A 48,898-nucleotide genomic window follows, 5' to 3' on the forward strand; every position below is an offset into this window, starting at 1 on the left:
TGTTTTACCGTGGTCAACGTGGCCGATAGTACCAACGTTAACGTGCGGTTTCGTACGTTCAAATTTTTCTTTAGACACGATCGTGTTCCTTCCTAGTTATGATTCGTCGTGATCATTATTGATCGACGACGCGCCAGAAATTGTTATTTTATGCGCCAACGCCCGTTAGCGCAATATTTGGACGCCCTGATCTCGCAAAAAGTCGTAAACTTTTTGCAGTTCAATCGTCAATTAGTAACCACGCTCTGCAATAATTTTATCTGCGAAGTTTTTCGGCACTTCAGCGTACTCGTGAAACTCCATAGAGTAAGACGCACGGCCTTGAGTTGCAGAACGTAGATCAGTTGCGTAACCGAACATTTCGGATAGTGGTACTTGAGCACGGATGATCTTAAGACCAGCCACACCTTCGTCCATGCCTTCAATGATACCGCGACGACGGTTTAGGTCACCAACAACGTCACCCATCCAGTCTTCCGGAGTGGTTACTTCGACATTCATCATAGGTTCTAGAATCACAGGTTGTGCTTCTAGTGCACCTTTCTTGAATGCCATCGAGCCAGCGATCTTAAACGCCATCTCGCTTGAGTCTACATCGTGGTAAGAACCATCAAATAGTGTAGCTTTAATATCTAGTACAGGGTAACCCGCTAGAACACCACTATTCATTTGCTCTTCGATACCTTTCGATACCGAACTGATGTATTCCTTAGGAATCACACCGCCCACGATTTCGTCTACGAATACGAAACCTTCACCAGGCTCTGAAGGCTCAAGTTTGACCCAAACATGACCGTATTGACCACGACCACCTGATTGACGAACAAACTTACCTTCAACTTCCGCTTTACCACGAATGGTTTCACGGTAAGCAACCTGAGGTTTACCAACGTTACAATCAACGCTGAATTCACGCTTCATACGATCAACGATAATGTCTAGGTGAAGTTCACCCATACCTGAGATCAGAGTCTGACCTGATTCGTCGTCCGTTTCCACGCGGAATGATGGATCTTCCGCTGCTAGTTTACCTAGCGCGATAGCCATTTTCTCTTGGTCTGCCTTAGAACGAGGCTCTACAGCAATCTGAATAACTGGTTCAGGGAACTCCATGCGCTCTAGAATCACTTTGTGGTTCTGATCACACAGTGTGTCACCTGTTGTTACGTCTTTCAGACCGATAGCAGCTGCAATATCACCAGCGCGAACTTCTTTCACTTCTTCACGCTTATTCGCATGCATCTGAACGATACGACCGAAACGCTCTTTCTTCTCTTTTACTGAGTTGTAAACAGCGTCACCCGAGTTTACAACACCGGAGTAAACACGCATGAAAGTTAGCGTGCCCACGAATGGGTCAGTCGCAATCTTAAACGCTAGCGCTGAGAAAGGTTCGTTGTCGTCAGCATGACGCTCAACTTCATTTTCTCTTTCGTCGACACCTTTAATTGCAGGTACGTCAACAGGCGATGGCAAGAACTCAACTACTGCATCCAGTACCGCTTGAACACCTTTGTTCTTGAACGCACTACCACAAGTAGCCAGTACGATTTCGTTATTTAGTGTGCGAGTACGTAGAGCTTGTTTGAGCTCAGCTTCAGTCAATTCACCTTCTTCAAGGTACTTGTCCATCAGCTCTTCGCTAGCTTCAGCAGCGGATTCAACCATGTGGTTGCGCCACTCTTCAGCAAGTTCAATCATGTCAGCCGGGATGTCTTCGTAAGTAAACGAAGTGCCTTGATCGGCATCATTCCAGTTGATCATTTTCATCTTGATAAGGTCGATGACACCTCTGAACTCATCTTCCGCACCAACGTTCAGCTGGATTGGAACAGGAGTCGCACCAAGACGATTCTTAATTTGGTTCACAACGCGTAGGAAGTCTGCGCCCGCACGGTCCATCTTGTTTACAAATACCAAACGTGGAACGTGGTATTTGTCTGCTTGACGCCATACAGTTTCAGACTGAGGTTCAACACCAGATGAGCCACAGAACACAACCACAGCACCATCAAGTACACGAAGAGAACGCTCTACTTCGATAGTAAAGTCAACGTGTCCAGGGGTATCAATGATGTTTACGCGATGCTCAGGGAACTGTGCTTCCATACCACGCCAGAATGTAGTAGTCGCAGCGGATGTGATAGTGATACCACGCTCCTGCTCCTGCTCCATCCAGTCCATGGTTGCTGCACCATCGTGAACTTCGCCGATTTTGTGAGAAAGGCCAGTGTAGAACAGAATACGCTCAGTTGTGGTTGTTTTTCCTGCATCTACGTGAGCACAGATACCGATATTACGGTATAGCTCAATAGGAGTTTTACGAGCCACGATTGTATCCTCTTACTAAGGTGTACCTTAGAGTATAGAAAAGTGCTGCGAGAGAACCTCGCAGCACAGAAGGTATTACCAACGGTAATGAGCGAACGCTTTGTTTGCGTCAGCCATGCGGTGAACGTCTTCACGTTTCTTAACCGCAGTACCTTTGTTCTCAGACGCGTCTAGCATTTCAGCAGCTAGGCGTTGAGCCATAGATTTTTCACCACGCTTGCGCGCAGCTTCAACCAACCAACGCATAGCAAGTGCGTTACGGCGAACCGGACGTACTTCTACAGGTACTTGGTAAGTTGAACCACCAACACGGCGAGATTTAACCTCTACCGCTGGGCGAACGTTTTCAAGAGCTTCTTCAAAAATAGCTAAGTGGTCTTTACCAGACTTTTCAGCCATAGCATCTAGTGCAGTGTAAACGATTTTCTCTGCAGTAGATTTTTTACCGTCAACCATTAGGATGTTAACGAATTTTGCCAGCAATTCAGATTTGAATTTTGGATCTGGAAGGATCTTACGCTGACCAATGACGCGACGACGTGGCATGGATTTATCTCCGTTGTCTTCTTCAGGTTTTATCCAAAACTTTTCAGTTTTTTCAAAAAATTAAAAATAATTTAGTGTTTGGCCTTACTTAACGGAATCCATTAAGACTTAGGACGCTTCACACCGTACTTAGAACGACCTTGTTTACGGTCATTTACGCCAGCACAGTCTAGTGCGCCGCGAACAGTGTGGTAACGCACACCTGGAAGGTCTTTAACACGACCACCACGGATTAGAACAACTGAGTGCTCTTGAAGGTTGTGACCTTCACCGCCGATGTACGATGTAACTTCGAAGCCGTTTGTCAGACGTACACGACAAACTTTACGAAGTGCTGAGTTAGGTTTTTTAGGTGTAGTAGTGTAAACACGAGTACATACACCACGTTTTTGTGGGCACGCTTCTAGTGCAGGCACGTTGCTTTTAACAACTTGCTTTGCACGTGGCTTACGTACCAACTGGTTAATAGTTGCCATTAACTAGCTCCTGATTTACTTGAAAGTAAGCTTTGTGAAAAATCTATCCCCAACTGCCAATGCAGTTAGGGACGCAAAATTCTATGCAGCAGTGAGAGGTGTGTCAAGAAATATACGGATCTTTTTTGTTCAATTAGAACAATTCATCCGTAAAGCTTTGTCGACAGCAAATCTTGTTCAATCCCAAGTTAGGGATTTATCCTGTTTTGCTGTTAGTTCAACGAAGCCTGAGTAATTCACAATCGTCAGCGATGGACTGATACGATTTGCAATACCGCGAGCTTGCGCATCGCTCTCTAACACAAATACGCTGCGGTTTTTTAGATGGGAAAATGCTTTATGTTGCGAGTTAGCAGCGTACACTGCATCTTCTATAAGTAAGATGTCATCCTGTTCACTGCATAAGGGCATGGCGTCTTCTAGAGCAGAGACTGTTTTTATGATGTGTAACATACCTTCCTCAAAAAGACAGTAGCTTGCCAGCGTGTTGTAACTTATCTTTGAGCTGTTCTGAGCTTAACGCTTGGGCTTCAATGACTAAATCCGCTTGCGCCAAACCTCGCTGGGTTAACGACTCTGAACACACAAAGACTTGTTCGATGTCGTATAAATCGAAAAGCTTTAACATCGGCGCGTAATCTTTACTCAAAATATTGTTGGGGTTTTGTCCGAGTAGAAGCTGGTATACCCCGTCACCCACGAAAATGACGCTGATATCTTCACAGTAAGCCGACGCGGCTAACAGTGCATCCACACCTTCACGACCAGCTGCACTGCCATGTGGCGCACTACGAAATAGATAAGTTAACTGACTCAAAACTGTACCACTCTGTCTTGGGTTAACATCGCTTCAGCTAGGCTACCTAAGCCTGCTTGTTCAAAACCATCGGCTAGATTGTTCTGAACCAAACCATGTTGATTCGCTTCTTCTTCACTTACAATCCCGCGACGCAAAGCGGCCGCGACACAAGTTTCTAGGCGAACACCATGCTCTTTAGCCAAAGACTGCCACGCCTTATTGAGATCAAATTCATCGTTAGCTGGCACACTCAAAGCAGTACCATTAGTCACACCATCTTGATAAAAGAAGACGCTCACTAGCTGATGGCCTTGCTCTATCACCGCTTTGGCGAACTGATAAGCACTGCGCGCTGACTGGCTGCCATAAACGGGACCATTCACCACTAACGTGTAAGTCAGTTTGCTCACCTTTCATCATCCTCGGTTTTACGTTGACGAATGTACAAGTAAACGGTGTGTTTTGAAATATTAAGGCGATCCGCGACACGGTTGATGGCATCTTTAATATCGAAGATACCTTTGTCGTACAACTCCATCACGATCTGGCGATTTTTGGTGTTGTTAGACACGGATTTATCCGCATTGATCTCTTCGATGGTGCGTTCAACAGTTTGGTCCACCAGCTCTTCTACGTCACTAGCAAAGTTGACCGAGGAAGCCGCTTCTTTCGCTTCTTGCGTCGGCATGAAAGACTGAAGGACTTGCGAGAAAGGCGCATCCAAGTTGACGTTGATACACAACAAACCAATCACGCGATTTTCGCCATTACGAATAGCGACAGTAATCGACTTCATCAACACGCCACCTTTTGCACGGGTAAAGTACGAACGTGAGAAGTTGCGCTCCGAGCCTTCGATGTCTTTTAGCATCTTAAGCGCTAAATCAGTGATTGGTGAGCCGACTTGGCGCCCCGTGTTTTCACCGTTAGCGATTTTAATTGCAGAGGTATTTAAGTCTTCTAGAGAGTGAAGAACGATTTCACAAAATGGACCTATCAGGCTGGCGATACCATCCACGACCGCCTCATAAGATCTTAAAATGATTTTGTCGTGCTCGGTAAACGGCATCACGTTAACGGATTCCATTTCGAGCAACATCTCCGCGTTTATTGTTTCTGTAGTTGTCATAAGCCTTCGAGCGAAAAATCAACAAATTGGTGTAAGTTTATCAGAAAATTTGAAAAGCAACCTAGCAAACTCACCAACTAGTGACCTAGAACAAAAAAGGCCCGTTAAACGGACCTTTTTCAATAACTTATCGCAGCTTATTGTTATTGCTCTGCGTTGTCGTTCTCAACTTTTAGCAGCTCAACTTCAAATACTAGCGTTGAGTTAGCAGGAATGCTTGGTGTGTCTTGGTCACCGTATGCTAGCTCTGGCGGGATAACGAATTTGAATTTAGAACCCACAGGCATTAGCTGAACACCCTCTGTCCAACCTGGGATTACACGGTTAAGTGGGAACGTTGCAGGTTCACCACGATCGTATGAGCTGTCGAACTGAGTACCGTCGATCAGAGTACCTTTGTAGTGTACTTGAACCGTATCAGTGTCTTTTGGCTTCTCACCTTCAGCTGGTGTCATTACTTGGTATAGAAGACCTGTATCTGTCTTCACTACGCCTTCTTGCTTCTCAAACTCAGCACGGAAATCATCGCCAGCTTTTTTCGCTTCAGCTGCTTTCTCAGCCGCTTGTGCTTGCATCTTTTCTGCAACACGCTTGTCTAGAGATTCTAGTGCTGCACGTGTTTCTTCTTCATTCAATTCAGCATTGCCTTTGAAGACGTCTTCGATACCTTTTAGTACCAAATCTTTGTTAAGATTAATGCCGATTTCGCTTGGCTTGTCGATGCTTGTGCTTAGGTAGTTAGCAAATGAAACACCGATTGCGTATGCCGCTTTGTCGTCGTCGGTTTTAAAGTGAACCGCTTTACCGGTTTCTGCTTGAACTTGTTCTGCTTGAGGTGCGGTTTCTGTTTTAGTTTCTTCTTTCTGACAACCTACCGCTAGCATAACTGTTGCAGCAAGTAGCGACACTTTTAAAACTGATTTCATTAAATTCTCCCAATAATGGCTCTGCCATTGGTTGTTGTGCACAAATCTTCTATGAGACTAGTGAAGACAATCGTTATACCAATATACTAGCTATATGTCTTAAGACACAAACCGGATTATTAGATGTGATGCAAAGAATTTTTCATTTATTCCTATATTTAATTGTCATCACCACGTTAAATGGTTGCTTTTTCGCCGAGCGTGAAGTGCAGCGTTGGCCGATAGAACCTCAAGGTGCGACGAGCTTCGCACTTAGCAGAGATGGACGGTTTGCTCTGCTCTATTCTCAACAGCGTCATTTGATGTTGTGGGACCTAGAGCAAAATGAACAACTAGCCAACCTGGGTGAACTCGATGCCGATGCCAATGTGGTTTCCCATATCCGCATATCTGACAATGGTCGCTACGCAATTACAGCAAGCCAAATGAACTTCGCAGTTTGGGACCTAGGCTGGACGCAATCCGAAGGCCTTTGGTCTATTTCTGATGCGCTCATTCGCGACGTTGATATCACCAGTAATGGTGAACAAGTTCTGCTTGGGTTATCCAACGGTAAAGCAATTTATGTCAACTTAGTCACCGGGCGTCGCATGGAGTTCCTTGCGCATCGTGAAAAAGTCAATTCCGTGGCCATTTCTCCTAATGGGCGCTTCGCCCTAACCGGAGGTAATGACTATAAAGCGTATCTGTGGGACACCGAAACCGGACAAGTACTACGAACCTTCGAACATGAACAACGAATTGTTCGCGTGGCCTTGCAAAGAGATGGAAAATTAGCAATGACATCTGATGGCGGAAACCAAGCGATTGTTTGGGATTTAAAAACTGGACAAGAAGTCGCACAGTTGAGCAGTTGGTCACGCCAATTAATTTTCTCTACCGCACGATTTTCTGACGACGGGACTCAACTAGTCACAGGAAGCCCTTCTGGCCGTGTGTCGATATGGGATACTCAAACCGGAAAACGAATGAGTGGATTTGAAGTGGAGCCCAAAAAAGACACTCGCCCTCCCCGTGCGGTCGTGTATGATGCAGCCTTTGATTCAAAACAACGCGTAATTACTGCTACTTCAGCAGGTATTGCCCAAGCTTGGCAGTTAGAGAACGGATCATGACAGAAAAAATCATTCAGCAATTGGAAGCACGCATTAATGACTTAGAATGTCAGCTTGCGTTCCAAGAACAGACTATTGAAGATCTGAACGGCGCTTTATCGCAGCAACAACTGCAAATTACCAAGATGCTCGATCAGATGAAATATGTGGTAGGTAAAGTAAAAAATATGGACTCGTCGAATTTAGCCGATCCGTCAGAAGAAACCCCACCACCGCATTATTAAAATGCAGGCTCAAATAGCATAAAGCCCAGAACATGTTCTGGGCTTTGTTGTATTAATTACTTAAGAAGGTACTCAAGAAGAAGCTATTCGTCGGCGTAGATTTTAACGCTCAGCTCGCCTTGCGTATTAATGCCTGCTCGGTACATGCCAGAACTGTTCATCGCAAAGTGCATCTCACCTTTAGCATCAATGGCAATCAAACCGCCCTCTCCGCCTATCTGTTTGAGATCACCTTGGATAATGTGTTCACAAGCCGTATGAATATCTTCTTGTAAGTAACGCATACGTGCTGCAACGTCTTCCGCAACACGTTTACGAATAAAGAACTCACCGACACCCGTAGTGGAAACTGCAACAACGCCATTTTCGGCCACCGTACCACAACCAATCAGAGCCGAATCTCCGACTCGGTTGTATTTCTTATTCGTCACGCCACCCGTACTGGTGGCAGCGGCTAAGTTGCCTTGTTGATCTAACGCTACCGCACCAACCGTACCGTGCTTACGGTCATCTGGGTAACGAGATTCCGACAAAGCAAACAGTCCTTTCTCACGCATAGACAGCAACTGCTCATAACGGCGATCAGTAAAGAAGTAATCTTGCTCGGTATACTCATGGCCTTGCTCAAAAGCAAACTTCTCTGCGCCCTCACCCACCAACAACACATGATTGCTGTTTCGCATCACGTCACGAGCGAGCTCAATTGGGTTTCTGATATGACGAACCCCAGCGACCGCGCCTGCTGCAAGGTTTCGCCCATCCATCACAGAAGCGTCCATTTCAACCATTTCGTTGTTGGTCAGCACTGAGCCTTTACCCGCATTAAAGTTAGGAGAGTCTTCCAATACTTTCACTGCCGCTACGACGGCATCTAAGGCTTCACCGCCCGTGTCTAGAATTTGATGTCCCGCTTTTACCGCAGCTTCTAAATCCGCCAAGATGGATTGTTGCAGCTCATCGCTCATCTGTTCACGCAAGATGGTGCCCGCACCACCATGAATGGCAATCGAGAAAGGTTTCGTCATCACTTTGTCCAACTGTTATTCCTTGTATGGTTGGCACTACACCTTAGATAAACAAAAAGCGCAAGTTGAAAACTCAACTTGCGCTTTTCAAAGCTTTGCTAGATAAGATTATCTAGTGAAGGAGCTTATGATTAGTGAGAACCACAGCTACCGCCGCCACAGCAGCCGCCTTCTTCTTCGTGATCGTGGTCATGATCGTGACCACCACAACAGCCACCACCTTGGTGGATGTGACCGTGTTCGATCTCTTCTGCTGTTGCTTCACGTGTAGACATAACTTCTACTTCGAAAGTTAGTGTTTGACCAGCTAACATATGGTTACCGTCAACAACCACTTCGTTGCCGTCAACTTCTGTTACTTCAACAGGGATTGGACCTTGGTCAGTGTCAGCTAGGAAGCGCATGCCCACTTCGATTTGCTCAACGCCTTGGAACACGTCCGCAGGAACGCGCTGTACTAGCGCATCGTTGTGCTCACCGTAAGCTTCTTCAGGAGCTACCGTTACTGAGAACTTGTCGCCAGCCACTTTACCTTCAAGTTCTTTTTCAAGACCTGTGATTAGGTTGTTGTGACCGTGAAGGTAATCTAGAGGTGCTTCTGCTGTTGATTGATCAACAACGACACCGTCTTCCATCATTACTTTGTATGCAAGGCTTGCAACAACGTTCTTTTCAATTTTCATACTAACTCCAGGGAGATTAATTGACTTAACCTGAATGGGGTTAAGTACTGAGATATCTGGGTGTATTATGGGGATCAATTATCGAAGTTCAATTATTCCGGCTTAAAAATTCCGATCATTTCCTGATCTGAGTGTTTATTTTTCTCTACAGATTGTGGTTTACGCTGCTCTGTAAACTCACACTCGACACACTCAACTAATTCGATGTTATTTTCAATCCACCAGCGCAGGGTATCTTGCTGGCTGCAATTTGGGCAGCTAGCGCCGGCAATAAAACGTTTCTTGATTTTCACGCTATTTCCTTAGCTTGAGTCTTGGCTCAAGTACTACTTCCAATGATTAGGTGACTGATGGTCGCTCTCCATTTCACGACCAAATATTTCTTCTAGCTCTTTGCGGGCCTCTTTCGCTCTTTGAGCCAATTTCTTATCTTCATTGTGTTGAGGCAATAAGTCCTTAAGCATAGCATTATCCAACTTGCGAAAATGTGCTTCTGCCCGCTTTGCTTGATAAGGATGCATACCCAGTTCTACGAGCGCTTGGCGACCGAGATCTAGCGCCCCTAAAAATGTTTCACGAGAGTAATTCTCTACACCATGACTCATTAACTGGTAAGCCTCGACACGGCTTCTTGCTCGGGCTAACAACTTAAGTTTCGGGAAGTGCACGCGACAAATGTCCACGATGGCCATCACCTCATCAGGTGAATCAGTACAAATAATCAATGCTTCCGCTTTATCAGCGCCAGCAGCCCTCAATAGGTCAATTTGTGTAGCATCGCCATAAAACACTTTGTAACCATACTTACGTAATAGGTGGATTTGGCTGGCATCACTTTCTAATACTGTCACTTTGATTTTATTGGCATACATTAAACGTCCGACGATCTGACCGAAACGTCCAAAGCCTGCAATGATAACGCGTGGTCGGCGATCCACGACTTTCGTGGTCATGCCCTCTTCTTCTTGATTCAGGGTATGAGCAAACCACTTCTTTTGTCCCATCAGCAAAAGAGGAGTCGTCACCATGGATAGACTGACCACCACCAACAGAAACGCCACTTGCTCTTTGGACAAAATGCCCTCTTGGCTCGCCGCGGTAAATATGACAAAGGCAAACTCACCGCCTTGGCTCAAAATTGCAGCCATACGGCTTCTCGCTTTGGCTCCGACACGGGCAGCTCTCGCCAATGCATACAAAACCAAACCCTTAACCACGACCAAAGCCACCACCGCACCGAGAATCTCTAAAGGATGTAATGCCAATAACCCCAAGTTTACCGCCATGCCCACCGCAATAAAGAATAACCCCAACAACAGACCTTTAAATGGCTCGATAGCGATTTCCAACTCATGGCGATACTCACTCTCTGCCAGCAAAACGCCTGCTAAAAAAGTCCCCAATGCCATCGAAAGGCCGAGCTTTTGCATCACGACCGAAATGCCAAGCACGACTAAAAGTGCAGCAACGGTAAAAAGCTCACGAACACCACTCATCACGACAAAACGAAATAGCGGACGTAGTAAAAAGTGACCTCCAATCAACAGTGCTACCACACTGCCTAAAATAGTGAAGACATCCAACCAACTTCCACCACTATGCCCGCCTGCTAGCAAGGGCAACATCGCCAGCATCGGGATCACTGCAATATCTTGAAAGAGCAGCACCGCAAAACCAGATTGCCCCGTTTCGGTACCATTAAGCCCTTGCTCTTCAATGACTTTAAGCGCAATCGCCGTCGAGGACAGCGCCAACCCCATCCCGATCACCAAACTCACTTGCATGCTTACGCCAAACATACTGACGACACTACCAATCACGGCGGTCGTGACCACAACCTGCGCACCGCCTAAACCTAAAATCGGCCCTCGCATCTGCCACAATTTTTTAGGGTTTAATTCCAGCCCTATCAAAAACAGTAACAACACAACCCCAAGCTCGGCAAAATGCAAAATGGCATCAACGTCGCTAATTAAGCCGAGCCCCCATGGGCCAATCAACACACCAGCGAGTAGATAACCTAAAACCGAGCCAAGCCCAAGGCGCTGAGCAATCGGCACCGCAATAACCGCAGCCGAAAGAAAGACCACACTGCTTTGAAGAAACTCACTGGTGATCGCCATACTGACCTCCTCGATCTGCCGCTTGCCAGTTTTCAAGTGGGTTACTCAGCCATCCACGGTATAACTCGGCATGTTCGTAGCGTTCAATATCTGAAACATTTCTTGACCAATACAACACCAGTGGTTCAATCCAGTGCATTTGGCATAGGGCTGCCGTCAGTTCAAACGGTTGCAAGATTTGCTCAAGTGGGTATTTGTTGTACCCCTTCGCGCTGAAGGCTTCTTCTTTACCACCTGTTGTAATGACACTGCGCCAGTATTTTCCTTCTAGCGCCGCACCTCCGCCAAATGCAAAGCCTTTACCTAACACTCGGTCTAGCCACTCTTTTAATAGGGCTGGACATGAATACATATAAAGTGGGTGGTGAAATACGATCACATCGTGAGCGAGCAACAACTCATGTTCGTAATTCACATCAATAAAGAAATCAGGGTAAACACCGTAAAGATCGTGCACAGTGACGTGATCAAGCGACTGAGCTTTTTTTATCATCACTTGATTGGCAATCGAGTTATGTGGCTCTGGATGAGCATAAATGACCAGAACTTTTGGGAGAATAGACGGTGCAACAGCCAAATGGTCGTCCTTGTGGTTATTTTTATCCGTTATCAAATTGTTATACTTTTTTGTACAGCATAATGCAATTAAAGCGAATCAATCGACTTTTCCGGTCAATACCCCTACTATTCACCGCTAGATATATACCCAAGTGGCTTTAAAAACGATTGAAACCACTTCGCTATGTAACCAAGCAACGCGCACTGCGCAAAGTGAATGAAAACTTTATGATTACCTTCTCTGATATTCAGTTACTGCGTGGCGGTAAACCTCTTTTAGACCAAGCTTCTGCGACTATTCACCCTGGCGATAAAGTCGGTCTTGTGGGCAAAAACGGCTGCGGTAAATCAACGCTGTTTGCCCTACTGAAAGATGAACTGTCAATTGATGCTGGCTCATTTAGCCAACCTCAACACTGGGAGTTGGCCTGGGTCGCACAGGAAACGCCTGCGCTAGAGCGCACTGCACTGGAATACGTCATTGATGGTGATCGCGAATACCGCGCTCTCGAAAAGCAGTTAGCTGAAGCAGAAACACAAGACAACGGAACCCTAGTTGCCGAGATACACGGTAAAATTGAAACCATTGGTGGTTACAGCATTCGCGCTCGCGCGGCAGAACTGCTCGATGGTTTAGGGTTCAGCCAAGAGCAAATGAGTTGGAGTTTGACCCAATTCTCGGGTGGTTGGCGTATGCGTCTTAACTTGGCTCAAGCGCTATTGTGTCGTTCTGATCTACTGCTACTCGACGAACCAACCAACCACTTGGATTTGGACGCGGTAATGTGGTTAGAGCGTTGGCTACAAAACTACCCTGGCACGCTGATTCTGATCTCGCACGACCGTGACTTCCTTGATCCAATTGTTGGTCGCATCATTCACATCGAGAATCAGCAGCTGAACGAATACACGGGTAACTACTCGTCATTCGAAAACCAACGCGCACAAAAGATGGTGTTACAACAAGCGATGTTTGAAAAGCAACAGAAGCAGATGTCTCACATGCAAAGCTACATCGACCGCTTCCGTTACAAAGCCTCTAAAGCACGCCAGGCTCAAAGCCGTATTAAAGCTTTGGAGCGCATGGAGAAAGTGTTACCAGCTCAATTCGATAACCCATTTAGCTTCCAATTCCGTGAGCCAGCTGCGCTGCCAAACCCAATCATGATGATGGATGAAGTATCTGCAGGTTACGGTGACAACCTCATCTTAGAGAAGATCCGCTTGAACTTGGTTCCTGGCAGTCGTATTGGTCTACTCGGCCGTAATGGTGCGGGTAAATCGACCTTAATCAAGCTGCTCTCTGGTGAACTTAACGCGCAAGGTGGTGACCTAACTTACTCACAAGGCGTGAAAATTGGTTACTTCGCTCAGCACCAGTTAGAAACGCTTCATCCTGAAGAAACGCCGCTGCAACACATGATGCAAATCGCACCCGATCAAACCGAACAGCAGCTACGTGATTACCTAGGTAGCTTTGGCTTCCAAGGTGACAAAGCACTAGAAAAAGTTGCGCCGTTTTCTGGTGGCGAAAAAGCCCGTTTGGTATTGGCTTTAATTGTGTGGCAAAAGCCAAACCTGTTGCTACTTGATGAACCGACCAACCACTTAGACTTGGACATGCGTCAGGCATTGACGATGGCACTGCAAACATTCGAAGGTGCGATGGTGATTGTTTCACACGACCGCTATTTACTGCGCGCTACGACCGATGACTTGTATTTAGTGCATGATAGACAAGTTGCTCCGTTCGACGGTGACTTAAATGACTATTACAAATGGTTAACCGAACAACAAAGAGCGGAACGCAAAGAAGCGCAGGCTGCGCAGCCAAGCAAAGATACGGCCAACAGCGCAGCCGCGAAGAAAGAGCAAAAACGTCGCGATGCAGAGTTTCGAAAACAGACAGCGCCAATTCGCAAAACGCTGACACAACTAGAAAATAAAATGGATAAGTTAGGTGCTGCACTGGCCGAAGCTGAAGAACAATTGGCGGACAACTCACTGTATGCGGCCGAAAATAAAGCTAAACTTAACCAAGTGCTGGCACTTCAAGCTTCTAGTAAGGCTGAGCTCGAAGAAATTGAAATGGAATGGATGTCTGCTCAAGAAACATTGGAGCAGATGGAGCTAGAGTTTAATCAATGAGTAATCAACACGCTGAATACACACTCACCCTAGAACACCTTTGGCAGTTTAGTCTGCAATTTTATGGTGTGCGAGAAGTGAAAGAGGCGTGTTTATCATTACAGAACAATTATCACGGTAACGTGAACCTACTCCTGCTGCTCAGATGGCTCGATGAGCAGCAACTCATTTTCCAAGAAAAAGACTGGCCCTTGGTGCAAGACTGTCTAGGTAGGAGCGAAACTTTACTTCACTCCTTTCGCGACCTTCGTCGCCACCTTAAGTCTCAAGTCAATGACGCTTTGTATCGTGAGACCTTGCAGTTTGAGCTGCAACTAGAAAAGCAGCAACAAGCGGATTTGGTGGACTGCATTAACTCACTTGCACTACTCAAAAATGATGGTGACCCACTGACGTTGAGATACTGTCGTCAACTCGGTGGGGAGCATTTGCAGCAAGCCTTTGCTATGCCGGTGCCAAACATTCAACCACCAAAACGCCCATAAATCTGTAGAATACCTATAATCTTTATAAAGGATTATATTAATAAGTTCTTCAACGGACACCGAAGGACCGCATAAGAGCAGTTAGGTATGACACAATTTTTCGCAGCCGCCGGGATCAAAAACCCGCATCTCCAAACGCTTTTGCCGCGTTTTATTCGCAAAAAAGCGTTGTTTACGCCGATTTGGCAAACCCTCGATACATCCGATGGCGACTTTCTCGATCTCGCGTGGAGCGAGGACCCAACCCAAGAGCCTGCACAAAAAAAGCCGATTTTTGTTTTATTTCATGGGTTAGAGGGGTGCTTCTATAGCCCTTATGCCAATGGGTTAATGAATGCATTTGCTCAATCTGGATGGCTGTCGGTGATGATGCATTTTCGTGGCTGCAGCGGTAAACCAAACAAAAAAGCACGAGCTTACCACTCGGGTGAAGTGACGGATGCTCGTTACTTCCTAGAGCACCTTGAACAACGTTTTCCTGATAATCCCAAAGTTGCAGTTGGTATTTCTCTTGGCGGTAACATGTTGGCGAATTATTTAGCCCAATATAAAGACCACCCTATTTTGAATGCAGCGACTATTATCTCGGCGCCTTTAGACCTAGCTGCGTGTGCAAACCGTATTGAACAAGGCTTTTCGAAAGTGTATCGCCGTTACCTGCTTTCTTCACTGAAACGTAACGCGTTACAAAAGCATCATCTATTGCATGGCGAGCTCGCTTTGTCCTACAACTCAATAAAACGTGTCACACGATTGTATGAATTCGATGATTTGATCACCGCACCATTGCACGGCTTTAAAGACGCACAAGATTATTACGACCAATGCTCTGGCTTAAGTAAACTACAGCAAATCACGCTACCCACACTAATCATCCATGCCAAAGACGATCCATTCATGACCGACGATGTGATCCCGAAATTTGTTCTGCCAGATAACATTGATTACCGTCTCTTTGAGCACGGTGGCCATGTTGGCTTCCTGACAGGAACGGCGTTAAAACCTAAGTTTTGGTTGGAGGAAGCGCTGCCCGCGTATTACGAAAGTATCGCCGCAGATTACCTTTCTGCTGTATCCAAGCAACGAACGCAGTAAACTAGCCGCTCATCATAAAAGTTAGAGGTATTTATGATCATTCCATGGCAAGACATTGCGCCGGAAACATTGGAAAACTTAATTCGTGAATTCGTCTTACGCGAAGGAACGGATTACGGAACCGTCGAGGTTTCTTTGCAAGACAAAATTGATCAAGTTAAAGCTCAATTGGAAAAAGGTGAAGCGGTTATCGTGTTCTCTGAGCTACACGAAACCGTCGATATTCAGCATAAAACAAAATTTTAGACCCTTCACATTTTACCGTATCCCACTCGATGACAAGGTATTGTTACGTGCTATAGTGGGATATCGACCGTGCAGTAGTAACTCTACTGCACATTACAGGTAAGTAATTTTCGACAAGGTTTGTCATGTCAGCTAAACACCCAATTATTGCGGTTACTGGTTCGTCCGGTGCCGGCACGACCACTACATCTGAAGCCTTCCGTAAAATGTTCAATATGATGAACGTTAAACCCGCATGGGTTGAAGGCGATAGCTTCCATCGCTTTACTCGCCCAGAAATGGACATCGAAATTCGCAAAGCCCGCGAGCAAGGTCGACACATTAGCTACTTTGGCCCACAAGCTAATGACTTCCCGGGATTAGAAGAGTTTTTCCGTAAGTTCGGGCATGACGGTACTGGCAGCGTGCGCCGTTATCTGCACACGTTTGACGAAGCGGTTCCCTACAATCAAATGCCAGGCACGTTTACACCGTGGCAAGACTTACCCGAAAACAGCGACGTGCTGTTTTATGAAGGGTTACATGGTGGCGTGGTCGATGGCGATGTTAATGTTGCTCAACATGTGGATTTCTTAATTGGCATGGTGCCGATTGTGAACTTAGAGTGGATCCAAAAATTCGTACGTGACACTCGCGATCGCGGCCATTCGCGTGAAGCGGTAATGGACTCAATCGTGCGATCCATGGACGATTACCTCAACTATATCACTCCGCAGTTTTCTCGTACTCACATCAACTTCCAGCGCGTACCGACCGTTGATACTTCCAACCCACTTAATGCAAAAGGCATCCCTAGTTTGGATGAGAGTTTTGTGGTGATTCGCCTACGCGGTATCAAGAATGTCGACTTCCCATATCTGCTGGCCATGATTGATGGCTCATTCATGTCACGCCACAACACGATTGTCGTACCCGGCGGTAAGATGAGCTTTGCAATGGAGCTCATAGTTCGGCCTATCCTACAACAGCTCATCGAAACAGGGAAAATTGGCTAAAAACCTGCCTGCGAAGATGTTTACTTTTCATACCGTGATCATGTGCACAGTTTTGCTTACAAAATCTCAATCATGGCACGATTAAAATCAAGAAATCGTTTTCGAAAAAGGATACTATTTCTTACCGAAACACAAGAGAGCTTGCAGCATATAAAAAGTGCTCTTATTCTAGTAGGCCTAATTCAGGCTTAGCTAAAATATGGATAGCGCAAGCGTACCCTGCAGAGGAAGTGAGATATTATGGTTCTAGGTAAACCTCAAACCGACCCAACATTAGAGTGGTTTCTTTCACACTGTCATATTCATAAGTACCCTTCAAAGAGCACGCTAATTCACGCGGGCGAAAAGGCAGAAACTTTGTACTACATCGTTAAAGGTTCTGTTGCGGTTCTTATCAAAGACGAAGAAGGTAAGGAGATGATCCTTTCTTACCTAAACCAAGGAGACTTTATTGGTGAACTTGGTCTATTCGAGGAAGACCAAGAGCGCACAGCTTGGGTTCGTGCTAAATCTCCTTGTGAAGTTGCTGAAATTTCTTTCAAGAAGTTCCGTCAGCTTATCCAAGTAAACCCAGACATCCTAATGCGTCTTTCTGCGCAGATGGCTCGTCGTCTTCAAGTAACTAGCCAAAAAGTGGGTGACCTGGCGTTCCTAGACGTAACTGGTCGTATCGCTCAGACGCTTCTGAACCTTGCAAAACAACCAGACGCAATGACTCACCCAGACGGCATGCAAATCAAGATCACTCGTCAAGAAATCGGTCAAATTGTTGGCTGTTCTCGTGAGACAGTAGGTCGTATCTTGAAGATGCTAGAAGAGCAGAACCTAATCTCTGCTCACGGTAAAACCATCGTGGTTTACGGTACTCGTTAATCTCAAACTAGAGTGACACGAACAAAATTATAAAAGCCACCAATGGCAACATTGGTGGCTTTTTATTTGCTCATGACCAAATGAGATAGGGTGCAGCGAACACTAATGAGTAAGCTTAACAGGTTAACCCTAAAACTTAGCCATTCGTACTTTCAAAGATTTTGTCAGCTGAAGCGGCCACGAAACCTGGGTACAAATCACCATTTTCCATCGGATAGCGCTTAGCAAATTCATAAAACCCGCCAGGGATAATTTCAGTGCCTTCGCTAAAACGAACCGCTACTTTATCTGCCATGGTCGATGACTGCTCTAGCAACACCTCAGGAGTGCCCTTCACTTCACCACCATTTTCATTAATGGTAAACCCAGCGGTACGCAGATGATCGTTTACCTGCTTCACTTCTTCATATTCATTGAGCTGGTTAACGCTCACCGTGAAGTGGTTTGCTCCGTAACCATGCGCCGCAAGCCAAGATGCGTACTCACTTTCTTTAGCCAACGTTTGGTAATCAGCAAAGCTTAAATCCCACAAGCGTCCACCATGTAAGAATGCGCTATCGTTCAGCTTGTCAACATCGACTTGTGCCATCAAATTTTTCACAATCTCTTGTAGCTCAGGAGAGCACTCTTCAACTTTTAGCTCACTAATAAATACTTTAGGTTGCTTCGGATCTGGGTGCTCATAGTGCTTAGCAACCAGCTTTTTGCTTTCGAAAACGTAATCACCACACGCCTTGTAACCGATAGCTACAAATGGCTTAGCTAGAGTTTCAATACCAAGAGGCGCGATATTGAAGGTACGTAAAGCTATATGATCATTAATCAGAGGCTCATCTTCTTGAAGCAGCTGATGCACTTTAGCCGCCGAAGGGCAAAGACGTTGAATGTAATCTTGCCATAGCGATTCAAATAACACATCGGGCGTCATAACGACTCCTTGTTACGAGATGTAGAGTTTAAAGGTAAGCGGAAGTTGGCTGCTCGTTCACAACAAAAGTTGTCCAGAATAATGAACGAGCAACCATCAACCTGTGACGGTAAATGCCAGTCAGTCAACACGCTTTTCCGAGTCTTTGCTCACTTTTCGTGTTCTGCCAACGATCACTACAACCCATACCTAAATGATGCGCCGGCAAGGTGAGCCGCAATGCATAGTTGCGACTCTATTATTAAAACTTATAGCACTACACCTGGACTCAATGTTGCAGGCAAGACAGTTTCTTGACCTTCCATTGATGCCATTGGGTACGCACAGTAATCTGCTGCGTAGTAAGCGCTTGGGCGCAAGTTACCCGACGCCCCCGGACCACCAAATGGCGCATCACCGCTTGCACCAGTAAGCTGGCGGTTACGGTTCACGATTCCTGCACGAATGTGGTCAACGAAGTATTCCCATTCTTGGTCGTCGGTTGAAACCAAACCAGCAGATAAGCCAAAGCGCGTATCGTTTGCTAGCGCCACGGCTTTGTCTAATCCTTCGTAGCGCACCACTTGCAGAAGTGGGCCGAAGTATTCTTCATCTGGTAACTCAGCAATGTTCGTTACATCAATGATACCAGGAGAAACAAACGCCGCCTCTCCTGCTTTCGCTTCAATCAAGCTTTCACCGCCAAGAGACTGTAGATTAGCTTGTGCATCAAGAATAAACTTGGCTGCCGCGACCGAAATTTGCGGTCCCATAAATGGCGCAGGTTCTGCAAATGGTTGGTCTACGCGAATATTGCGTGTCGCTTCAACGAGTTTGGTGATAAGCGCATCGCCTTTTTCACCCAATGGCACATACAAACGACGAGCACACGTACAACGCTGCCCAGCACTGATAAACGCTGACTGGATGATGGTGTAAACCGTGGCATCCAAATCACCATATTTATCAGAGATCACCATCGGGTTATTACCACCCATTTCTAGTGCGAGCATCTTGCCTGGTTGACCCGCAAATTGACGGTGTAATACATGCCCCGTATTCGCGCTACCCGTAAACAGTACGCCATCAATGCCTTTTGCGTCAGCTAGGGCGATACCAGTTTCTTTCGCGCCTTGAACAAGGTTAATCACGCCTTTCGGCAGACCGGCTTCTTCCCATAGCTTCATTGCCAATTCACCCGTCCATGGCGTTTGCTCAGACGGTTTGAAGACTACCGTGTTACCAGCCAGTAGCGCAGGCACAATGTGACCATTTGGTAGGTGGCCTGGGAAGTTGTAAGGACCGAAGACCGCCATCACACCCAATGGGCGATGACGCAATACAATTTGGTTGCCTGCTGCTTCACGGCTCGCCTCACCAGTGCGGTCATGATAAGCGCGAATCGAAATGGCAATTTTACCTGCCATGGCTGCTGCTTCAGTGCGCGTTTCCCAAATCGGCTTACCGGTTTCTTTGGCAATCACTTCGGCGATTTTTTCGCTGTTCTCTTTTACTTTCTCCGCAAAAGCCAACACGATTGCCTCACGCTCTGAAAATGGACGCTTTTTCCAGTCAATAAACGCTTCACGCGCTGCAGATACCGCCTGGTTCACCTGCTCTGCCGTTGCACCTTTGCCTTGCCAGATCACTTCTTGGTTGTACGGCGACAGAGACGTAAATGCTTCACCCTGACCTTGTACCCATTCACCTGCAATCCAATGTGTCATTGTTTCTATCCTTAAATTCTGTCGTCTGTTACTGCGGAAGAAGGCGAACGAAATCCCCTTCTTCAACCGAAAGTGCATCCGCAACGTCTGGTGCGATCATTACGCTTTGTGTTTCTGCGTCATACGCCGCTTTAGTGACTGTCGCACGGAAGTTCTCGAAAGATGAATTACACATCAAGAAGTCTTGTGTGCTGGAATGTCCAGAGATTTTGACTTGCGCGCGGAATGAATGACGTACCGACTCAATATTACGCAGATCACACTCAACCGTTGGGCCACCATCGAAGATGTCGACGTAGCCTCGGTTGGTAAAACCTTCACGCTCAAGCAGCTTCAGCGCTGGACGCGTGTTGTCATGTACTTGACCAATCACGGCTTGCGCTTCTGGGCTGAGCAGGTTGATGTAAATAGGCAGTTTCGGCATCAAGTCGGCGATAAAGCCTTTCTTGCCGATGCCTGTCAGGTAATCTGCAAGCGTGAAATCGATAGAGAAGAAATGCTCTTGAAGCCATTGCCAGAATGGTGAATTACCCTCGTCGTCTGAAACGCCACGCATCTCCGCAAAGATCGTTTCAGAGAAGCGCTCTGGGTGCTCTGCCATCATTAGGAAACGACACTTCGACATTAGACGACCATTCAGACCTTGGCGGAATTTCTCACGCAAGAACAAGGTACAAATTTCGCTGTTACCCGTGTAGTTATTACCAAAAGTAAGCAGTTTAACGACGTTGTTAACGCCAAGCTTTGGCGACGAGTGCACGACTTTACTAATGTGATATGAGTAAAATGGGACATCCCAGCCGATAGATGCTTCGATTCCGGTGGTACCCGCAACCTCACCCGTTTCAGAGTCAAAGCCAACCATCAGGTAGCCTTCATCGCCTGGTTCTGCCACATCTGGCTTACCAAAGCTGTACTCTGAATGTTTGATTCGATTGGTTAACAGTTCTTCGTTAACCGGTAGAGATGTAAATCCGTGACCAGACTCCACCGCACAAGTGTGCAGTGCGTCGTAATCCGACATCGCGATAGGGCGAACTACTAGCATCAATACTCCCTCCAGATGCAAGAAGATCCTAACTATATTGTAGGAACAATTCCCCCATCAGAGATCCTTGACGGGGGTGTCTGCGTTGACGTTTAAACTGATATCGCGCTTAAACTAAAGTCGCGATCGCTTTATCCAGTTTCGCCAAGCCTTCTTCAATTTCTTGTTGTGTGATAACGAGTGATGGTGTGAAACGTACGACATTGGCACCCGCAACCAATACCATGAGACCTTGTTTACCTGCAGCAACCAGCACGTCACGCGCACGGCCTTGCCATTCTTCATTTAGTGCAGCGCCAAGTAATAGGCCTTGACCGCGCACTTCTGAGAAGATGTTGTACTTCGCGTTGATCTTCTCTAGACCTTCACGGAACAATGCTTCGCGTTCTAGCACACCAGCCAACACCTCTGGCTTAGTAACTTCATTTACAACCGCTTCTGCAACCGCACACGCTAGTGGGTTACCGCCATATGTAGAACCGTGAGTGCCCACTTTCATGTGCTCTGCCAATTTTGCTGTCGTTAGCATTGCACCGATTGGGAAACCGCCACCAAGTGATTTCGCAGTACTTAGAATATCTGGCGTGATACCTAAACCTTGGTAAGCGTAGAAGTTACCTGTACGGCCATTACCAGTTTGCACTTCATCGAAGATCAGTAAGGCGTTGTGTTTGTCACACAGCTCGCGAACCGCTTGAGCGAACTCAGGCGTTGGTGGCACGATGCCGCCTTCACCTTGTAGTGGCTCCATCATGACCGCACAAGTACGATCAGACATGTGCGCTTGTAAAGCTTCGATATCGTTGTAAGGGAGGTGTGTCACGTCGCCTGGCTTAGGACCGAAACCGTCAGAGTATGCAGCTTGGCCACCAACCGTTACGGTAAAGAATGTACGACCGTGGAAACCTTGTTTGAATGCAATGATTTCAGACTTCTCAGTGCCATGAACGTCTGCTGCATAACGACGTGCCAGCTTCAAAGCGGCTTCGTTTGCTTCTGCGCCAGAGTTAGCAAAGAACACTCGCTCAGCAAAACTCACTTCTGTTAGCTTTTTCGCCAGACGAAGGGCTGGTTCGTTCGTCATAACGTTACTTAAGTGCCAAAGCTTGTTAGCTTGCTCTGTTAGTGCGTCTACCATTACTGGATGACAATGGCCAAGACAGCTCACTGCAATACCACCAGCAAAGTCGATGTATTCATTACCTTCCTGATCCCAAACACGTGAACCTTCACCTTTAACAGGGATCATTTCCATCGGGTTATAGCAAGGTACCATTACCTCATCGAATAAACCGCGCTCTACTTTAATTTCCGTTGTCATTGCACATTCCTTCTTGATACCGCATGCGTAGCAGATAAGCGAATTTAACCGGCTCTCTTTGCCAGCAAATAATGTTTTGCATTTAAGCTATTGCGGCATTGTATTTACATTTAATTAACCATTTCAATAGTGATTTATTCTTTTCGTTCTCGAAAGCAACTTCCATTAATCACTGCTTATGACTATTTATGCATCAAGAAAGTAAAATAGAGAAGTGATTTTTTATAAATGTTATGTAATACAGGGGATAGAAGGTTTAAAAAGACATGAATAGACAAAGAGACTCGAGAGAATCGCATAGTTTTGCAATCCGCTCACCTCAGCAAAAAGATGAATGATTTGTTAAGAAAAGTGATCGCGATCAGATCGCTTTGCGTGCTAAAAAGTTCGCAAGCAACTCGTGACCTTGCTCAGTTTTGATTGATTCTGGGTGGAACTGCACCGCATCAATTGGCAAGGCTTTATGTTGGTAACCCATTATTTCATCCATGCTTCCGTCCGGCAGTTCTGTCCATGCAGTCAGTTCAAACACGTCGGGTAAAGTACCGTTTTTCACCACAAGAGAGTGATAACGGGTTACCGTGAGTGGGTTATTCAGATTTTTAAACACACTACGACCGTTGTGATGAATCGATGAGGTCTTACCGTGCATCACTTGTCGTGCACGTACCACTTCACCCCCAAACACTTGCGCTATCGCTTGATGGCCAAGGCAAACACCCAATATTGGAAGCTTACCAGCGAAGTGTTCTATCGCTTTCAGTGAAATACCTGCTTCGTTCGGCGTACATGGCCCTGGCGAGATCACCAAATGAGTTGGGTTGAGCGCCTCAATGCCTTGGATATCGATTTCATCGTTACGCACCACCTTTACGTCTGCACCAAGCTCGCAGAAGTATTGGTAAAGGTTGTAGGTAAAAGAGTCGTAGTTATCGATGATCAACAACATAAAGGGTCGGTTGCTCCAATCCGTTTTGGCAATGCTTACGTAGTGAATCGCCACGTTCGTGACAATCAAGGGCGGTATTTTGCTATACCAAGCAAGAAAGGCAAGTTTTTGCTGAATAAAAAGGCCAGCATAGGCTGGCCTTTGGTCTTTACAGCTATTTAGGAACTGTTTGTCAGAAAGTAAATTCGCTTAGCGGCGACGACGGAATAAGCCGAGACCTAGCAGCGCAAATAGCGCGCCAAAACCAAACGAACCACCATCTGAATCCTTCGACCCTTCTGTTCCAGTTTCAGTTTGCGTCATTGAAACATCACGAACAGAGCTAAACTTCACGATATTACCTGTCGAGTCAGTCACTTTCTCTTCTAACTGATAATTACCTTGCTCTGGCGTTTGTTCAAACTCAATATTCACGCTACGCGCATCAATATCAGCTTGAACTAAAGTTTGGCTAGCCGAGTAAGCTTTCGTATCGCTGCTTGCCGCAGCCGCTTGTGTGGATGGCGTTAAGTTCACCGTAACAATATCACCTACAACCGCCGTTGGTGGTAAACGGACATCGACGGCTAAGTTGTCACCTGCTTTCGGTAAATCGATGTCATCATCTGGTAAATCAATCGCGATGATCACTGGATCGTGGTCAGAGGCAGAGAACGCATCTTTGTACTTCGGCATATCACCTGTGTACTTGCTGCTGTATTCGAACAAGTTACTCTCTAGTGAGTTGATGTGCCAATCTTCAATTGCTACCACTTTTTGCGCTAGGCTGCTGCTTGCCAATGCGTGGTCCAAATTACCCAGCTCGCCCGAATAGGTGTAAGAAAACGTATCAGTGCCGTGCAGCAACGTGTTTAAATTGTGCAGACCGTAACCTTTTTCAATTTTGGTCTTCTCTACTTGAAGTTCACCATCACCAATGGTTGTGTAAGCAGCAGTATAAATGTCACGGTCGTATTTCTCTTTCGAGTAATCAGTCAGTGTCAGAAGTGGGTCTTCCATGCCATAAGCATTGAGGTCGCCCATGAGCAATACATCGCCTTTCACCTCTTTCAACGCTTCACCCACTGCGTGCGCAGCAGAAACGCGGAAGTTGTTACAGTTGCCTTGCAGATCCGCTGGCTCAGAATCTTCTACACCAGCAATCCACTCTTCAATACACTCAGAGCCTTTCGACTTAAAGTGGTTTACGACAATAGACAAATCTTCACCCGTCTCTTTCACCGTAAAGGTCTGAAGTAGACTGTGGCGTTGGTACTTATCGTAAGCAGGGTTACTTTCTGTGCCCTCTTTACGAGTAATTGTGTTTTCTGCAATGTGCTGCTCTGGCGTGATGATCACTTTTGCAGCGTCTTTTGGCGTTACTGCGTTAGCACGATATAAAATCGCCACCATGATCGCATCACTGCCAAAGTATTCGTCTTGGTATTTGTCTTGCTCTTCGATTTCGACATACGTGTAATGATCTTCAGCGTCATCAATCTCAGCATTTAGGGCATCAACTAAGTTTTGGATAGCACTGCTATCACCAAAGCCATTGTTCTCGACTTCCATCAAACCAATGATGTCAGCGTCCATCTTGTTCATCGCCGCAACGATTTTCGCTTGTTGGATCAGGAACTCGTCTAGGTTAGTCGCACCACGGTTTTGTCCGGTTGGGTTTTCATGACCGCTGTCAGCCACGGAGTTGAAGTAGTTCAGTACGTTGAAGCTTGCAATACGCAAATCTGATTCCGCAATCGCTGGGGCATCTTTACGAGCCACATCGAAGCCTTCACCTGAAGTCACAAAGTTGGTGTTATCGACTTCATTGGTCGCAATCAGGCGGTATTCGTTGTAGCTGTAAGCCACCACGCCTTGCAGACCTTCTACTCGCGAACCAAGGCGAATGTGCTGCTCTGAAGAGCCATCTTGGTCTGCATCTTTAGCAAAATCTGGGTAGTATGGGATTTGGCCGTTTGGTGCTTTGCCATCTGATTCTAGGTATACGCGGTTCGCTGCGTTGTTTTTTGCTAGCTCAACGGCTGCATCGCTCTCTGCCGCGTGTAATTGAGTCGGCTTTAACAATGGCGCTTCATGAGAGAGCATCATATTGTTACGACGTGAATCGTAGTCGTAAGAGAAGTTTCGAGTTACAAACAAGTCACTTGCCGAGGTCAACTCAACTTGCATCCCTTCATGACGCTCAAGCGCATCACGTAGTGTCTCACCTTCTTTGATAACAAGATCGGTAACTCGAGGGGTTTCAGAGGTGCCTGTTTTCACATAGCTGTTAGCATCAGAAGCAAGCTGAGTATTGCTGTAATACTCTTGAACTTTACCTTTCACACAAACAACGTCACCAGCTTTCAGCGCCGTGTCTGCCGCGTCAGTATGAATGAACAAGCCTTCTGAGGTCTTGTCGTTGTTGTCGCTTTCTAATGCTTGTAGGTAGAAACCTTTGGTTAGGCCAGTGGTAACAGCAGTCACGACACCCGTTACGAAATGATCTTCGTCAGTAATGTATGGGTAACCATCAATGAATGGAGACGTATCGCCTTCACCTTGAATATCTTGGATGGTAGTGAAGTTAGGTTGCTGACCGTCGACTTCACAAGCGAATGGTGCTGGTGGCTCAGTCGCATTTAGCTCACCAAGGCCGTCAATGTTGTCTTTCTCAAATGCCGTCCACTGAGATGCATCATAAGTAGCAGAAGGGGTTAGTGCATCACTGTTACGAACCAATGTGGTGTCTTTACCAAAATCTACGTCACCCATCACACCGATGATGTCGTGCACTTCACCATCTTTAAGCAGTGCGATCGGGTCGTCACCGTTAAAGTTCGCAACGCTTTTATCTGTGATATCCGAGACTGCTTTGATGGTATCGCTCGCGTCACCATGCGCCAGTACATACACTTGGTTAGCTTGTAGCGTCACTTGGCTAAGGTCGAATGTGCTACCCCAAGTACCACCACCGTTTGATGATTTCGCCAACTCGTAGCCAGTGAGTGTCACCGCAGTATCACCCGTATTAGCGATCTCTACCGCTTTATTATAAGCGCCGCCTTCTACGTATTGGGAAATAATAATCTCTGCGTTCGCGTTTGCACTAAGTGCACTGGCGATGGTTAATGCGAGTATTGAGGGTTTGATTAACGTGTCCATTGTCATACCTGATATTTATGTAAATGCAAACTTAGCTCTGGTTAGAGCCTGCCATTTGCGTCTACTATCAGGTTTATTTATGAAATAAATAAGAATGAGTAATTAAAGCCGTGAAATGAATCACATGTGAATATAAGAAAATATGCCAGAGCATCCCATTCAAACATTTTTTGTAATAAATACAGAGCGCTATTGATAAACAAGTCAGAATTTAGATTGATTACTCAGTTTACTTTTTCACTTCATGTTAAGGAGTAGAAAATACATCACTTGTTGAGTTGCTTATTAACCCAACCGTTCCGTTACAAATAAAAAATATAATTAGTCACTAATTTAGAATGCTTTAATTTTCACTTGTATCACTGTTCAAGCCCAAGAATCTATTACTCGCTTCGTTCTCTCTTATACAGGCCCCTCATACTTCAAAGTTTTCATGATTTATTCAATAACTTTTCATTACTCACTAGCCAAAAACATACACAAAAGATATAACACCTGCGCGAGACAATAAGATCTCATTAGCTGTAAACCCAGGAACGACAAATGAAAAAAATTCAACGCAGTGTGCTAGCTCTCTCCCTACTTAGCTTAATAGCGGGGTGTCAGTTGACCGCCAGTGAGCCACTTCAACCTACGGCGAATCAAGACATCATCGAATCAGCCAAAAATGAACTGGATGGTATTGAAGAGCTAGAAGTCAGTGACGAGGGTGTTATTACCTTTACTCAGCGTCTCAGAACGCCAGGAACCTACTGGATTCCAGCGAGAATTAAAGAACTCAGCTACGATATATCATGCGTACAGCTTAGTTACTTCATTGATAAAGGCATGGTTGTGAAGTCTGCCTTTCTAGGGGCTCGAGGACGTGTTGAATATTACGACATGGAACGCTGTATGAAAGACACGCCATTTCAGTAATACAGGCATAAAAAAAGCTCCACCAAAGTGGAGCTTTTTCGTATTTGTTCTTAGCGACTATGGGCGAGCTACAAAACCTACTGCTTCGTATGCTTTCTTAAGCGTTTCAGCCGCTCGTGCCGAGGCTTTCTCAGCGCCTTGCTGCATTACCTCGTCCATATAAGCACGATCAGCACGAATACGGTGGTATTCTGCTTGAATTGGCTCAAGCATTGCTACAACTGCCTCACCAACATCTTTCTTAAATGGGCCATACATTTCTACGCCTTGGTACTTCGCTTCAATCTCTTCGAAGCTCATGCCTGTCGCCGCAGAGTACAGACCCATTAGGTTAGCAATGCCCGCCTTGTTCTCGATATCATGACGGATACTTGGTGGCGTTTCGGTATCGGTTTGCGCTTTGTTGATCTTCTTAAGGATCGACTTAGGCTCTTCTAGCAGCGTGATAACGTTCTTACGGTTGTCATCAGATTTAGACATCTTCTTCGTTGCGTCTTGAAGGCTCATTACACGCGCATTTACTGTCGGAATGTAAGGCTCTGGAACTTGGAAGATTGGCTGCTCTGGCGAGTAAATATTGTTGAAACGCGTTGCGATATCGCGCGCTAATTCTAGATGTTGCTTCTGGTCACTGCCTACAGGTACTTGGTGTGCACCGTAAAGCAAAATGTCAGCCGCCATCAACACCGGGTAGTCAAATAGACCGACGTTTACGTCATTCGCGTAACGTGCCGATTTGTCTTTAAACTGAGTCATACGGCTCAGCTCACCCATTTGAGTGTAGCAGTTAAGAAGCCAACCTAATTGAGCATGCTCTGGTACATGTGACTGAACAAATAGCGTGCTCTTCTTCGGGTCAACACCAACTGCCAGACAAATTGCCAGTGCGTCTAGAGTTGCTTCATGCAGCGCTTTAGGGTCCTGACGAACCGTAATCGCGTGAAGATCTACCACACAATATTGGCAATCATAATCGTCTTGCATCTGCTGCCATTGACGTAGAGCACCCAAGTAGTTACCGATACTTAGTTCACCTGAAGGTTGAACACCACTCAATACAATGGGTTTGCTCATTAGAATGATTCCTTTGACTTCTTAATCTAATTAAATGAAAAAAACCGTGCAGTAATAGGTGCACGGTTTACTCAGTGTACTCATTAACGAGTATTTTGGAAGCTCTTTTGTAGCCGTTATGCAGAAACCGCTACAACGTCCAATAATTCTGCCAAACTGTCAGCGACGAAATTTGGATTTGATGCTGAAATAGGTTCACCGTGGTTGTAACCATATGTCAGACCAAATGAGGCACAGCCTGCATTCTTTGCTGCGAGAATATCGTTTTTCGAGTCGCCAACCATCAGCATTTCACTTGGTTGGATTTGGTGCTTTTCCATCAACCAGTTCAATGCTACTGGGTTTGGTTTTTTCTCTGGGAATGCATCACCGCCAAGGACATCAACGAAGTATTTTGCGATGTCGTGCTTTTCCAAAACGTCAGGCACAAACTTTGAAGGTTTGTTAGTCACCAACGCCATAACAAAGCCCGCTTTGTGCAGCTCTGCTAGTGTCTCTTTTACCGTTGGGTATAGGTGACTGAGCTTGTGACCACTTTGCTCGTAGTAATCATCAAACAATACACGCGCTTTAGCACGAAGCTCTTCACTCAGCTCTGGGTTGATGGTCAGGCTTTGGCTTAATGAGCGACCAATAAGCACGTCTGCGCCGTTACCCACATAATCACGAACTTGTTCTTCTGAAACCGATGGAAAGCCAAGCGCCTGTACTGCTTGGTCTGCCGCGACAGCTAGATCTGGCACGCTATCAAGCAAAGTACCATCTAGATCGAAGGCGATGAATTTAATGTCTTGTTGAGTCATAACTTCCCTGAGGATTTTTATTTATAAATCGGTGAAAACGACAAAGGATGGCACCCCATCCTTTGTTTTTATCATTATGTCTGATTCTACAGTAACTGTTTGTTTCGTCGTTACTTTGCAGCAATACGCTGACGAACTGCCTCAAACAAACAGATGCCGGATGCCACAGATACGTTCAAGCTTGAAACGCTACCAGCCATTGGGATCTTAATCAAATCGTCGCAGGTTTCACGAGTCAGACGACGCATACCGTCACCTTCAGCCCCCATTACGATAGCAAGAGGTCCAGTCAGTTTGGCTTGGTAGATGTCGTGCGTTGCTTCACCCGCAGTACCAACAAACCAGATGCCTTTCTCTTGCAATGTACGCATAGTACGAGCCAAGTTAGTCACTCGGATCAATGGTACGACTTCAGCTGCACCACAAGCGACTTTACTTACCGTCGCATTCATTGGCGCAGAACGATCTTTCGGTACGATGATCGCCGCAGCACCTGCCGCATCTGCGTTACGTAAACACGCACCAAGATTATGTGGATCGGTCACTCCGTCTAACACTAATAGCAGTGGTGATTCGTGCTGCGCCAGGATGTCATCTATATCGTTCTCATTCAGCTGCTTCGCTGGTTTCACACGAGCGATGATGCCTTGGTGATTTGCACCGCGCGCTTTGTCATCCAAGGTTTTACGTGTCATCTGCTGAATAGAAACACCACAAACCTGAAGATCATTTAGGATTGGCATTAGGCGATCATCTTGACGACCTTTTAAAACGTACGCCTCGATAAAACGCTCTGGTTCGCGCTCCAATACCGCCTTCACTGCGTGAATGCCGTAGATAAATTCGTTACTCATTGTTTAACCTGTTGTTCTGGTCGTATTGCCTGCGCCAACCAAGTTTGAACTAAGTTGGCGCTTCAACCTACTGCGCTTCTTTTTTAGTGCGCTTGGTTTTCTTCGGCTTACTGTGCGGCTTCTTTTTACGTGCTTTTTTCACTTTAGGCTTCTCGTTGCCTTCGGCGTCACCACGTTTTGGGCCATTACGCTTACTCGTTGCGCCCGTTTCTTCTGGGCGTTTAGTTGGCTCTATCGCAGGAACTGCACGAGCCGCGCCACCTTCTTTCGATGAAGAGCGAGTCGCAGCGCGTTTTTTATCTTTCGCTTTGCGTTTTGCTTCCGCTGCGCGTTTCTTCGCAGTCTTACCTTCGCCGCGTAGCTTACGACTTGTTTCGACCAATTCAAAGTCAATTTGCTTATCATCGAGGTTAACAGCCAGTACTTTTACTTTTACTGCATCACCTAAGCGATAGATGTTACCGAAACTTTCACCAATAAGTCGTTGACCAATCGGGTCAAATTGATAGTAGTCGTTCGCAAGGGTAGAAATATGTACCAAACCATCGATGTGCAAATCCGTTAAACGTACAAAGAAGCCAAAGCTAGTGACATTAGCAATAACACCGTCTAGTTCATCACCGACGTGGTCTTGCATATATTCACACTTCAGCCAATCCGCAACATCACGTGTTGCATCATCAGCACGGCGCTCTGTCATCGAACATTGTTCGCCGTAAAAATCCATGTCGTCAAACGAGTAATGATAGCCACCTGTTGGTGTCCAGCGATCTTGATTACGACCTTCTTCTTTAGCAATCAGATACTTGATTGCACGGTGAAGTAACAAGTCAGGGTAACGACGAATTGGCGACGTAAAGTGCGCATAGCGTTTCAATGCCAACCCAAAGTGCCCCGCGTTATCTGCGTTGTATACCGCTTGCTTCATTGAGCGTAGCAGCATGGTCTGAATCAACTCTTGATCTTGACGCCCGGAGATTTGACGTGCGAGATCAGCATAGTCCGTTGGTGAAGGCTCTAAACCACCTTTTAGCTCAAGACCAAGTTCACTTAAGAAGTCACGGAAACCTTGCAGGCGTAATTCACCTGGAGATTCGTGGATACGATAAAGCGCGGGCTCTTTCGCTTTTTCTACCAGCGATGCCGAAGCAATGTTGGCTAAAATCATACATTCTTCGATGATCTTATGCGCGTCATTACGAATTACTGGCTCAATACTTTCGATTTTACGTTCCGCATTGAAAATAAATTTGGTTTCAACGGTTTCAAATTCGATTGCACCGCGTTGATCTCGTGCTTCTTTCAGCACTTTGTACATCTTGTGCAACTCTTCTAGATGAGAAACAAGCGGCTGGTAGCGCTCACGTAGTTCTTCATCCCCTTCTAGAATCGCGCTCACTTTGCTATATGTGAGACGAGCGTGCGAGTTCATCACCGCCTCGTAATGCTTGTAACCAGACAGCTTACCGGTATCAGAAATGGTCATTTCGCACACCATACACAAGCGATCTACTTGCGGGTTGAGCGAACATAGGCCGTTCGATAGTACTTCTGGCAACATCGGCACAACTTGCGACGGGAAATATACTGAGTTACCACGATTGATCGCTTCTTTGTCCAACGCAGAGTCAGGACGAACGTAGTAACTGACGTCAGCAATCGCTACCCATAAACGCCAACCACCTTCTTTGTTCTTTTCACAGTAAACGGCATCATCAAAGTCTCGTGCGTCTTCGCCGTCAATGGTCACTAGTGGCAAATCACGTAGATCCACACGACCAACTTTCGCTTCTTCTGGTACTTCTTCGCCTAAGTTTTCGATTTGTTTATCGACGGCTTCTGGCCATTCGTGAGGGATTTGGTGTGTACGAATCGCAATTTGTGTTTCCATACCTGGTGCCATGTTTTCACCAAGGACTTCAACCACTTTACCCATCATGCCGCGTGAGCGTGAGCCACGATCAGTAATTTCAATTACGACTACGTTACCCATGCGTGCACCCGCTTTGTGCTCATTTGGGATCAGGATATCTTGGCTGATACGCGAGTCATCTGGGACAACATAGGAGTATCCATATTCAAGGAAGAAACGACCAACGATTTGATCATTGCGCTCCTCTAGCACACGCACCAAACGTCCTTCACGGCGGCCGCGCTTGCTGTTGTCTGTCGGTTGCACTAAGACAAAATCACCGTGGATGATGTTCTTCATCTGATGGTGCGGTAACAGAATATCATCATCCTTGCCGACGCTGCCTTCTGGACGTACCCAACCATGGCCATCACGATGACCAATCACGTAACCTTTCACCATTTCAAGTTTTTCAGGCAATGCATAGCACTGACGGCGGGTAAACACCAGTTGGCCATCTCGCTCCATCGCACGTAGCCGACGACGCAACCCTTCGTATTGCTCTTCGCCCTCAAGCTTTAGTGCCTCAAACAAGTCGTTACGATTCATTGGAACGCCCGCTTGCTCTAGAAACTCGATGATAAACTCTCGGCTTGGAATTGGATTTTCGTAATTTTTGGATTCACGATCTGCAAAAGGATCGTTTGGAATATTGTCTGACATAGGCACGCCTATCTAGCAAGGAAGGTATATGGCTAGTATATCTGAGTCTCTCGATAAGCTACAGAATTGCTTTGAAAAAAGAATGATCGAGATCGACTCTAGGCATGCAAATGAGTTAAGGACGAGCAAGCAAGATCAAAAGTTCAGAATTGTCACTGAGCAAGGATTCAATCGTGCAGTCATCCAACTCCGCCAGGAAGGCACTTTTTGCTTTCGCCAATTTATCTTTGAGGCGGCAAGCAGGGGTAATATGGCAAAAATCCACACCACAGTTGACTAAATCTAACGGCTCTAAATCGCGCACAACACCACCGACTGTGATTTCAGACGCTGGCTTCATCAGCCGGATACCACCGTTTTTTCCGCGCACGGTATGGACATAACCCAACTGCCCTAACCGATTGATAACTTTAACCATATGGTTGCGTGACACACCAAATAAATCCGTCACTTCGGTAATGCTGGTTAACTCATCTTCCGGCAACGAAGCCAAGAAAATTAAGGTTCTCAACGCATAATCAGTGAAACTAGTTAACTGCATATTCTCTCCCAAAGTGCGACTCAATAGCCCGCTGGTGATGCTAAAACCCCAAACTTGAGCTATCGATAAAAGTGTAAATCTTTTCTTGATCGAAAGATACATTTGAGATACAACTTTAAACATGCATTATAAATACAACTTAAAGTAGGAAGCCCTTATGCTCAGCAATCAAACTATCGAGATCGTCAAAGCGACCGCACCACTCATCGCCGAAACAGGACCAAAACTGACCGCGCACTTTTACGAGCGTATGTTTACTCATAACCCTGAGTTGAAAGATATTTTTAACATGAGTAACCAGCGTAACGGCGATCAGCGTGAAGCATTATTCAACGCTATCTGTGCCTATGCTGCCAATATTGAAAATTTGCCAGCTCTGCTTGGCGCAGTAGAGAAAATTGCGCATAAGCACACGAGCTTTTTGATCACAGAAGATCAGTACCAAATCGTTGGTAAGCATTTACTTGCAACAATCGATGAGCTTTTTAATCCAGGTCAAGAGGTGTTGGATGCTTGGGCTGAGGCTTACGGCGTACTTGCGAATGTATTTATTCAGCGCGAAGAACAAATTTACCAACAAAATGAAGCTTTGGAAGGCGGCTGGCGCGGTCTACGCGAATTTGAATTAGTCGATAAAAAGATTGAGAGCAAACACATTTGCAGCTTTGTGTTCAAGCCAACCGATGGCCAAAAAGTGGCGCCGTATAAACCGGGACAATACCTTGGCATCTACATCAACAGTGACCAGTTAGAAAACCAAGAAATTCGCCAATATAGCCTGTCTTCTGCGGTCCAAGAGAACACCTACCGTATCTCAGTAAAACGTGAAGAAGGCGGAAAAGTGTCGAACTACCTGCACGATAGCCTGAACATTGGCGAAAAAGTGCAGCTTGCAGCCCCTGCCGGTGATTTCTTTATGGATGCCGAACCACAAACACCCGTTGTTCTAATTTCTGCTGGTGTGGGACTTACTCCAACGCTGTCAATGCTAGAAAGTCTCTCAGCACATCAAGCACCTGTAACTTGGGTTCATGCAACCGAAAATGGCCAACAGCATGCTTTCAAGCAACACGTAAACCAACTCGTTGCAGAAAAAGAAAATATGAACGCGCTCGTTTGGTATAACCAACCAACGGCAGAAGACAAGCTAGGTGAAGACTTCCACTTCACGGGCTTTGTCAATCTGTATGAAATTGAAGCTGCATTAAAGCAAGATAACGTGCAGGTATACTTCTGTGGTCCTGTAGGATTTATGCAGCACGTAGCGAAACAGCTATTAGAACTTGGCGTACCAGAAGAGCAATTCCATTACGAATGCTTCGGTCCACACAAAGTGGTTTAAGCGCTACCAACTATCGGGAAAACAACAAAGCCCACGTGACGTGGGCTTTGTTGTATGAAGTTGTTTGCAATATTGAAGCGTTACCAAAAGGTGTCTCGCCGTTTAGCTCGAGCAATAACGTTTTGTGGCATGCGCTGTTCAAGGCCGTTTCTCAATACAGTTATGCGCTTATGCTGCCGCTTATCTGCTGTGACAGAGTTATATAACCAACGATACGCATCTTCGTAATCGAGTGGACTGCCATAATCACGTAAAAGCAACTCGGCCAGATGAATACGCGCGTTTAGGTTTCCCATTGACGCAGCTTCTCGCAAATATGGAATTGCACGTTCTTTATCTTGCTGTACTAAAGTGCCACGCGAATAGTATCGGCCAATCTGCTCTAGTGCAGCTGGTAACCCCTGATGCGCTGCATTTTCGATGTAGTAAAGACCCAGTTCGACATCTTGCTCGACACACACCCCCCAAGCCAACATATCTCCGTATAGAAACTCATAAGCGGGTAAGTTAATTCGAGTCGCACGAGCTACGATATCCTCCACCAGCTGGCAGTTATCAGCGCGCACACGTTGTAAGTGCTTATTTTGCTCAATAAGCTTTATCAGCTCTGCTTCGGTATAGATCGGAACTGGTGCCCCCACATCAGCAACATTAGCTTTCACTGTGGTAGCAACCAAGGTCAACAACAGTGAAGCAGCCACTGTTCGTAACTTCATAAACGTACCCTTAAGGTATCTAAGAAACCAAAGATCGGTGAAGGATCTCCTCTGCTTGATAACCTTATCGGCAAAAAACAGCTAAGCTTTAGACAATTTTTGCCTCTGATTTAGGCTCAGCGGCAAAAGCTTGCCATATGAGAGTCACGCTGTTTTTGTTCAGATACAAAAAAGCCGACCAGAAGGTCGGCTTTTGCAATCTTTAACGGCTATCAATTAAGCTTCGAATGGGTGAACTTTGATGATAGTTTCGTTACGGTCAGGACCCGTAGAGATGATGTCTACTGGAACGCCAGTTAGCTCTTCAATACGCTTGATGTAGTTAAGAGCGGCTTGTGGTAGAGCATCTAGTGACTTAGCACCAAATGTGTTCTCAGACCAACCAGGCATTGTTTCGTAGATTGGCGTTGCTTTTTCGAATGCTTCAGCAGCCATCGGAGAAACTTCTAGCACAGAGCCATCTTCCATCTTGTAACCAGTACAGATTTTTAACTCTTCTAGACCATCTAGTACGTCTAGTTTAGTTAGACAGAAACCAGATACAGAGTTGATTTGGATTGCACGACGCATAGCAACAGCATCGAACCAACCTGTACGACGTAGACGACCAGTTGTCGCACCGAACTCGTGGCCAACTTCACCTAAGTGCTTACCAATTGGATCTTGCTTATCTAAACCGTCGTATAGTTCAGTCGGGAATGGACCAGCACCAACGCGAGTACAGTACGCTTTTGCGATACCCAAGATGTAACCGATGTGACGAGGACCAAAACCAGAACCTGCAGCAACACCACCAGCAGTCGTGTTAGAAGACGTTACGTACGGGTAAGTACCGTGGTCGATATCAAGTAGTGTACCTTGTGCACCTTCGAACATGATCTTGTCGCCGCGCTTACGTGCTGCGTCTAGTTCGTCAGTTACGTCGATAACCATTGACGTTAGTAGTTCAGCGTAGCCTTTAGCTTGCTCAAGTACTTCTTCGTAGCTTACTGGTTCCGCTTTGTAGAAGTTAACTAGTTGGAAGTTATGGAACTCCATGACTTCTTTTAGCTTCTCTGCGAAAGTCGCAATATCGAATAGGTCGCCAACGCGTAGACCGCGACGAGCAACTTTATCTTCGTATGCTGGACCGATACCACGACCAGTAGTACCGATAGCTTTTTTACCGCGAGCGATTTCGCGAGCTTGGTCCATTGCAACGTGGTAAGGAAGAATTAGCGGACATGCTTCAGAAATGAAAAGACGCTCGCGTACTGGAATACCGCGCTCTTCAAGAGGCTTCATTTCTTTAAGTAGAGCTTCAGGTGATAGTACAACACCGTTACCGATAACACATTTTACGTTATCGCGAAGGATACCTGATGGAATTAAGTGAAGAACGGTTTTTTCACCGTCAATTACGAGAGTGTGACCTGCGTTGTGACCGCCTTGGTAGCGTACCACGTATTTTGCATCTTCAGTTAAAAGGTCTACGATTTTACCTTTACCTTCGTCACCCCATTGGGTGCCTAGAACGACTACGTTATTTCCCATCTTTCCAAGTCTGATTGCTAGTTAAAAATGGATTCTAGCACCGAATCACGCTTCTTGCAGTCATTTTTTGTTCACAGAGTTGCTACCAGAATGTCATCTTGCCGCTTTGTTCATTTTGAAATCAGCATATCACTGATAGTATTTAGCTTTATCTATTAGACTGGAAAGCGCTATGTCTGAATCCATATGGTTGGCGATTGGGCTCGTCTTGATCGTGGAAGGCATTGGGCCACTGATTGCTCCTAACGGTTGGCGGAATATGGTGGCTCAATTAAGTGAACAACCCAACAATCAGCTACGACGCATCGGTGGCTGCCTAGTAGTTGCTGGAGCCGTAATCGCTATCATGATGAGCTAGCACTTAGCATCAGATACAAAAAAGGCTCCCTAAGGAGCCTTTTATTTCAATGAGACGCGGAGATTATTTCTCCATGCTGCCCTTCGACTGGTTCATGTATTGGAAGAACTCACTCTTCGGATCAAGCACCAGAATATCGCTCTTAGAGCTGAAGGACTTCTCATACGCACGTAGCGAGCGTAGGAAGCTAAAGAACTCAGGGTCTTTGTTGTACGCTTCAGCATAAATCTTCGCAGCCTCAGCATCCGCTTCACCTCGTGTCACACGCGCAGTTTTATCAGCTTCAGCTAGAATAGTTGCTACTTCTAGTTCTGCTTGAGCACGAATAACTTCCGCCTTTTCACGACCTTGAGAACGGTGCTTACGAGCAACGGACTCACGCTCCGCACGCATACGACGGTAGATAGACTCACTGATTTCATCAGGCAGGTTGATTTTCTTCATTCGGAAATCAACGACACGAACACCCAAGTCTTTCATTGCGCTTTCACGCGTGTCTTTCAATACTTCAGACATGATTAGGTCGCGTTCACCATCAATCTCAAGCGCCTCACGAGCCGCTTCAGTTGCGACAACATCGGCACTTGCGTCTTCTGGTAGCACATCATCGTTACGTGGACCAGATACGATCTGTTTGATTTCACGAGCACCGATTTCAGAACGAAGCACGTCCGTCACTTTACGCTCAAGTAGTGCCTCTGCCGTTAGCGAGTTACCACCGCCAGTCGCGAGGTAGTAGCGACCAAAATCTTCAATACGCCACTTCACGTAGGTATCAATGATAACGTCTTTTTTCTCAGACGTTACGAAACGGTCTGCACGGCCATCCATTGTTTGGATACGTGCATCAAGTTGTTTCACACGGTCAAACAAAGGCATCTTGAAATGCAGACCAGGCTCGTAAATTCGAGTGATGTCGTTGTTGTCTTTCAAGACACGACCAAATCGAACCACGATACCGCGCTCACCTTCAGGAATCACAAACAAAGACATCAACATTAATGCCAGTGCGATTACCAGTACAGGGATCATTAACTTACGCATTCTTAGTATCTCCCTTGACGTGAACCTGTTGAACGAGACTGCGTGTTCGAAGTGTCTTCTTGTGTACGATCAGACTCAAGTTGAATTTGATCATAGGTTGAAGATGACTTCGATTTACGTTTGGTATCTGCTTTGCCCTCTTGTCCCGCCAACTTATCGATTGGAAGGTAAAGAAGATTGCCGCTTGATTCCGAGTCAATCAACACTTTCGAAGTGCTTGAGTACACCTCTTCCATTGCGTCAATGTACAGACGATCACGCGTTACACCAGGCGCTGCTTGGTATTCTGGTAGTAGTTTTTCGAACTGTGCTACCTGACCAAGAGCCTCGTTAGTGACACGCTCATTGTAACCTTGTGCTTCTTTCTTCAAACGCTCTGCACGACCCGTTGCCTTAGGCAAGATTTCGTTCTTGTATGCTTCAGCTTCACGAATGAAACGCTCTTCATCCTCACGTGCTGCGATTGCATCATCAAACGCATCTTTCACTTGCTCTGGTGGACGAGCAGACTGGAAGTTCACATCAACAAGTACCAGACCCATATCATAGCTATCAATGATTTGGTTCAGTGTTTCTTGCGTAGTTTGACGAATTTGCTGACGACCACTGGTTAGAATGCTATCCATCAATGAGTCACCAATTACTGCACGTAGTGCAGAATCCGTTGCTTGACGCAAGCTGTCGTCTGCATTGGTTACACGGTACAAGTATTTGTATGGGTCAGTCACTCGGTACTGAACATCCATCGCAACTGTTACAACGTTTTCATCTTTGGTCAGCATTAGACCAGATGCACGTAGTGAACGAATCGCTTGTACGTTTACCGCTTCGTACTCATCAATAAAGCGAGGACGCCAGTTAAGACCTGGGTCTACGATACGATCGTATTTACCTAAACGCAGTACAACACCACGCTCTGCTTCACCGATGGTGTAAAAACCAGCGAAGAACCAAACTGCAACAGCAATCAGAGCAATCACGCCAAAGCCAATTGCACTACCACCACCGCCGCCGATTGGAGAACCACCGCCGCCTTTTTTACCAAACTTGCCGCCCAGCTTTTGACTCAGTTTGTTGAACACTTCATCTAAATCTGGCGGACCTTGATCTCGGCCACCAGGACGCTGGCCACCACGATTATTATTACCCCAAGGGTCATTATCGCGGCCATTGTTGCCGTTGTTATTTCCAGGCTCATTCCACGCCATTAGAAAGCTCCATCATTTGATATGACGTTATACTGTAGCAGTCCTTTAAGTGACTATAAAGCCAGTCAAAACTGCCCCTTCTCTTTTTTCAAGTCTAGACCAATCTACTTGCTGCATTCGAATATCGATCAACAAGTTACCATCCTGGTCATATTCCTCACGTTGAATACACTTCATTTGGAAGAAGGTACTACGGAATCGTCCTTGATACTGTGGAGGAATTCGCAACTGATGCTCGACCATTTGTGACGCCAGACGTTCCGTCAGCGCCTCAAACAGGACATCAATGCCCAACCCATCCATTGCTGAAACCCAAACTGCGCGAGGTACGCCTTCCTCGTCTCGTTCTATACGTGGTTTCTGCGAATCTAGATTGTCGATTTTGTTCATGACAACCAGAGTCGGCACTTCATGCGCGTCGATCTCTTCTAGTACTTCATGAACAGCTTGAATATTCTCACGAAAACGCTCATCACTGGCATCAACAACATGTAACAAAATGTCAGCTTCTTGCGTTTCCTGCAAGGTTGCCTTGAAGGCCGCAACCAAGTCGTGTGGCAAATGTCGAATAAAACCAACCGTGTCTGCCAAGATGGCAGGACCAACATCTGCTAACTCTATCTTACGTAAAGTCGGGTCCAAAGTAGCAAATAATTGATCAGCCGCGTACACGCCAGCTTCTGTAATACGGTTGAAGAGTGTCGACTTACCCGCGTTGGTGTAACCCACAAGTGAAACCGTTGGGATTTCAGCTCGATTTCGGGCGCGGCGCCCTTGTTCACGCTGCTTCGCTACTTTGTCTAAGCGTCGCAGGATGGCTTTGATTCTGTCACGCAATAAGCGACGGTCGGTTTCCAGCTGGGTTTCACCCGGGCCACGTAAACCGATACCACCTTTCTGCCTTTCAAGGTGCGTCCAACCACGAATCAAACGAGTAGAGATATGACGAAGTTGAGCCAGCTCTACCTGTAGCTTACCTTCGTGTGTTCGAGCTCGTTGAGCAAAGATATCGAGAATAAGACCAGTGCGGTCGAGAACTCGACATTGGCACAGTGCTTCGAGGTTACGTTCTTGGGCAGGAGAGAGGGCGTGATTAAAAATCACAATTTCGGCACCAGTTGATTGTACCGCTGTAGCAATCTCTTGGGCCTTACCCTCTCCGACATAGTATTTCGGGTGTGGGGATTGACGACTACCAGTTACCACTTGTAGCGCCTCTACCCCAGCAGAAGAAACCAGCATTTCGAACTCAGCCAGATCTTCCCATTCACCTTCTTGCGTGAAGTTGATATGAACAAGTACGGCTCGCTCACCGGATTCATAACGGTCAAACAAGCAATCAACTCCTTATTTTAAAAATCCTCGATGAAGAATTAATCTTCTGATTTCTCTTGTGGACGCTCACCTTGTGGACGTTCACCGCTGTGATGGCTCACTGGACGAGCCGGCACAACTGTTGAGATCGCGTGCTTGTACACCATTTGGTTAACAGTATTCTTCAGCAGGATCACAAATTGATCGAATGATTCGATCTGACCTTGTAGTTTAATACCATTCACAAGGTAGATAGATACCGGGATACGCTCACGACGTAGCGCGTTTAGAAATGGGTCTTGTAGAGATTGCCCCTTAGCCATTTTTATTTTCCTTATTTAATTTGTAGTTGTAATTATTTAGCTAGTGGTGCAATGCAAAAGATACGGCTTTTGCATCTGAGCTAAACGAATCAAAAATGCACTCTAAGTAATTAGCAGCATAGTATAAAAACTGCCAACAACAGATCCTTTGAGAGTGCGTTCACGCAAAAACGATCACATTATACACAGCTATGTCAATCAGATGCTATTGCTTCCGACATCGTTTCTAATGCCTGTTCAATGTTCTCGCTATCCAACCAAGTTAAATCATCCCAGCTGCGTAACCAGGTGATTTGACGCTTGGCCAATTGACGAGTCGCGCATACGCCACGAAATACCGCTTCGTCACGTGTACACTCCCCATCTAAATACTCCCACATCTGTCGGTAACCGACGCATCGTATGGAAGGAAGATCGGGGTGAAGATCTTTTCGCGAATGTAACGCTTTCATTTCTTCTTCAAAGCCCGCTTCCATCATCTTCTCGAAACGGAGTTCAATCCGACGGTGAAGTTCTGCCCTATCCTTGGGAGCTATTGCAAACTGCTTGACTCTGTATGGTAGGCTTTCACCTTTCGTTTGAGTCAATTCAGTCAAAGTTTTACCTGAAATGCGAAAAACTTCCAATGCCCGAGATAAACGTTGGGGATCATTGGGATGGATTCTCGCGGCTGACACAGGATCAACCTCTTTGAGTTCATCGTGCAACACTGACCAACCTTTAGTCAATGCCTCTTGTTCAATTTGCTGACGAATTTCAGGATTTGCAGCAGGAAGTGGTGATAAACCTTCAAGTAACGCCTTGTAATACAGCATTGTTCCACCCACAAGAAGTGGAATTTTTCCTTCTGCAACAATATCATCCATCGCTTTCAATGCATCTCGACGAAAGTCGGCGACAGAGTAAGATTCACTTGGATCCAAAATATCTATCAAGCGATGAGGCGCCAAACTTAGCTCTTTTTCATCCGGTTTCGCCGTACCGATATCCATCCCTTTGTAGATCAAAGCAGAATCAACACTGATGATCTCAACCGGAAATTTTTGACGAAGACGAATCGCCAGCTCAGTTTTGCCTGATGCAGTTGGCCCCATTAAAAATAGCGCCAAAGGTAGTTTATCTGTCATGGTTTTAATTTGGCTATCGTGGCAGAGAAATCAACAGCGGATACGAATTTTGTATCTTCTAATGGCAATTGACCATGTCTTAGCTGTTCAAGTTCCGCAATAATTTGAATGGCTTCAGAAAAAGTATAGTGACTCTTCACTGTCGTGACCTGTAATGCGAGCCAATCTATCAACTCAGACAGCATCTGAGCCGCTGCTATACCTTCGTTCACACAAGATTGCGCGTAAGATAACAGATCTGGTACTAAATTTTGTAAGTTTTGTTGACGCAGCGGAGCTGGGACGCCCATCACCATTAAGGCGTGCTCGTTTCTCGCTTTCAATTGAATACCAAGCAATGCCAAATCTTGTTGATAATCTTGGGCCAGTCTCACTAATTCGGCCTCTAACTTAATAGATAGAGGAACAAGCAGAGGTTGTGCCTTAAGTGCACCATCGCTTGGAGTGAGCTGGCCTTTTACACGATAAAATTCTGCTCTAGGTAACGAGACTAACGCCGCCCCACTGTCACTGCTCATCAAAACAAATTGTTCATCGACCACCATCAGCGCTTTGCCTAATGCAGTAATCGATGGCATTGATGTTTGCGAAGTTATCGTTTGGGGCGCTATTGGAGTGACTGCCTGAGCCTCAAACTCTGGCGTTTTCAGCAGCTCGTGATAAGCGCGTACTTCTTGTTTAGTTGGCGCTGGTTCTACGTGGCGCTCTTTACTGTGACTTGGCTTTGGTGCGGGTTTGGATTCCACCCAATCATTACGTTTGAATGACTCCACTACGCGCGCCTCTCGCACGGAGGTCTCACTAAGACCGCTATTACGAGGCTTCACTTCATAATCACTGCGTCCAGGATAAGCCGGTGTACTCTCTATCGCTTGATAAACCCGCTCTGGCACCGGTGAAGATGCTGGCTCTTGTACTTTTTCAGGCTCTGGCGAATGCTCAATCTCTTCGGATTCAGTCGGTTCCACGCGATGAAATGCCGATTCATTCACCTGTGGTTTATCAATCACAGCGCTTTGTGAAAGTGCATCCGTCAAAGCTTGATAGATGAAATCATGCACCAAACGAGCTTGGTGGAAACGCACTTCATGCTTAGCAGGGTGAACATTCACATCTACTTGGTGCGGATCTAGCTCAATAAAGAGCACATACGCAGCAAACTGATCTGGCTTTAAGCTCATTTCATAGCTTTGACGAATCGCGTGATTGATTAATTTGTCACGCATCATTCGGCCATTCACATAGCAATATTGTAAATCGCTTTGCTGCCTTGCTCCCTCTGGTGTGGTAATCCACCCATGTAACTTTAACCCTTGATGCTCAAGCTCGATTCTGAGCATATGCCGCACAAACGCATTACCGCAGACAGCAGCAATACGCTTTTCGGTTTGAAGCTGATTTTTCGCCGCGCGATATTGACGGATGATCTTGCCGTTATGACGCACATTGATGGTGACATCAAAGCGGCTTAACGCAATGCGTTTCAATAACTCATCAATATGAGCAAATTCGGTTTTCTCCGTACGAAGAAACTTGCGACGCGCTGGAGTATTAAAAAATAAGTCCAACACCTCAACGGTAGTGCCAATCGGGTGCGCTGCTGGCTTAAGCTTCACCTGCATATCACGCCCTTCGGAGTAGGCACTCCAGGCTTCTTCTTGTGCCGCAGGACGCGACGTGAGCGTCAAACGCGAGACTGAGCTAATACTGGCTAACGCTTCACCGCGAAAACCTAGACTCATAATGGCTTCGAGATCATCTAAGGTATGTATCTTAGATGTCGCATGACGACTGAGCGCTAAGCCGAGTTCATCTTTCGCGATACCTTTTCCGTTATCACGAACACGAATCAGCTTTGCGCCTCCTTTCTCGATATCGATATCGATTCGAGTTGCGCCAGAATCAAGACTATTTTCAACCAGCTCTTTAATCACAGAAGCAGGTCTTTCGACCACTTCCCCTGCGGCGATTTGGTTTGCAAGTCTGGCTGGCAAAATTTTAATCGTCATAATGAGTTAGGAGCTCACCTACTTGTTTGGAATGATCAGGACTTGCCCAACCGCTAGCTGATCAGAGCGTAAGTTATTCGCTTTACGAATGCTCGATACGCTAACGCCGTATTTGGACGCTATTTTGCCAAGGAACTCACCCCGAGAAACCTTGTGCTTACGAATCGGTTTATCTTTTACCGCGACCGTTATCTTCAACTTTTGCCCTACCCACAAGGTATCTGACTTCAAGTTATTCTCTCGGCGGATATCTGAAACCTTCACTTTATAGTGATTCGCAATCTTACCTAAGAACTCACCAGACTTAACCTTGTGCGTAATGGTTTCTGTCTCAACAGTAATCGGTTTACTTGGCACTTTAATCGTACCAGCAGAAGGAATGTTGAGCTTCTGACCAATTGCCAAGCCTGTCGACTTCAAGTTGTTTGCCGACATCAGCGCTTTAGAGCTAAGCCCATATTTGTTCGCGATCACCGATAATGACTCGCCACGCTTTACAATATGTACCATTGGCTTCGCTGAAGGCGAGAACACCGTACCCTCTGGTGGGTTATCTTTTAAGTACTTGACGACCGCCTTAGTGATAGCCTGAGCTAACTTATCTTGGTGCGCTCGTTGAAACAGTAATCGCTCTTCTGTTGGGTTAGAAATAAAACCCGTTTCCACTAGCACAGACGGAATCTGTGGAGAGCGTAAAACCGCAAGGCTGGTGTTGATCGGTTTGGTGTTATGCAGGTGCGCAACACGTCCCATCTCACCTAGGATTTCTGTTGCCAGCTTATAGCCTTCTTTTTGTGAATGACTAAACTGCAAGTCCAACAAAGTTTGGTTCACGTTACGATCTTTTGTCTTCGTGAAGAACGCATTACCCGAGCCGCCCAATAACTCAGACTGTTTCTCATGGTTCTCGACCCAACGAGCAATTTCGGTATTTGCACGACGAGTATTTAGTACGAAGACCGATCCACCGCGAGGCTTCGGTGAAGTAAACGCATCTGCGTGAATGGAAATCAGCAAGTGCGCATCATTTTCACGAGCAATCGCGACACGACGGTTTAAGTTTACAAAATAATCTCCCGTACGAGTCATGCGCGTTTTAATACCAGGAGTCGCATCGAGCTGAGCAGCAATTTTTCTTGAGATACTCAATACCGCATCTTTCTCGTACTTACGACGTGAAGGGCCAATAGAGCCAGGGTCTTCCCCACCGTGACCAGGGTCGATAACAATTAACACTTCTTGAGCTCGTTGAACTGAACTCATGTCTTTGCTGGCCGCCGCTGGCTTACTCGGTTTAGAGGTCGATGCCTTCTTACCGTGCGGTAAATCAATCACCAAGCGGTGACCATACTGCCCACCTGGTGTTGGGCTTAATTTAAATAATTCCGCTTGAACGCTCTTTTTTAGTTCAAACACCAAACGATAAGTGCCCTTCTCTGGAGGCGAGCTTTTTCGTACCAGTTTTAAAACAGGGCTATCCGTAACAGTAACAGGCAGTTTGGCCTGCATCGTCGTGCTTTTTAAATCCACGACAAGGCGATCCGGCCCTGATAAAGAGAAATAGGAATAGTCAGCTTCCGAGCCTAAATCGATGACAACACGTGTTTCATCAGGTGAAGGCCAAACTCGAAAACTCTTAACGACGTTAGCAAATGCTAAATTGGGGATGAGAAGGAGAAAAGTGGCGACAAACGTCGCCACTACTCTAAAATTTGAAAAACTCAACATAGCTCCAATCGACTGAGTAACTGCACACCATAATCATTATTAGCTGTTAGTTCGGCTACACGTTGCTCACCTTGGTAGCGAATGTTTACATCAAGATCCGGTTGTGGCAGTAAGCCATGCCCTTTTTCAGGCCATTCAACCAAGCAAATCGCATCGTCTGTGAAATAGTCTCGAATCCCCATAAACTCAAGCTCTTCAGGATCCGCAAGACGATAAAGGTCGAAGTGATATACTTGCCACTGATCCAACTGGTACGGTTCGACTAGAGTATAAGTTGGACTTTTCACGTTACCTTGATGACCAAGAGCACGGACAAAACCACGACTAAAGGTTGTTTTACCTGCACCCAAATCACCATGCAGATAAATTGTGGTTTGCTGGGAACAAAGCTGAGCCAAAGCGGTGCCTAGTGCAACCGTTTCATGCTCATCTTTTAAATTGAATTGTTTCGTGCTCATTGATGCTTCTCTAACTAATGATCGTTGACTATATAAAAATCAAAAGAACAGGAATAGTAAACCGTGTTGGTTTTGAGAGACAAGCTTTCAAATGTCATATGTGCGAAAAAAGTATCCAATAAACGGTATCTTAATCATCTTAGTATCGACCTAGATTTAGAATATATGCAAATGACTTCAATAAGCAGTATTCACAACATCAAAAACGTACCTAACTGGGTAGCACCAAAGCCAGAGATCCGTTAAGATCCGCCCCCCTTTATTCCGGTGGTTAACATGAACTACGAACAACTCGCACAACAAATCAAAGTTTGGGGAAAAGAACTCGGCTTCCAAAAAGTTGGGATCTGCGACGTTGATCTGAGTGAACATGAAGCAGCACTACAAAAATGGCTTGATGCAGGCTATCACGGCTCCATGGATTGGATGGCTCGTCACGGTATGATGCGTGCTAGACCCCATGAGCTACTCCCGGGAACCGTTCGTGTTATCAGCGTCCGGATGGACTATCTGCCACCAGAGGCTCAATTCGCTTCGAACCTCGCGAATAAAAGTCATGCCTATATTAGCCGCTACGCACTAGGGCGCGATTATCACAAGCTCGTCAGAAAGCAGCTAAATAAGCTCGGCAAACTTATTGAACAAGAGGTTGGTCAATATGGTTACCGACCTTTCGTTGATTCCGCACCAATATTAGAGCGACCTCTCGCCCAAAAAGCGGGCTTAGGTTGGACCGGGAAACATTCCCTGATTTTAGATCAAGACTGTGGATCGTGGTTCTTTTTAGGTGAACTACTTATCGACTTACCACTACCCGTAGATGAGCCAAGTGTTGATCAGTGCGGTAAATGCAAAGCATGCATTACATCATGCCCAACACAAGCCATCGTTGAAGACAAAATTGTCGATGCCAGGCGTTGTATCTCTTATCTCACCATCGAGTTCGATGGCGTGATTCCTGAAGAGTTTCGAAAGCCAATGGGTAACCGCATTTATGGTTGTGACGACTGTCAATTGGTTTGCCCATGGAACCGCTACGCCGACATAACGGAGCAAGATGATTTCCACCGTCGTGACAGTTTCAAAAACCCTGACCTCGTCGACATGTTTAACTGGGATGAAGCGACTTTTCTAAAAAATATGGAAGGCTCCGCTATCCGTCGTATTGGTCATATACAGTGGCTACGTAACATCGCTGTCGCACTTGGTAATGCAGAATATAGTCAGCGAATCATAGATGCGCTGGAAAGTCGGCAAGGTGAAAATAAATTACTTGATGAGCACATTAAATGGGCTTTGACAGAGCAACTGAATCAACTCCCCACTGAGAGTAATTCATCTATAGAGACGAAAAAGCAACGCTTAATAAGGATAGTCGAGAAGGGACTGCCGAGAGACGCATAGAGCGTAGTCTATATGCAAGAGATTGAAAGTACTTTTGCATGTTCAATTCATGACCTTGTTCTCAATTTTGTAATGTGGAAAAAAATTTGAGATTCAAGAAAAACAAGCTAGCAGAAAAAAGTTAAACACAGCTCGGAGAAATGACTAGGATCAAAAAAATACCAGTTAATGATCGTATTTTAACGTACTCGATCCGACAAAAAACTTATTTTTTCTTTATATAACAACGATTTAATTGATATTTCTTTGTTGTTTCAACTTCACTTTAGAGAAAAGATCTTTCTTCCCCATCATAAAAAGTCAAGCTAAAAACACTTTATCAACCAACTTATCCACAGAACGACGTATGTGGATAACTCTGTTAATTAAAGTAGATAAAACACGCGAAGCCTCATCATACTTGTACGTCAGCCGATTCATATCGTGTTTTAAACACAAACGAAATCGTCCGACATCATATGATGCGGATAAAAGTTTAGCTTTTGGGGATTCATGCTTCGCAGCATTATGAAAAGAGCGATGTGATTGGTTGCGAGAAGCAGGCGTTGAATCAAGCGGCGCATCCGTAGACGACTTAACAATTGTATACTAAATAAGTACTCAATCTATCGTCTTGTATTTGGTTGCGGGGGCCGGATTTGAACCGACGACCTTCGGGTTATGAGCCCGACGAGCTACCAAGCTGCTCCACCCCGC

Annotated in this window: 46 protein-coding genes; 12 read left to right on the plus strand and 34 right to left on the minus strand. The window is 45.9% G+C overall.

Annotated elements, in window-relative coordinates; all coding sequences use genetic code 11:
• Positions 1 to 231 precede the first annotated feature (231 nt).
• The 8 genes from fusA to fkpA all read right to left on the minus strand — a co-directional run bounded on the left by fusA (position 232) and on the right by fkpA (position 6,207).
• Positions 232 to 2,331, minus strand: a complete 2,100-nt coding sequence (gene fusA / locus R7O03_RS20465; RefSeq protein WP_005382794.1) for an elongation factor G — start codon at positions 2,329 to 2,331, stop codon at positions 232 to 234.
• Between the two features lie 75 nt (positions 2,332 to 2,406).
• A complete protein-coding gene (rpsG, locus tag R7O03_RS20470; protein WP_005382796.1) occupies positions 2,407 to 2,877 on the minus strand; it encodes a 30S ribosomal protein S7 in 471 nt (156 codons plus the stop codon).
• A gap of 101 nt (positions 2,878 to 2,978) precedes the next feature.
• On the minus strand, positions 2,979 to 3,353 hold the full coding sequence (gene rpsL / locus R7O03_RS20475) for a 30S ribosomal protein S12 (protein WP_004399892.1): 375 nt from the start codon (positions 3,351 to 3,353) through the stop codon (positions 2,979 to 2,981).
• A 177-nt stretch (positions 3,354 to 3,530) separates the two neighbouring features.
• On the minus strand, positions 3,531 to 3,806 hold the full coding sequence (gene tusB, locus R7O03_RS20480) for a sulfurtransferase complex subunit TusB (RefSeq protein ID WP_005382799.1): 276 nt from the start codon (positions 3,804 to 3,806) through the stop codon (positions 3,531 to 3,533).
• A gap of 7 nt (positions 3,807 to 3,813) precedes the next feature.
• Positions 3,814 to 4,170, minus strand: a complete 357-nt coding sequence (gene tusC / locus R7O03_RS20485) for a sulfurtransferase complex subunit TusC (RefSeq protein ID WP_213898832.1) — start codon at positions 4,168 to 4,170, stop codon at positions 3,814 to 3,816.
• Complete coding sequence (tusD, locus tag R7O03_RS20490) at positions 4,167 to 4,562, minus strand: sulfurtransferase complex subunit TusD (protein ID WP_017821752.1); 396 nt, start codon at positions 4,560 to 4,562, stop codon at positions 4,167 to 4,169. The genes tusC and tusD overlap by 4 nt, the downstream gene beginning before the upstream one ends.
• Complete coding sequence (locus R7O03_RS20495; protein WP_005382804.1) at positions 4,559 to 5,281, minus strand: transcriptional regulator; 723 nt, start codon at positions 5,279 to 5,281, stop codon at positions 4,559 to 4,561. Before R7O03_RS20495 ends, tusD begins: the two co-directional genes overlap by 4 nt.
• A gap of 143 nt (positions 5,282 to 5,424) precedes the next feature.
• Complete coding sequence (gene fkpA, locus R7O03_RS20500; RefSeq protein WP_017821751.1) at positions 5,425 to 6,207, minus strand: FKBP-type peptidyl-prolyl cis-trans isomerase; 783 nt, start codon at positions 6,205 to 6,207, stop codon at positions 5,425 to 5,427.
• Positions 6,208 to 6,335: 128 nt separating this feature from the next.
• On the opposite strand from fkpA, the gene R7O03_RS20505 reads away from it, so the two are divergent.
• Together R7O03_RS20505 and R7O03_RS20510 are read left to right on the plus strand one after the other, a co-directional pair.
• Positions 6,336 to 7,322: a WD40 repeat domain-containing protein gene (locus R7O03_RS20505; protein WP_213896550.1), complete on the plus strand. Its 987-nt coding sequence runs from the start codon at positions 6,336 to 6,338 to the stop codon at positions 7,320 to 7,322.
• Positions 7,319 to 7,546 carry a SlyX family protein gene (locus tag R7O03_RS20510; RefSeq protein ID WP_005381455.1) on the plus strand — a complete coding sequence of 76 codons (228 nt, stop codon included), beginning with the start codon at positions 7,319 to 7,321 and terminating at the stop codon, positions 7,544 to 7,546. Before R7O03_RS20505 ends, R7O03_RS20510 begins: the two co-directional genes overlap by 4 nt.
• An 83-nt stretch (positions 7,547 to 7,629) precedes the next feature.
• Here the strand turns inward: R7O03_RS20510 and R7O03_RS20515 are convergent, their stop codons facing one another.
• The 5 genes from R7O03_RS20515 to kefG form a co-directional block, all read right to left on the minus strand.
• Complete coding sequence (locus R7O03_RS20515; protein WP_318131981.1) at positions 7,630 to 8,571, minus strand: isoaspartyl peptidase/L-asparaginase; 942 nt, start codon at positions 8,569 to 8,571, stop codon at positions 7,630 to 7,632.
• A 131-nt stretch (positions 8,572 to 8,702) separates the two neighbouring features.
• Positions 8,703 to 9,254 carry a peptidylprolyl isomerase gene (slyD, locus tag R7O03_RS20520; RefSeq protein WP_005381451.1) on the minus strand — a complete coding sequence of 184 codons (552 nt, stop codon included), beginning with the start codon at positions 9,252 to 9,254 and terminating at the stop codon, positions 8,703 to 8,705.
• A gap of 92 nt (positions 9,255 to 9,346) precedes the next feature.
• Positions 9,347 to 9,547, minus strand: coding sequence for a YheV family putative zinc ribbon protein (locus R7O03_RS20525; protein ID WP_005381449.1), 201 nt, complete (start codon positions 9,545 to 9,547; stop codon positions 9,347 to 9,349).
• 33 nt (positions 9,548 to 9,580) lie between these two features.
• On the minus strand, positions 9,581 to 11,377 hold the full coding sequence (kefB, locus tag R7O03_RS20530; RefSeq protein ID WP_017633740.1) for a glutathione-regulated potassium-efflux system protein KefB: 1,797 nt from the start codon (positions 11,375 to 11,377) through the stop codon (positions 9,581 to 9,583).
• Positions 11,361 to 11,954 (minus strand): glutathione-regulated potassium-efflux system ancillary protein KefG, encoded by a 594-nt coding sequence (kefG, locus tag R7O03_RS20535; RefSeq protein WP_005381444.1) that lies wholly within the window; start codon positions 11,952 to 11,954, stop codon positions 11,361 to 11,363. Before kefG ends, kefB begins: the two co-directional genes overlap by 17 nt.
• A 209-nt stretch (positions 11,955 to 12,163) precedes the next feature.
• Here kefG and R7O03_RS20540 point away from each other — a divergent pair, with 209 nt between their 5' ends.
• From R7O03_RS20540 to crp, 6 genes are all read left to right on the plus strand, one after another.
• Positions 12,164 to 14,083 (plus strand): ABC transporter ATP-binding protein, encoded by a 1,920-nt coding sequence (locus tag R7O03_RS20540; protein ID WP_042523641.1) that lies wholly within the window; start codon positions 12,164 to 12,166, stop codon positions 14,081 to 14,083.
• Entirely contained in the window at positions 14,080 to 14,568 is a 489-nt protein-coding gene (locus R7O03_RS20545; protein ID WP_005382813.1) for a TIGR02444 family protein, read from the plus strand. The genes R7O03_RS20540 and R7O03_RS20545 overlap by 4 nt, the downstream gene beginning before the upstream one ends.
• Positions 14,569 to 14,655: 87 nt before the next feature.
• Positions 14,656 to 15,663 (plus strand): hydrolase, encoded by a 1,008-nt coding sequence (locus R7O03_RS20550; RefSeq protein ID WP_033907159.1) that lies wholly within the window; start codon positions 14,656 to 14,658, stop codon positions 15,661 to 15,663.
• 33 nt (positions 15,664 to 15,696) lie between these two features.
• Positions 15,697 to 15,909: a YheU family protein gene (locus tag R7O03_RS20555; RefSeq protein ID WP_005382815.1), complete on the plus strand. Its 213-nt coding sequence runs from the start codon at positions 15,697 to 15,699 to the stop codon at positions 15,907 to 15,909.
• A gap of 125 nt (positions 15,910 to 16,034) precedes the next feature.
• On the plus strand, positions 16,035 to 16,904 hold the full coding sequence (locus tag R7O03_RS20560) for a phosphoribulokinase (RefSeq protein WP_005381434.1): 870 nt from the start codon (positions 16,035 to 16,037) through the stop codon (positions 16,902 to 16,904).
• A 240-nt stretch (positions 16,905 to 17,144) separates the two neighbouring features.
• Positions 17,145 to 17,777 (plus strand): cAMP-activated global transcriptional regulator CRP, encoded by a 633-nt coding sequence (gene crp, locus R7O03_RS20565; protein WP_005381432.1) that lies wholly within the window; start codon positions 17,145 to 17,147, stop codon positions 17,775 to 17,777.
• Positions 17,778 to 17,913: 136 nt separating this feature from the next.
• On the opposite strand, the gene R7O03_RS20570 is transcribed toward crp, so the two are convergent.
• The 6 genes from R7O03_RS20570 to R7O03_RS20595 all read right to left on the minus strand — a co-directional run bounded on the left by R7O03_RS20570 (position 17,914) and on the right by R7O03_RS20595 (position 26,873).
• Positions 17,914 to 18,705, minus strand: coding sequence for a DUF1338 domain-containing protein (locus tag R7O03_RS20570; protein ID WP_136977021.1), 792 nt, complete (start codon positions 18,703 to 18,705; stop codon positions 17,914 to 17,916).
• 248 nt (positions 18,706 to 18,953) lie between these two features.
• Positions 18,954 to 20,411, minus strand: coding sequence for a succinylglutamate-semialdehyde dehydrogenase (astD, locus tag R7O03_RS20575; RefSeq protein WP_025768787.1), 1,458 nt, complete (start codon positions 20,409 to 20,411; stop codon positions 18,954 to 18,956).
• Positions 20,412 to 20,439: 28 nt separating this feature from the next.
• Positions 20,440 to 21,459 carry an arginine N-succinyltransferase gene (gene astA, locus R7O03_RS20580; RefSeq protein ID WP_042523637.1) on the minus strand — a complete coding sequence of 340 codons (1,020 nt, stop codon included), beginning with the start codon at positions 21,457 to 21,459 and terminating at the stop codon, positions 20,440 to 20,442.
• A 109-nt stretch (positions 21,460 to 21,568) separates the two neighbouring features.
• Positions 21,569 to 22,780, minus strand: a complete 1,212-nt coding sequence (locus R7O03_RS20585; RefSeq protein ID WP_042523636.1) for an aspartate aminotransferase family protein — start codon at positions 22,778 to 22,780, stop codon at positions 21,569 to 21,571.
• A gap of 361 nt (positions 22,781 to 23,141) precedes the next feature.
• Positions 23,142 to 23,729 carry an aminodeoxychorismate/anthranilate synthase component II gene (locus R7O03_RS20590; protein ID WP_137282517.1) on the minus strand — a complete coding sequence of 196 codons (588 nt, stop codon included), beginning with the start codon at positions 23,727 to 23,729 and terminating at the stop codon, positions 23,142 to 23,144.
• 189 nt (positions 23,730 to 23,918) lie between these two features.
• Positions 23,919 to 26,873 carry an ExeM/NucH family extracellular endonuclease gene (locus R7O03_RS20595; protein ID WP_318131982.1) on the minus strand — a complete coding sequence of 985 codons (2,955 nt, stop codon included), beginning with the start codon at positions 26,871 to 26,873 and terminating at the stop codon, positions 23,919 to 23,921.
• 543 nt (positions 26,874 to 27,416) lie between these two features.
• On the opposite strand from R7O03_RS20595, the gene R7O03_RS20600 reads away from it, so the two are divergent.
• A complete protein-coding gene (locus tag R7O03_RS20600; RefSeq protein ID WP_318131983.1) occupies positions 27,417 to 27,791 on the plus strand; it encodes a hypothetical protein in 375 nt (124 codons plus the stop codon).
• A 57-nt stretch (positions 27,792 to 27,848) separates the two neighbouring features.
• Here the strand turns inward: R7O03_RS20600 and trpS are convergent, their stop codons facing one another.
• From trpS to nsrR, 5 genes are all read right to left on the minus strand, one after another.
• A complete protein-coding gene (trpS, locus tag R7O03_RS20605; RefSeq protein WP_005381398.1) occupies positions 27,849 to 28,865 on the minus strand; it encodes a tryptophan--tRNA ligase in 1,017 nt (338 codons plus the stop codon).
• A gap of 116 nt (positions 28,866 to 28,981) precedes the next feature.
• Positions 28,982 to 29,668, minus strand: coding sequence for a phosphoglycolate phosphatase (locus tag R7O03_RS20610; RefSeq protein WP_318131984.1), 687 nt, complete (start codon positions 29,666 to 29,668; stop codon positions 28,982 to 28,984).
• 110 nt (positions 29,669 to 29,778) lie between these two features.
• Positions 29,779 to 30,522, minus strand: coding sequence for a 23S rRNA (guanosine(2251)-2'-O)-methyltransferase RlmB (gene rlmB / locus R7O03_RS20615; protein ID WP_005381395.1), 744 nt, complete (start codon positions 30,520 to 30,522; stop codon positions 29,779 to 29,781).
• Between the two features lie 67 nt (positions 30,523 to 30,589).
• The gene (gene rnr, locus R7O03_RS20620; RefSeq protein ID WP_017821742.1) at positions 30,590 to 33,097 is read right to left on the minus strand and encodes a ribonuclease R; all 2,508 of its coding nucleotides are present in this window, start codon (positions 33,095 to 33,097) and stop codon (positions 30,590 to 30,592) included.
• Between the two features lie 115 nt (positions 33,098 to 33,212).
• Positions 33,213 to 33,638, minus strand: coding sequence for a nitric oxide-sensing transcriptional repressor NsrR (gene nsrR, locus R7O03_RS20625; protein ID WP_005381392.1), 426 nt, complete (start codon positions 33,636 to 33,638; stop codon positions 33,213 to 33,215).
• A gap of 157 nt (positions 33,639 to 33,795) precedes the next feature.
• Here nsrR and hmpA point away from each other — a divergent pair, with 157 nt between their 5' ends.
• Entirely contained in the window at positions 33,796 to 34,980 is a 1,185-nt protein-coding gene (gene hmpA / locus R7O03_RS20630; protein ID WP_065274928.1) for an NO-inducible flavohemoprotein, read from the plus strand.
• Positions 34,981 to 35,060: 80 nt separating this feature from the next.
• Here the strand turns inward: hmpA and motX are convergent, their stop codons facing one another.
• Together motX and R7O03_RS20640 are read right to left on the minus strand one after the other, a co-directional pair.
• A complete protein-coding gene (gene motX / locus R7O03_RS20635; protein WP_005381388.1) occupies positions 35,061 to 35,696 on the minus strand; it encodes a flagellar protein MotX in 636 nt (211 codons plus the stop codon).
• Between the two features lie 216 nt (positions 35,697 to 35,912).
• Positions 35,913 to 37,229: an adenylosuccinate synthase gene (locus tag R7O03_RS20640; protein ID WP_318131985.1), complete on the minus strand. Its 1,317-nt coding sequence runs from the start codon at positions 37,227 to 37,229 to the stop codon at positions 35,913 to 35,915.
• Positions 37,230 to 37,401: 172 nt separating this feature from the next.
• Here R7O03_RS20640 and R7O03_RS20645 point away from each other — a divergent pair, with 172 nt between their 5' ends.
• On the plus strand, positions 37,402 to 37,587 hold the full coding sequence (locus R7O03_RS20645) for a DUF2065 domain-containing protein (protein WP_005381383.1): 186 nt from the start codon (positions 37,402 to 37,404) through the stop codon (positions 37,585 to 37,587).
• Positions 37,588 to 37,650: 63 nt separating this feature from the next.
• Here R7O03_RS20645 and hflC read toward each other — a convergent pair whose 3' ends face one another.
• The 8 genes from hflC to tsaE form a co-directional block, all read right to left on the minus strand.
• The gene (gene hflC / locus R7O03_RS20650; RefSeq protein ID WP_005381382.1) at positions 37,651 to 38,631 is read right to left on the minus strand and encodes a protease modulator HflC; all 981 of its coding nucleotides are present in this window, start codon (positions 38,629 to 38,631) and stop codon (positions 37,651 to 37,653) included.
• Positions 38,632 to 38,633: 2 nt separating this feature from the next.
• Positions 38,634 to 39,839 (minus strand): FtsH protease activity modulator HflK, encoded by a 1,206-nt coding sequence (gene hflK, locus R7O03_RS20655; protein WP_017633728.1) that lies wholly within the window; start codon positions 39,837 to 39,839, stop codon positions 38,634 to 38,636.
• Positions 39,840 to 39,884: 45 nt separating this feature from the next.
• Entirely contained in the window at positions 39,885 to 41,174 is a 1,290-nt protein-coding gene (gene hflX, locus R7O03_RS20660) for a ribosome rescue GTPase HflX (RefSeq protein WP_005381380.1), read from the minus strand.
• A gap of 38 nt (positions 41,175 to 41,212) precedes the next feature.
• Positions 41,213 to 41,476: an RNA chaperone Hfq gene (gene hfq / locus R7O03_RS20665; RefSeq protein ID WP_005381379.1), complete on the minus strand. Its 264-nt coding sequence runs from the start codon at positions 41,474 to 41,476 to the stop codon at positions 41,213 to 41,215.
• A 194-nt stretch (positions 41,477 to 41,670) separates the two neighbouring features.
• A complete protein-coding gene (miaA, locus tag R7O03_RS20670; protein ID WP_005395375.1) occupies positions 41,671 to 42,603 on the minus strand; it encodes a tRNA (adenosine(37)-N6)-dimethylallyltransferase MiaA in 933 nt (310 codons plus the stop codon).
• Complete coding sequence (mutL, locus tag R7O03_RS20675) at positions 42,600 to 44,612, minus strand: DNA mismatch repair endonuclease MutL (RefSeq protein WP_213964607.1); 2,013 nt, start codon at positions 44,610 to 44,612, stop codon at positions 42,600 to 42,602. The genes miaA and mutL overlap by 4 nt, the downstream gene beginning before the upstream one ends.
• 18 nt (positions 44,613 to 44,630) lie before the next feature.
• Positions 44,631 to 46,340: an N-acetylmuramoyl-L-alanine amidase gene (locus tag R7O03_RS20680; RefSeq protein WP_005381374.1), complete on the minus strand. Its 1,710-nt coding sequence runs from the start codon at positions 46,338 to 46,340 to the stop codon at positions 44,631 to 44,633.
• Positions 46,334 to 46,798, minus strand: coding sequence for a tRNA (adenosine(37)-N6)-threonylcarbamoyltransferase complex ATPase subunit type 1 TsaE (tsaE, locus tag R7O03_RS20685; RefSeq protein ID WP_005381372.1), 465 nt, complete (start codon positions 46,796 to 46,798; stop codon positions 46,334 to 46,336). The genes R7O03_RS20680 and tsaE overlap by 7 nt, the downstream gene beginning before the upstream one ends.
• Positions 46,799 to 47,074: 276 nt before the next feature.
• On the opposite strand from tsaE, the gene queG reads away from it, so the two are divergent.
• The gene (queG, locus tag R7O03_RS20690) at positions 47,075 to 48,202 is read left to right on the plus strand and encodes a tRNA epoxyqueuosine(34) reductase QueG (protein WP_213868912.1); all 1,128 of its coding nucleotides are present in this window, start codon (positions 47,075 to 47,077) and stop codon (positions 48,200 to 48,202) included.
• Positions 48,203 to 48,898: the final 696 nt, after the last annotated feature.

The organism is Vibrio sp. Vb2960 (genome assembly GCF_033337665.1).
In the GTDB taxonomy this organism is placed as follows: domain Bacteria; phylum Pseudomonadota; class Gammaproteobacteria; order Enterobacterales; family Vibrionaceae; genus Vibrio; species Vibrio alginolyticus.

Bases quoted from the DNA above. Each gene is read 5' to 3' on its own strand.
- R7O03_RS20495 (WP_005382804.1), bottom strand. From the start codon at position 5,281: ATGACAACTACAGAAACAATAAACGCGGAGATGTTGCTCGAAATGGAA.
- astD (WP_025768787.1), bottom strand. From the start codon at position 20,411: ATGACACATTGGATTGCAGGTGAATGGGTACAAGGTCAGGGTGAAGCA.
- R7O03_RS20640 (WP_318131985.1), bottom strand. From the start codon at position 37,229: ATGGGAAATAACGTAGTCGTTCTAGGCACCCAATGGGGTGACGAAGGT.
- R7O03_RS20555 (WP_005382815.1), top strand. From the start codon at position 15,697: ATGATCATTCCATGGCAAGACATTGCGCCGGAAACATTGGAAAACTTA.
- rnr (WP_017821742.1), bottom strand. From the start codon at position 33,097: ATGTCAGACAATATTCCAAACGATCCTTTTGCAGATCGTGAATCCAAA.
- hflK (WP_017633728.1), bottom strand. From the start codon at position 39,839: ATGGCGTGGAATGAGCCTGGAAATAACAACGGCAACAATGGCCGCGAT.
- slyD (WP_005381451.1), bottom strand. From the start codon at position 9,254: ATGAAAATTGAAAAGAACGTTGTTGCAAGCCTTGCATACAAAGTAATG.
- R7O03_RS20610 (WP_318131984.1), bottom strand. From the start codon at position 29,668: ATGACTCAACAAGACATTAAATTCATCGCCTTCGATCTAGATGGTACT.
- nsrR (WP_005381392.1), bottom strand. From the start codon at position 33,638: ATGCAGTTAACTAGTTTCACTGATTATGCGTTGAGAACCTTAATTTTC.
- R7O03_RS20600 (WP_318131983.1), top strand. From the start codon at position 27,417: ATGAAAAAAATTCAACGCAGTGTGCTAGCTCTCTCCCTACTTAGCTTA.
- tsaE (WP_005381372.1), bottom strand. From the start codon at position 46,798: ATGAGCACGAAACAATTCAATTTAAAAGATGAGCATGAAACGGTTGCA.
- R7O03_RS20515 (WP_318131981.1), bottom strand. From the start codon at position 8,571: ATGACGAAACCTTTCTCGATTGCCATTCATGGTGGTGCGGGCACCATC.
- R7O03_RS20510 (WP_005381455.1), top strand. From the start codon at position 7,319: ATGACAGAAAAAATCATTCAGCAATTGGAAGCACGCATTAATGACTTA.
- rlmB (WP_005381395.1), bottom strand. From the start codon at position 30,522: ATGAGTAACGAATTTATCTACGGCATTCACGCAGTGAAGGCGGTATTG.
- crp (WP_005381432.1), top strand. From the start codon at position 17,145: ATGGTTCTAGGTAAACCTCAAACCGACCCAACATTAGAGTGGTTTCTT.
- miaA (WP_005395375.1), bottom strand. From the start codon at position 42,603: ATGACAGATAAACTACCTTTGGCGCTATTTTTAATGGGGCCAACTGCA.
- R7O03_RS20585 (WP_042523636.1), bottom strand. From the start codon at position 22,780: ATGACAACGGAAATTAAAGTAGAGCGCGGTTTATTCGATGAGGTAATG.
- R7O03_RS20680 (WP_005381374.1), bottom strand. From the start codon at position 46,340: ATGTTGAGTTTTTCAAATTTTAGAGTAGTGGCGACGTTTGTCGCCACT.
- hmpA (WP_065274928.1), top strand. From the start codon at position 33,796: ATGCTCAGCAATCAAACTATCGAGATCGTCAAAGCGACCGCACCACTC.
- R7O03_RS20540 (WP_042523641.1), top strand. From the start codon at position 12,164: ATGATTACCTTCTCTGATATTCAGTTACTGCGTGGCGGTAAACCTCTT.
- R7O03_RS20595 (WP_318131982.1), bottom strand. From the start codon at position 26,873: ATGGACACGTTAATCAAACCCTCAATACTCGCATTAACCATCGCCAGT.
- hflC (WP_005381382.1), bottom strand. From the start codon at position 38,631: ATGCGTAAGTTAATGATCCCTGTACTGGTAATCGCACTGGCATTAATG.
- R7O03_RS20505 (WP_213896550.1), top strand. From the start codon at position 6,336: ATGCAAAGAATTTTTCATTTATTCCTATATTTAATTGTCATCACCACG.
- rpsG (WP_005382796.1), bottom strand. From the start codon at position 2,877: ATGCCACGTCGTCGCGTCATTGGTCAGCGTAAGATCCTTCCAGATCCA.
- trpS (WP_005381398.1), bottom strand. From the start codon at position 28,865: ATGAGCAAACCCATTGTATTGAGTGGTGTTCAACCTTCAGGTGAACTA.
- R7O03_RS20545 (WP_005382813.1), top strand. From the start codon at position 14,080: ATGAGTAATCAACACGCTGAATACACACTCACCCTAGAACACCTTTGG.
- queG (WP_213868912.1), top strand. From the start codon at position 47,075: ATGAACTACGAACAACTCGCACAACAAATCAAAGTTTGGGGAAAAGAA.
- R7O03_RS20570 (WP_136977021.1), bottom strand. From the start codon at position 18,705: ATGACGCCCGATGTGTTATTTGAATCGCTATGGCAAGATTACATTCAA.
- R7O03_RS20560 (WP_005381434.1), top strand. From the start codon at position 16,035: ATGTCAGCTAAACACCCAATTATTGCGGTTACTGGTTCGTCCGGTGCC.
- R7O03_RS20590 (WP_137282517.1), bottom strand. From the start codon at position 23,729: ATGTTGTTGATCATCGATAACTACGACTCTTTTACCTACAACCTTTAC.
- R7O03_RS20645 (WP_005381383.1), top strand. From the start codon at position 37,402: ATGTCTGAATCCATATGGTTGGCGATTGGGCTCGTCTTGATCGTGGAA.
- kefB (WP_017633740.1), bottom strand. From the start codon at position 11,377: ATGGCGATCACCAGTGAGTTTCTTCAAAGCAGTGTGGTCTTTCTTTCG.
- R7O03_RS20550 (WP_033907159.1), top strand. From the start codon at position 14,656: ATGACACAATTTTTCGCAGCCGCCGGGATCAAAAACCCGCATCTCCAA.
- astA (WP_042523637.1), bottom strand. From the start codon at position 21,459: ATGCTAGTAGTTCGCCCTATCGCGATGTCGGATTACGACGCACTGCAC.
- hfq (WP_005381379.1), bottom strand. From the start codon at position 41,476: ATGGCTAAGGGGCAATCTCTACAAGACCCATTTCTAAACGCGCTACGT.
- tusB (WP_005382799.1), bottom strand. From the start codon at position 3,806: ATGTTACACATCATAAAAACAGTCTCTGCTCTAGAAGACGCCATGCCC.
- motX (WP_005381388.1), bottom strand. From the start codon at position 35,696: ATGAAGTTACGAACAGTGGCTGCTTCACTGTTGTTGACCTTGGTTGCT.
- rpsL (WP_004399892.1), bottom strand. From the start codon at position 3,353: ATGGCAACTATTAACCAGTTGGTACGTAAGCCACGTGCAAAGCAAGTT.
- fkpA (WP_017821751.1), bottom strand. From the start codon at position 6,207: ATGAAATCAGTTTTAAAAGTGTCGCTACTTGCTGCAACAGTTATGCTA.
- mutL (WP_213964607.1), bottom strand. From the start codon at position 44,612: ATGACGATTAAAATTTTGCCAGCCAGACTTGCAAACCAAATCGCCGCA.